Genomic DNA, 43593 nt, shown 5'->3' with positions numbered 1-43593 from the left:
CCTCAAACGCCGGCGGGGCTGGAAGAGGCGGCACGGACGGCAGGAGCGGCGCCGGGCGGGGGCGGCAGGCAGCCCCGGCGGGCCGGTGAGCGGCGGGCTCCGCGGGCTCCCGAGGGCGGGAGGGGCAGGCGGCCCGGTGGGCCGGGGCGGGTCCGAGCCGGGCGGGGCGGCAGGGGCCCCGGTGGGTCGGAGGCGGGCGGTCTCGGCGGGTCGGGCCGTCCCGGCGGGGTCAGCTTTCCGTGCGGTACATCAGGTCGACCTCGTGGGTGGTGAAGCCGAGGCCCTCGTAGACCGCGAGGGCCGCCGGGTTGTCGGCGTCCACGTACAGCATCGCCGTCGGCAGGCCCTGCGCCGCCAGGTGGCGCAGGCCGATCGCCGTGAGGGCCTTGCCGAGCCCGCCGCCCTGGGCGCCGGGGCGGACGCCGACCACGTACACCTCACCCAGCTGCTCCGCCGCGTGGACCTTCGTCCAGTGGAAGCCGACGAGCTCCCCGTCGCGCTCCGCGAGGAAGAACCCCTTGGCGTCGAACCACGGCTGCGCCATCCGGTCGTCCAGGTCGCGCTGCGTCAGCGCGCCCTGCTCCGGGTGGTGGGCGAAGGCGGCGGAGTTCGCCGCGAGCCAGGCCGCGTCGTCCGAGCCGGGGACGAAGGTGCGGACCGTCACGCCGGCCGGCAGCGTCGCCTCCGGCAGCGGGGCGGCGTCCGCGCCGAGGGGGCGGCGCAGCTGACGCAGTTCGCGGAACAGCGTCAGGCCGAGCACCTGCGCGAGGTGCCGGGCGGCGGACTTGCCGCCGTGCGCCCACACCCGCAGCCGCTTGCCGGAGGCGGCGAGCAGGGCCGTGCCCAGGGCCCTGCCGTGTCCGCGCCCGCGCAGCGCGGGGTGGACGAGGAGCTCGGCGGCCGGCGCCTCCACCGGGTCGGTGTCCTCCAGCTGCCCGTATCCGGCGAGGCGGCCGCCCGCGGTGAGCAGGAGGTGCCGGACGCCCTCGCGCGCCCCGCCCCGCAGCCGGAGCCGGCCCTGCTCGGAGACGGCGGTGGTGCCGTCCGTGCGCGCGGCGTCCTCGATCAGGGCGAGTACGGCGTCGGCCTGGTCCTCCGTCAGTTCGTCGAGGGTCTCAATCTGCCGTCCCGGCTCCACGGCCGCTGCTGCGTCAGTCATGGCACGAGCCTACGACCGCGACGGGCGCGCGGCGGAGCGCGGCCCCGGCCGTGGTCCGTCTTCTGCGCGTAACCACCTCGATACCCGATCCCCCTAGTCGCGCTACGCGCGTTGACCATAGGCTGCGGCGGACCTCCCAAGCTGTCTCGCTGTCCACAAAGGGGAACAAATGTCAGCGACGCCACAACGGCTCCGCCGCTCCCGCCGGTTGACCCTCACCGCCCTCGCCGTCACGGCCGGGGCCGGGATGATGGTGGCCGCCGCACTGCCGGCCGGCGCCGCGAGTGGTGGCGGTGCGGCCAAGAGCGGTGCGGCCAAGAGCCGTACCGTCGATGTGCAGATGCTCTCGTTCAACGATTTCCACGGCACCCTGGAGCCCCCGCAGGGCTCCTCCGGCACCGTGACCGAGCGTCAGGCCGACGGCACCTCCAAAGCCATACCCGCGGGCGGGGTCGAGTACCTCGCGACCAGCCTGCGCGAAGCCCGCAAGGGCCACGAGTACTCCGTCACCGCCGCCGCCGGTGACATGATCGGCGGCAGCCCGATGCTGTCCGGGCTCTTCCACGACGAGCCGAGCATCGAGGCGCTCAACAAGATCGACCTGGACGTCTCCGGCGTCGGCAACCACGAGTTCGACGAGGGCAAGACCGAGCTGCGCCGCATGGCGTACGGCGGTTGTCACCCCGTCGAGGGCTGTTTCGAGTACGGCAAGACCTTCACCGGCGCCGAATTCCCCTACCTCGCGGCGAACGTGACGGACGAGAAGACCAAGCGTCCGCTGATGTCGCCCACCTTCGTCTGGAAGAAGGGGGACGTGAAGATCGGCTTCATCGGCGTCACCCTGGAGGGCACTCCGGACATCGTGACCGCCGAGGGCGTCAAGGGCCTGAAGTTCGGCGACGAGGTCGAGACGATCAACAAGTACGCCGCCGAGCTGAACAAGCAGGGCGTGAAGTCGATCGTCGCGCTGATCCACGAGGGCGGTCTGCCCGCGAGCGGCGCGTACAACTACGACTGCGACGTCCCGGGTGCGGGCGCCGGCGTCTCCGGTGCGATCGTCGACATCGCCAAGAACGTGGACCCGAAGGTCGACGCGCTGGTGACCGGCCACACGCACCAGGCGTACGCCTGCAACATCCCCGACCCCGCGGGCAATCCGCGCACGGTCACCTCGGCCGCCTCCATCGGGCGCCTGTACACGGACACCACGCTGACGTACGACCGGCAGACCAAGGACATCGTCCGTACGCCGGTCACCTCGCCGAAGCCGGTCAACAAGGTCGTCACCCGCGATCAGCCCAAGGCCGCGGACATGACCGAGCTGATCCGGCGCTGGAACGAGCTGGCGGCCCCGGTCGCCAACCGCCCGCAGGGCTTCATCTCGGCCGACATCCCGGGCCGCGGCTCGCCGGAGTTCGAGAAGCCGCTGGGCGACCTGATCGCCGACGCGCAGCTGGAGGCCCTGGCCCCGGCCGGCAAGGGCGGTGCGGAGCTGGCCGTCATGAACCCGGGCGGCATCCGATCGGACCTCGCGTACAAGGCCTCGGGCGGGGAGGGCGACGGCGTGGTGACCTACGGCGAGTCCTTCACGGTCCAGCCGTTCACCAACATGATGAACGTCGTGGACCTGACCGGCGCCCAGCTGGTCACCGCGCTCCAGCAGCAGGTCAGCGGCCCGGTCAACGGGGCCAGCCCGAAGATCCTGCAGGTGTCGAAGGGCTTCACCTACACCCTGGACATGACGAGGACCGGTGCGGACCGCGTCGTCGTGGACTCGGTGCGGCTGAACGGCGCGCCGATCGACCCGGCCAGGACCTACCGGGTCGCGATGAACGAGTTCCTCGCGGGCGGCGGTGACGGCTTCACCGTCCTGAAGGAGCACAAGAACAAGCTGGTGGGCGCGTCCGACCTGGACTGCTTGAACGCCTACCTGACGAACAACTCCTCGCAGGCCGCGCCGATCGCCCCGCCGGCGGCGAACCGGATCACGGTCGTCAAGTAGTACCTCCGCCAGTACCTCCGTACAGCACGCCCGAGGGGGCGGCGGGCCCGACGGCCCGCCGCCCCTTCGGCGTTCTTCCTCGCGGCGGGTTCAGAGGCCGGCCAGGAAGGTCCGGACGGCCGCGTGGAAGCCCTCGGGGTCCTGGAACGGCACGAAGTGCTCCGTGTCGAGGCCGACGTACGAGGTCCCGGGCCGCCGGGAGACCATCGCGTCGGCCTGCTCCCGCGGGAGCGCCTCGCTGCGCAGGCCGTGGACGAGCAGCGCGGGGCACGAGCCGGCCAGCCAGGCGTCCCAGTTGGAGCGGGGGGTCTGCTCCAGGGTGGCCAGGACGTCCTGCGGGTGGAACGGAAGCCGCCAGCCCGTCGCGTCGGGCAGCGGCCGCAGGAAGGGGCCGACGCCCTCGCCGAGGGGGCCGCAGGCGGCGACGAGCTCCTCGCGGGTCGCGGCCGTGTAGGGCAGGTCGGCCAGGAAGCCGAAGGAGCCGCCGCGGCCGGGGTGCGGGAACTCCACGCCGGCGTCGACGTTGACGAGCGCGGAGACCAGGTCGGGGCGGTCGGCGGCCAGCTGGTAGGCGTTGAGCCCGCCGAGGGAGAAGCCGAGGACGGCCACCGGCGCGGCGGTGAGGCCGAGGTGTTCCAGCAGGGCGACGGCGTCGGCGACGTATCCGGCGCGGTCGTACGCGTCGGCGCGGTCGGAGTCGCCGTGGCCGCGCTGGTCGGGGGCGATGACGCGCCAGTCGTCGCCGAGGGCGGCGGCCAGGCCGGCGAAGTGGGCGCCCTCGCACATGCCGCCGTGCAGGGCGAGGAGCGGGCGGCCGGGGCCGCCGAAGTCCAGGTAGGACAGGGTGCGGTCGTCGATCCGGAGGTCGTGGCGCATGCGTTCTCCCCGTTCTGTCTCTCGGTGTCCCCAGCCTGACAGGAATGGGGCAAGCGCGCAATACGTTTGTGTAGGGCGCTTGCCCAAAATGGTCCGCGGCTACGATCCCGCCATGGGAAATCGCGAGGACCTGCTGGCCGGAGCGCGCCGCTGCCTGGAGGAGAAGGGCTACCTGCGCACGACCGTGCGGGACATCGCCACGGCTTCGCGGGTGAGCATGGCGGCGATCGGCTACCACTTCGGCTCGCGCGAGGCGCTGCTCAACCAGGTGCTCTTCGCCGCCATCGACGAGTGGAGCGAGGCCGTCGGCGGGCTCGCCGGGGAGGGCGAGACCGCCGAGGAGCGGTTCGCCGACATGTGGGACCGCAAGGTCCGCAACTTCGGCGAGCTGCGCTGGCTGTGGATCGCCAACGTCGAGGCCTTCGTGCACGCGCAGTCCTCCCCGGAGCTCCTCGCCGCGCTGGCCGCCGGCCAGCGCGCCGCCCGCCCGCACGTGGCCTCGCTGCTGCGGGGGGTGCCGGAGTCGGAGGTGGCGCCGGCCGACGCCCGGAGCCTCGGATCGGTGCAGATCGCGCTGATGACCGGGGTGATGGTGCAGACCCTGACCGATCCGGAGCAGGCCCCGACCGGCCGGGAGCTGGTGGCGGGGCTGCGCGGGCTGGCGGAGCTGCTGGAGGACCGGAGCGCGGCCCGTACGCCCCCCGGATCGGGCCCTGCCGATGAATGGCATTCTTGAGGTGTCCACGCCATAATCCGCCCATCACCGGGTCGGCGGAGGGGCGGACATGGGACTGGACCGGCGGGCGTTTCTGGTCGGAGCACTGGCGGCGGGCACCGGCACGGCGATCGGCTGGGGGACGGCGGCACCCGCCTCCGCCCGGGCGCTCGGCACCCAGGACTGGATGGCCGGCCTCGGCGACACGACACCCCTCCAGCGGATGACCATCCCCGGCACGCACGACTCCGGCGCCACCAAGGGCGGCCTCTACGTCGCCTGCCAGAACACCTCGATCGCGCAGCAGCTCGACTCCGGCATCCGCTTCCTCGACGTCCGCTGCCGCGTCACGGGCGGGTCGTTCGCCATCCACCACGGGTCCTTCTTCCAGGACCTCATGTTCGGGGACGTCCTGGCGGCCTGCCGGAACTTCCTCGCCGCCCACCCCTCCGAGACCGTCCTGATGCGGGTCAAGCAGGAGTACTCCGCGGAAGCCGACGCCGCCTTCCGCGCGGTCTTCGACGACTACCTCGACAATCGCGGCTGGCGCCCCCTCTTCCGGATCGCCGACGCCCTGCCCGCCCTCGGCCAGGCCCGCGGCAAGGTGGTGCTGCTCGCCGACAACGGCGGCCTGCCCGGCCTGCGCTACGGCGACGGCAGCGTCTTCGACATCCAGGACGACTACAACGCCGAGCCCTTCGCCAAGCGCGGCAGGATCGAGAACCACTTCCGCCGGGCCGTCCAGCAGCCCGGCAGGCTCTTCGTCAACTACACCAGCACCGCCGCCTACCTGCCGCCCCGCTGGAACTCCGACCGCCTCAACCCCCAGGCCCACTCCTTCGTCGACGGCGCCGAGATGGCCGGCCGGACCGGCCTCGGCATCGTCCCGATGGACTTCCCCAACACCCGCTCCGGCCTGGTCGCCTCACTGATCCGGCACAACTGACGGCGGCGGGCCGGGCGCGCCCGGGATGCGGAGCACGGCCTCCGCTCCCGGCCCGCCGTCCCGGGCCGCACGCAGCTGCGCCGTCCCGCCCGCCCGCTGCACCGTACGGGCCACGATCGACAGGCCCAGGCCGCTGCCGGGCAGGGCGCGGGCCGACGGCGAGCGCCAGAACCGCTCGAACACGTGCGGGAGGTCCTCGGCCGGGATGCCCGGACCGTGGTCCCGTACGGTCAGCTCGCCCGCCCGCAGCGTCACCTCGACCGCGCCGCCCGGCGGACTGAACTTCACCGCGTTGTCCAGGACGTTGACCACCGCGCGCTCCAGCGCGGCCGCCTCGCCCCGTACGTACCAGGGCCTCAGGTCCGAGCTGAAGGACAGCTCCGGGCCGCGCAGCCGCGCCCGGGACAGCGCGGTCCCGGCGATCTCGTGCAGGGCCACCACGCCGAGCGGGCCGGGGGGCACCACGTCCGGGCGGGAGAGCTCCTGCAGGTCCCCGATCAGCGCGGCGAGCTCCGTCATCTGCGCCTTGACCGAGGCCAGCAGCTCCTTGCGGTCCTCGGCCGGGATGGCCCGCCCGGTGTCCTCGCTGCGCGCCAGCAGCTCGATGTTCGTACGCAGCGAGGTGAGCGGGGTGCGCAGCTCGTGCCCGGCGTCCGCGATCAGCTGGGCCTGGCGGGCCTGCGAGGAGGCGAGCGCGGCCGTCATCGAGTTGAAGGACCGCGACAGGCGGGCGATCTCGTCGTCGCCCTCGTCGGGAATCCGGACGGTGAGGTCCTCGGTCCGCGCGATGTGCTCGACGGCGCCGGTCAGCTCGTCCACCGGCCGCAGGCCCGTACGGGCCACCCACAGCCCGGCCGCGCCCGCGCCGACCACGCCGATGCCGGAGACCAGCAGCAGCACCCAGGCCAGGGTCGACAGCGGCTTGTCGATGTCGGCGAGCGGCTTGGCGACCGAGATCGCGAAGACCGCGGAGCCGGGCTGGGCCTGTGCGGGGAAGGTGTAGACGCGCATCCCCACCCCCGCGGTGGACGCCGTGTCGTAGAGGACCTTGTCCCGCCGGCCCGCCGCGATGTCCTTGTCGACCTCGGTGACCGGCAGGTCGGTGAGCCCGCTCACCCAGCAGTGGGTGCCGTCGGCGAGGACGATCTGGACGGTCGCGTTGAGGTTCCCGGCGATGTCGGGCTGGGTCTGCGCGGGTCGGGCCACACAGCCGTCGCGCAGGGTCCGCAGCACCTGCGAGGTCGGGTTCGTGGCCTTGAGGGACTGGTTCAGCTGGTCGTTCAGCTGGGTGCGCACCATCACCCAGGACACCGCCGCCACCGCGGCCACGGCGACCGCCACCGCGACGGTGACCAGCAGCGCCAGCCGCGAGCGCAGCGGCAGGGCGCGGAAGCGGTTCGCGGGGCTCACTCGGGCCCGCTCTCGCCCGCGCGCAGGACGTAGCCCACCCCGCGCACGGTGTGCACCAGCCGGGGCTCGCCGCCCGCCTCGGTCTTGCGGCGCAGGTACATCACGTACACGTCCAGGGAGTTGGAGCTGGGCTCGAAGTCGAAGCCCCACACGGTCTTGAGGATCTGCTCGCGGGTCAGCACCTGGCGCGGGTGCGCGAGGAACATCTCCAGCAGGGTGAACTCGGTGCGCGTCAGCTCCACCGGTCGGCCCGCCCGGGTGACCTCGCGGGTGGCGAGGTCCATCCGCAGGTCGCCGAAGGACAGCGCGTCGTCGTGCTCCCCGCCGCCGGGCCGCGGGGCGGCGTAGGAGCTGCGGCGCAGCAGGGCGCGGACGCGGGCGAACAGCTCGTCCAGCTCGAAGGGCTTGACCAGGTAGTCGTCGGCGCCCGCGTCGAGGCCGGTGACGCGGTCCCCGACGGTGTCGCGGGCGGTCAGCATCAGGACCGGGGTGACGCTGCCGGCCGCGCGCAGCCGTCGGGCCGCGGTCAGGCCGTCCATCCGCGGCATCTGGATGTCCAGGACGATCAGGTCGGGGGAGTACGCGTCCGCCGTGTCGAGGGCGTCGACCCCGTCGACCGCGGTCCGTACGGAGTACCCCTCGAAGGCGAGACTGCGGCGCAGTGCCTCACGGACGGCCGGCTCGTCGTCGACGACGAGGATGCGCTGCGGGTCGCCTTCGGCGGCATTCATGGATGGGTCCCCCATGGTCGTCGTGGCCGGGACGGGGCCGGTGGTCGCGGCCGGTGCCGGCGGGTCTGCGTCCAGCGTCGCACGGGGGGCGCGCCCTCTCCGTGCGGTGCGCGGACCGGGCGGGTGGCGGCCGCACCGCGGGGCGCGCCGGTCAGTACGAGGTGCCGAATCCGTAGGCGGAACCGCCGCTGTCGCCACCGCCGTCGCCGCTCCCCGGGCCGGCGCCGCCGGGGCCGCCCGTGCGGAGGGAGTCCAGGTCGGCCTTGATGGTGTTGACCGGGATGGCGAAGCCGAGGCCGACGCTGCCGGCGCCGGAGCTGTCGCTGGAGGGGGAGTAGATCGCGGACGGCATGCCCACGATCTCGCCCTTCATGTTCACCAGGGCGCCGCCGGAGTTGCCCGGGTTGAGGGAGGCGTCCGTCTGGATGGCCTTGTACGAGGTGGTGTCCGAGCCGGTGCTCCCGTTGAACTGCCGGCCGCCGTAGGAGAAGGGGAAGCCGCCGCCCTGCTGCCGGCTCTGCGGGGACCGCTCCGACTTCGGCACGTTCACCTCGCGCTCCAGCGCGGAGACGATGCCGCTGGTGACGGTGCCGGTGAGGCGGTCGGGGGAGCCGATGGCGACGACCTCGTCACCGACCTTGAGGCCGCCGGAGTCGCCGAGGACGGCGGGCTTGAGACCGGTCGCGCCCTGGAGCTTGATGAGCGCCAGGTCCTTGTCGGGATCGGTGCCGACGGTCTTGGCGCCGTACTTCCTGCCGTCGCTCATCGTCACCTGGATCTCCGAGGCGCCGTCCACGACGTGGTTGTTGGTGGCGATCTCGCCGTCGGCGGTGAGCACGATGCCCGAACCGGTGCCCTGGCCGGAGGCCGTGCGGGTGTCGATGCGCACCACCGAGGGGCTGACCTGCTCGGCGACGCCGGAGACGGTGCCGGTGCGGGACTGCGAGACGTTGGTGCCGCTGACCCCGGAGCCGGTGGCGGAGCCCGGGTGGCCGAGCAGCTGCTGCACGGCGGCCGCGGTGCCCCCGCCGACAGCCGCCGCGGCGAGCGCGACCGCGGCCAGCAGCGCGACGGGCCTCGCGGCGCGGGGCGCGGGCGCCGCGTGGGCGGGGCCGACCCAGGCGGCGCCCGCCGGGGGCCGGTGCGCCTCGTGCCGGCCGGGGGCGGCCGCGGGCGGATAGGCGGGCGGCGGCGGGTACGGGGCCCCCGCCGCGTCCTGGGCCGGCCCGTTCTCCTGGGGGTGGTCGCCTGCGCGGCGGAAGCTGTCGGTCATGACGGTGACTCTGTCCCCGGATCATGAGAGCAGCCTGAGGCTGACCTGAGAAGCCCGACAGAACCGCGTATGCCCGATATAAGAACCCCCGGGAAGGGCGCCCACGGCCCGCCTGCCGCTCCCCACCCCACCCGGGGCCACCTCAAACCCGACGAGCCCTTAAAAGTCTGCCGCGAAGCGGCCCACTCGGCGCGTCGGCGACCCCCCAGCCCCGCGGGCGGCGAAGCGGCGGGTTCGGGACGGCAGCGACCACGATCCAGCCCCGCCGGCGTTTGAGGCGCGGGGTTCGGGGCGGAGCCCCGAGAAGCCGGGCCGCAGGCGGGAACGCGCGTCCGGGGGACAGCCGCGTGCGGGCCCCGGCCGGCCGGGGCACCCACCCGCCGACCGCCGGAGGCTAGCGGCAGCCGCAGGAGCGCCGGATCACCAGCGCCGAGGGGAACTGCTTCAACCGCTCCCGGCGCGACCCCGCCACCCGCAGGCCGTCGTCCAGGACGAGGTCCACCGCCGCGCGTGCCATCGCCGGCCGGTCCGAGGCGATCGTCGTCAGCGGCGGGTCCGTCAGAGCCGCCTCCTTGACGTCGTCGAACCCGGCGACCGCCAGCTCACCCGGTACGTCGATGCGCAGTTCGCGGGCGGCCCGGAGCACGCCGATGGCCTGGTCGTCCGTGGCGCAGAAGATCGCCGGCGGGCGGTCCGGGCCGGACAGCACCTCCAGGGCCACCTGGTACGCGTCGTAGCGGTTGTACGGGGCCTGGAACAGCCGGCCCTCCACCGAGCGGCCGGACTCCAGCATGGCCCGGCGCCAGCCCTCGACGTGGTCGGCCACCGGGTCGCCGACCTCGGGGGTGTTCTCGATCCCGCCCAGGCAGGCGACGTACGGGTGCCCGTGCTCCAGCAGGTGGCGGGTGGCGAGCTGCGCGCCGCCGATGTCGTCCGTGACGACGGCGACGTCGTCGATCGCCTCGGGGCGCTCGTGCAGCAGCACGATCCGCGCGTCCCAGGCCTCGATCTCCGAGGCGGCGCGCTCGCTCATGCCCTGGCTGACCAGGATCAGGCCCGAGACCCGCATGCCCAGGAACGCCCGGAGGTAGTGGACCTCGCGCTCGTCGCGGTAGTCGCTGTTGCCGACGAGCACCATCTTTCCGCGCTCGGCGGCGGCCTGCTCGACCGCGTGCGCCATCTCCGCGAAGAACGGCTGCCGGGCATCCGGGACGATCATGCCTATGAGGTCGGTGCGCCGCGACGCCATCGCCTGTGCGACCCGGTCCGGGCGGTAGCCCAGGTCCTTGATCGCGGCGAGGACACGCTCGCGCGTGGCCGGGGCGACCGGCCGGGGTCCGTTGTTGATGACATAGCTCACGACGGCGGTAGAGGTACCCGCAAGTCGCGCCACGTCATCCCGCGTCACCTTGGCCACGCGCGGCAGTCTACGCGGGGTGACCTACCTCTGGGCAGGGCCTCCGGCCGAGTGGATGCTCACAGGGTCTTCCGCCGGCCGGGTGACGGCCGGCGGGGTCGCAGCCGCGGTCCGGACGGCCGGTGCGGCGGCGGCCTGGGCCGCCAGCTGCGCGGCCGCCTGGGCCGCCGCCTCGGCCGCGGCCCGCTCGACCTTCTCCGGCGTGACGAAGCGGTAGCCGACGTTGCGGACGGTGCCGATCAGCGACTCGTGCTCGGGACCCAGCTTGGCGCGCAGCCGCCGTACGTGGACGTCCACCGTCCGGGTGCCGCCGAAGTAGTCGTAGCCCCAGACCTCCTGGAGGAGCTGGGCCCGCGTGAAGACCCGGCCCGGGTGCTGGGCGAGGTACTTCAGCAGCTCGAACTCCTTGAAGGTCAGGTCCAGGACCCGCCCCTTCAGCTTGGCGGAGTACGTCGCCTCGTCGACCGACAGGTCGCCGTTGCGGATCTCCATCGGGGAGTCGTCCGAGCCCATCTGCTGGCGGCCGGTGGCCAGGCGCAGCCGTGCCTCGACCTCGGCGGGGCCGGCGGTGTCCAGGAGGACGTCGTCGATGCCCCAGTCGGCGGTGACGGCCGCCAGGCCCCCCTCGGTGACGACGAGGACCAGCGGACAGCCGGGCCCCGTCGAGCGGAGCAGCTGGCACAGCGACCGCACCTGCGGCAGGTCGCGGCGGCCGTCGACGAGGATCACGTCGGCGCCGGGGGTGTCCACCAGGGCCGGACCCTCGGCGGGCGCCACCCGTACGTTGTGCAGCAGCAGGCCGAGGGCGGGCAGCACCTCGGTCGACGGCTGCAGGGCGTTGGTCAGCAGCAGGAGAGAGCTCATGCCCGGTCACCTGCCCGGGTCGGGCGGTCGAACACGGTTCGCTGGTCCATCACGTCGGTTCCTCCTCGGTCCCGTCGAGGACGTGCGCGGTACTGCTTCGTACGTCGTGCGTGGTGCGTGGTGCGTGGTGCGTCGTGCGTCGTGCGTCGTGTGCCGTGTCCGCTCGGGTCCCGCGCCCCGGGGCCCGGACGGACACCACCGTTCTTCGTGCGTTCAACGTGTTGAAAGCACAAAAGGACCCGGGGGCAACATTGCCCGGATCCTCTTCGCAGCAGAATAGCCCACCGGGCCTTTCCCGGCCGAGGCTTCGGGGACTTCCGGTTCTGTGGTTCGTGCCACGCCCCCGCGCCGCGTCCCCGCCCTGCGTATGCCCCGGTTTCACCGGATCGGGGGTGCTCCGCCGGGCCCCCCGGGCGCACGCGCGGCGCGTGGATGCACGCGGGGGCGGGGGGTAGGAGGGGTCATCATGGAGGTCGACGGCAGAGAGCCGACGAGGGGAGCAGCAGTGGCAACCGGAACCATCCGCTACTGGGCGGCGGCCAAGGCCGCGGCCAAGACGGCGGAGGAGCCGTACTCGGCGCGGACCCTGGCCGAGGCGCTCGACGCCGTGCGGGAACGCCACCCCGGTGAGCTGACCCGGGTCCTGCTGCGATGCTCCTTCCTCGTGAACGACGAACCTGTGGGCAAGCGCCCGCACGATTCCGTCCAGCTGATCGAGGGGGGCACCGTCGAGGTGCTCCCGCCGTTCGCGGGCGGGTGAGCGGGAGCCGATGAGCACGCCCGAGGAACAGCAGCGCCGGCAGCAGGCGCAGCAGGCGCAGCAGCCGCAGCAGCCGCAGGACCCGTACGGGACCCAGACCTGGCAGTCCGAGACCTGGGACACCGGTTACCAGCCGGTGCACGAGCCGCAGCCGCCGCACGGCGGAGACCCGGACCGGCCGGTCGCACCCGAGGGGTGGTTCCGCGACGAGGCCCCGGCGCCGGACGGGGCGTACGCGCAGCCGTACCCCGGCCCGGCGGATCCGATGCAGCAGGAGCCGTTCGAACAGGCCGATCCGGCGCCTCGACAGTTCCAGCAGTTCCAGCAGCCCCAGCAGCCCCAGCAGGCACAGCAGGCACAGCAGCCCCCGCAGGCTTACGGCGGGACGGGCGTCCCGGACGGCTGGTTCCGCGAGGAGGCGCCGTCCGTCGCGGCCTGGCCGCAGGGTGACGGGGCGGTCGGCCCGGCTGCCGAGACGGCCTACCTCCCGCCCTACCGGGAGGAGGCCCCGGCCGAGGCGACGGCGTACCTGCCCCCGTACCAGGACCACGACCCCTCCCGCGCCCCGGACCGGCCCGCTGCCCCGGAGGGCTGGTACCGCGAAGAGCCCCCGGCCGCACCCGCCCGGGCCCAGGACTGGTCCCAGGCCGGCGCAGACCCCTCGGCACCCTGGGACCGGTCCGAGGCCGGCGCCGGCAGCCCGGCCCCGGCCGCACAGGCACCCGTCCAGGACTGGTCCCGGGGCGGGTCCGGGGCGGCCTGGGCCGAAGAATCCGCCGCCGAGCAGACCGCCTATCTGCCGCCGCAGGCCCCGCATGCCCCGGAGGCCGCCCGCAGCGCGCCCGGGGAGCCGGCCGTCGAGCAGACGGCCTACCTGCCGCCCTACCCCGGCCCCGAAGCCGCCCCCGCCCGGGGCCCGGCCCACGCCGCGCCCGCACCGGAGACCGCCGGCGAGGAGCCCGCGTACTCCCCGCCCACCCTGGCCGGGAACACCGTGCGCGCCGTCGACCCCGCCCAGGCCCGCGCCGAGGGCCGGTCGCCGATCATCGACCCCGGGCCGCAGCCCGCCCTGCTGACCGCGGCCCTCGGCGTGCTCCTGGCCGTGGCCGCGGTACTGGGCCAGTACGCCCTGCTCGTCCCGTTGATCGTCCTCCAGGGCCTCACCGCGGCCGGGTGGTTCCGCCTCAACGGCATGTGGCCGGCCCGCCAGGGCATCGCCCTCGCCTTCGCCGGCGCGCTCGTCGCCGACGCTGCCGTGCTCGCCGTGGCCGAGCCGTACGGCCCCGGCGCGATCGTCGGCACCCTCGGCGCCTGGGTGCTGCTCACCCTCGTGCTCCAGCTCCGCAGCCACGCCGATCCCGACGAGCGGATGTACGGGCTGATGGCCTCGGTGGCGTCCGCGGCCCTGGCCGTCGTCTGCGCCGGCTACCTGGCCGCGGACCCGGCCGCCGCCACGGTCGGCGCGGCCGCCGTGGCGGTCGCCGTCTTCGCCCGTGCGCTGCCGCTGCCCACCGCGCCCTCGGTCGGTGTCGCGCTGGCCGCGGCGGCCGGCGCCGGCATCGCCGTGGGCGGGCTGACCCCGGTCGGGGCGGGCGGTGCGCTGATCGGCCTCGCGGCCGGGGTGTGCGCACTGGTCGGGCTGCGGGTGGCGGCGTACGACTACCCGTCGAAGTTCGTGCACATGACGGCCGGCGTGGCGCTGCCGCTGGCGGCCGCCGCGCCCGCCGTGTACCTGATGGGCCGGGTGGTGGGCTGATCCCTGCCCGACACCGGGCATGGTCAACTAGGGCGCACGTACCGACGAGTAGAGGGGGAGGGACACGTGCGCTTCCTGCGTGTCGTAGTGATCATCGGAGTCGTTCTGGGCGCGCTCTTCGTGGGCGTGGACCGCTGGGCGGTCGGCTACGCGGAGAACCGGCTGGCCGAGCGGATACAGGCCCGGCAGGGACTGGCCGGGACCTCGGAGGTGGAGATCCACGGGTTTCCGTTCCTGACCCAGGCGCTCAGCCACGACCTGGACCGGGTCGACCTCAGGCTGCGCGGCGTCGAGGCGATGGCCGAGGGCCGCAAGACCCGGCTCTCCGAGGTCGACGCGAGCTTCCACGGGGTGAAGCTGAACGGGGACTACAGCGGGGGCACCGCCGAGCGCGCCGAGGGGTCCGCCCTCATCACGTACGCGGACCTGACGGCGGCCTCGCAGACGGGCGCGACCCTCACCTACGGCGGGGCGCCGGGCAAGGTGAAAGTCACCGCGGGGGTGACCGTCCTGGGCAGGACCCTGACCCGCAGCGTGGTGTCGACCGTCGCCCTGGTGGACGCGGAGGACGGCAAGGGCGGCAAGGTCGTCCGCGTGCACGCCGACGAGGTGCCCGGCGAGGGCCTTCCCGGCATCGAGGGCCTGGTCCGCAAGAAGACCGACTTCGACCGCCGGCTGGACGGCGGACTGCCCGCCGGGCTCCAGCTGTCCGCCCTGACCTCGGACGAGGCGGGCGTGCACCTCTCGCTGAGCGGCTCGAACGTGGTGCTGGCCGGATCGTGAGACGGCGGGGTCCGGTCCGCAGGCGTAGGGGCCGCGCGGAGGGCCCGGGAGGCGCCGCGGCGGCCGCCCGGAGACCCTGCGTCCCGCTATGCGGACGATCCTGTCTCGCCATATGACACAACGGTGACAGGGCGGTCGATTCGTCCCTACGATCCATGCTTATGAAGCACCAGCAGGCGGACCTCACGAAGCGGCGGGCAGTAGACCTGTGTCGCGTCGCCGCCATGCTCTGTCGATCCATGTGACGTGTGAGCGCATCCGCTCCATCAGCCGGACGACGGCCCCTCACGGGCCCTTCTCGCGTGACCGCACCCGCCTCCCGACCCCCTGACGCCTCCCCGCGCAGGGGCCGGTGACGCACCCGGAAGCACACGCAGCCGCAGCACCCGCAGCACAGTCCCGCCGCACACTGCCCCGGAGGAGAACACCATGAGCCGCAGCGACGTCCTCGTAGACGCCGACTGGGTCGAGGCCCACCTGAACGACGCGAACGTCGTCATCGTCGAGGTGGACGAGGACACGTCCGCGTACGACAAGAACCACATCACCAACGCCGTCCGGATCGACTGGAAGAGCGACCTCCAGGACCCGGTCCGCCGTGACTTCGTGGACCAGGAGGGCTTCGAGAAGCTCCTCTCCGCCAAGGGCATCTCCAACGACGACACCGTCGTCCTCTACGGCGGCAACAACAACTGGTTCGCGTCCTACGCCTACTGGTACTTCAAGCTGTACGGCCACCAGGACGTCAAGCTCCTCGACGGCGGCCGCAAGAAGTGGGAGCTCGACTCCCGCGACCTGGTCGACGGCAAGGACGTCCCGAACCGCCCGGCCACCGACTACAAGGCCAAGCCCCAGGACACGTCGATCCGCGCCTTCCGCGACGACGTCACGGCCGCGATCGGCTCCCTGAACCTGGTCGACGTCCGCTCGCCCGACGAGTTCTCCGGCAAGCTGCTCGCCCCGGCGCACCTCCCGCAGGAGCAGTCGCAGCGCCCCGGCCACGTGCCGACCGCCCGCAACATCCCGTGGTCGAAGAACGCCAACGACGACGGCACCTTCAAGTCGGACGAGGAACTGACCGCCCTCTACCAGGCCGAGCAGGTCGACCTGGCCAAGGACACCATCGCCTACTGCCGCATCGGTGAGCGCTCCGCGCTCACCTGGTTCGTGCTGCACGAGCTCCTGGGCCAGGAGAACGTCAAGAACTACGACGGCTCGTGGACCGAGTACGGCTCGCTGGTCGGCGTGCCGATCGAGCTCGGCGCCAACAAGTAGGCAAGGCCCGCAGGCAGCCCTGCCGGGCACGCGGGGCCCGTAGTCACGTACGACCTCTAGGACAGGACAGAGAACATGTGTGGAGCACAGATCGGCGGGCCCGACCTCGCGACGCTGAAGCCCGGTGAGACGGCCATCCAGGGCCAGATCACCCAGGGCGGCGAGCCGGTGTCCGGCTACGTCCGCCTGCTGGACTCGACCGGCGAGTTCACCGCCGAGGTCCCGACCTCGGCGACCGGCCAGTTCCGCTTCTACGCGGCCACCGGCTCCTGGACGCTGCGGGCGCTCGTGCCCGGCGGCACGGCGGACCGCAGCGTCGTGGTCGCCGAGGCCGGCGGCGTGACGGACGTGGCGATCGCGGTCTGACCGCACCACGCGTGACCGCGACGGCGTGACGGCCCGGCCGCACGACGACACGACCGGCCGAAGGGCCGCACCCCCGGGGGTTGGACGCCACTGGAACGGGGTGCGGCCCTTCGCGCCGTCCGAGGGCTTGCCCGCGCGCGGGGCCGCCCTACGCTGGAGGTATGTACGCCCGGCGCCGACGCGCCTACTTCCTGCTCATGGGCGGATGCCTGCTCCTCTTCGTGTCCGCGTGGTCCTTCGTGCGCCTGTGGTCGGTCCCGGCGGCCGTGGCGCTGTGCGTGGTCGCCATGGTCATCCCGCCCGTCGCGGCGATGATCGCCAACCGGCGGGGCCCGGACGACCGCTGGTGGGACGACCCCTCGGGGGACCCGACGTCGGACGAGTGGTGGGACGAACTGGACGGAAAGCGGCGCCGTGAGGACTGACCGGTCCGCCCCCGTCCCCTTCCACCGGACGGTGGTCCTCCAGCACCGGCTGCCGGGCTGACTGCCGCCCGCCGCCCCTACGGCCGCCCTCCCAGCGTGCGCCGGTCCCCGGGCCAGTAGGCTTGGGGACCGGCCGTACACCGCACCGAATCCTCCGAGGAGCACCCCGTGCTTGAGGCAGTCTTCACCTCCCTGCTGGTCCTGGTCTGCGTCGGCGTCATGGCCTTCACCGGCCTGGCCGTCAAGAAGCTGTACCAGGGTCAGCGCTGAGCGTCCGCGCAGCCGACCGCCCCGGAACCCCTCCCCACAGAGCCTGAGCAGCCATCCATGATCCAGATCCCGTCCGACCTGAACCCGGGCCTCGTCCCCCTCGCCTTCCTCCTCGGCAACTGGGAGGGCGCGGGAGTCTTCGACTTCCCCGGTGAGGAGAAGTGCAACTTCGGCCAGGAGGTCGTCTTCAGCCACGACGGCCGGGACTTCCTGGAGTACACCTCCCACACCTGGGTCCTCGACGCCGAGGGCAAGAAGGTGCGGCCGCTCGAGTCCGAGTCGGGCTACTGGCGCATCGACAAGGACCGCAAGGTCGAGGTCGTCATGGTCCGCGACCAGGGCGTCGTCGAGGTCTGGTACGGCGAGCTCGCCGACCAGAAGCCCCAGATCGACCTGGCCACCGACGCCGTCGCCCGCACCGCGGCCTCCGGTCCGTACAGCGGCGGCAAGCGGCTCTACGGCTACGTCAAGAGCGACCTGATGTGGGTCGGCGAGAAGGCCACCCCCGACGTCGAGCTGCGCCCGTACATGTCGGCGCAGCTGAAGAAGGTCGTCACGCCCGAGGAGGTCGCCGAGATGGCGCGCAACCTCCCGGACATGCCGGACGACGGCATCGCCTTCTTCCGCTGATCCGACGGGTCCGCAACGTCCACAGGCTGTGCAAGAAGGGGACCGCGGGCAAGCCCGCGGTCCCCTTCGCGCGCTTACACTGGCCGGGTGGTGAGGACCGAGAGCACCGAAGGCACCGAAGGCACCGACAGCGCCGCCGGCGGCGACTGGAAGGCCGACCTGCGCCAGCGCGGGTACCGGCTCACCCCCCAGCGCCAGCTCGTGCTGGAGGCCGTCGACCACCTGGAGCACGCCACCCCGGACGAGATCCTCGTCGAGGTGCGCAGGACCGCCTCCGGGATCAACATCTCCACGGTCTACCGGACGCTGGAGCTGCTGGAGGAGCTGGGCCTCGTCTCGCACGCCCACCTCGGCCACGGAGCCCCCACCTACCACCTCGCCGACCGGCACCACCACATCCACCTGGTCTGCCGCGACTGCGCGGACGTCATCGAGGCGGACGTGGACATCGCCGCCGAGTTCACCGCGAAGCTCCGCGCCACCTTCGGTTTCGAGACCGACATGAAGCACTTCGCGATCTTCGGGCGCTGCAAGAAGTGCGCGGCCGAACACCGTGCCGCTCGCGCCTGACCGGGTCGTAGGCTGGGTCCCATGACCAGCAGCCCTTTGCTCCACCTCCCCGGCGCCGTACAGGCCGAAGGCCGCGACGAGGGCGTCGCCGCCCACTACGGCGAGCTCTACGGCGAACAGCGGGCCCTCAGCGACGGCCGCGGCTTCGTCGACCTCTCGCACCGCGGGGTGGTCACCGTCACCGGACCCGAACGGCTGAGCTGGCTGCACCTGCTGCTCACCCAGCACCTCACCGAGCTCCCGGCCGGGCAGGCCACCGAGGCGCTGATCCTGTCCGCCAACGGCCACATCGAGCACGCGCTGTACCTCGTCGACGACGGCGAGACCACCTGGGCGCACGTGGAGCCGGGCACCCAGGCGGAGCTGATCGCCTACCTGGAGGCCATGAAGTTCTTCTACCGGGTGGAAGTCGCCGACCGCACCGAGGAGTTCGCGGTCGTGCACCTCCCGGCCGGCTCGATCACCGAGCTCGGCAAGGAGCACGCCGTACGGGAGACCGCCCACGGCCGCGACGTCTTCCTGCCCCGCGCCGAGCTGGAGGCCTTCGCCGCCGCGCACGGTCCGGCCGCGGGGCTCCTCGCCTACGAGGCCCTGCGCGTCGAGGCGCACCGGCCGCGGCTCGGCCTGGAGACCGACCACCGGACGATCCCGCACGAGCTGGGCTGGATCGGCACCGCCGTGCACCTCCAGAAGGGCTGCTACCGCGGCCAGGAGACGGTGGCCCGCGTCCACAACCTGGGCAAGCCCCCGCGCCGCCTGGTCTTCCTGCACCTGGACGGCTCCGAGGTGCTGCTGCCGGCGCACGGGGCGCCGGTCCGCCTCGCCGCCGACGGCGGGGAGGGCCGCCAGCTCGGTTTCGTGACCACGGCGGTCCGCCACCACGAGCTGGGCCCGATCGCGCTCGCCCTGGTCAAGCGGAACGTCCCGGTGGACGCGCCGCTGCTGGCCGGGAACACGGCCGCCGCCCAGGAGGTCGTGGTGGCGCCGTAGCGCCCGAGGGTCGGACGACAGGACCTAGATGTCGATGACGATGGTGAACGGGCCGTGGTTGGTGAGCGAGACCCGCATGTCCGCGCCGAAGCGGCCCGTCTGCACCGTCGCACCCAGCTCCCGCAGCTGCGCCACGACCTCGTCCACCAGCGGCTCGGCCACCGGGCCGGGCGCGGCCGCGTTCCAGGTGGGGCGCCGGCCCTTGCGGGCGTCCCCGTAGAGCGTGAACTGGGAGATCACCAGCAGCGGCGCGTCCACGTCGCTGCAGGACTTCTCCGCCTCCAGGATGCGCACGGACCACAGCTTGCGCGCCAGCAGCGCAGCCTTCTCCGGCGTGTCGTCGTGGGTCACCCCCACCAGCACGCACAGCCCCTCGCCGACGATCTCGCCCACGGTCTCGCCCGCCACGACGACGCTCGCGCCGTCCACCCTCTGCACCACAGCTCGCATACCACCTGTGTACCAGGCGTGCACCCGTCCGGGGCCGATCGGGTGCACTGGGACTGCATCGGGGGCACGGGGAGTGGCACGATGCACGCAGGCGGTGCGGGTGCGCCGCACCGGTCGAGGGGACGGACTCGTTCGCATGAATACTTCTGGTACCTCCGTACCTGCTTCACCCGCTTCCATCTCCGCTGCCGCGGTACGACCGCCCGCGCAGCGCACCGCCGACACCCCGGGCCCGGCGACGCCGACCACCGCTCTCGGGCTGCCGGAACTGCGCGCGCTGCGCCGCGACGCGCAGCGCGACGAGGCCGACCTGAGCTACGTGCGCCGGCTGCTCCAGGGCCGCATCGACATCCTGCGGGCCGAGCTGGCCCGGCGGGCCGATCCCGAGAGCCCCGTGGTGGACCGGCTCTCGGAGATCCTCGCCGACGCCCCCTCCAGCCGCAGCGCCTCGGCCCGGCACGTCACGCTCGGCACCCCGCACGGCGAGGAGTACCGGCTGCTGGCGGCGGAGATGCTGTCCGACGTGGAGCTCTCGGACCTGGGCGCCCGTACGGACGGCGAACTGCACGACGGCCTGGGCCGGCTGACCCGGTACGAGCAGCAGGTCTCACGGCGCCGGCAGCAGCTCCAGCGCACGGCGGACGACTGCAGTACGGAGATCACCCGGCGGTACCGGGAGGGCGAGGCGCAGGTCGACGACCTGCTGGTCTGAGGGGCGGCGGCCCCGGCGGCGGGCCGGAATTCGGGCGACGCGGGCCCGACGGGCCGGTTAGCGTGGGCCGCTATGAGCGCTGTCGTCCGGCCGATCGCCGAATCCGAACTTCCAGACTGGCTGCGGGCCGTGAACACCGGCTTCCTCACCGCGTCCGCGGTGTCCGCCTCCGATGTCGCCCAGCGGGCCGAGCACGACGGCGTCGCCCGGACCCGGGGCGCCTTCGACTCCGACACCGGCCGCTGCGTGGCCACCTTCCGCTCCTTCGACCACGAGCTGACCGTGCCGGGCGGGAGGGCCGTGCGCTCCAGTGCCGTCACCAACGTCACGGTGCTGCCCACGCACCGGCGGCAGGGGCTGCTGAGCAGGATGATGGCCGCCGAGCTGGCCGCGTGCCGGGAGCGCGGCGACGTGCTGTCGACGCTGATCGCCGCGGAGTACCCGATCTACGGGCGGTACGGCTACGGGCCCGCCGCCTCCGTCGCGGAATGGGAGATCGACGTCCCGCGCACCGGGCTGGACCGGCGGCTGTCCGCGCCCGTGGACGGCGGGCGGATCGACCTGGTCGACGCGGCCGAGGTCCGGCGGGTGGGTCCGGGGCTGCACGAGCGGCTGCGGGCGCGCACGCACGGCGCCGTGAGCCGGGACGCGCGCTGGTGGAAGCTGACGACCGGCCTGGAGGAGGTGTCGTACCGCCCCTACCAGGAGCGGTTCTTCGCCGTGTACCGGTCGCCCGGCGGCCAGGTGGACGGGCTGGCCTCCTACCGGGCCGACGAGCACTGGACGGACGCGAAGCTCCCGCTGAACACCGTGGCGGTCAAGGACCTGATCGCCGTGACCCCGGCGGCCGAGCGGGCGCTGTGGCAGTTCCTGTGCTCGATCGACTGGGTGGAGAAGGTCCGCACCGGCTACCGGGCCGCCGACGACCTCGTCCCGCACCTGCTGCCCGATCCGCGCGCGGCCGCGCTGGTGACCACCGCCGACTTCCTGTGGGTGCGGGTGCTGGACGTCGTACGGGCGCTGGGCGCGCGGACGTACGCCGTACCGGGGGTGCTCGTCCTGGAGGTGGAGGACGGGTCCGGCCTGTCGGACGGCCGCTACCGGCTGGACGCGGGCAGCGGCACGTGCGCGCGCACCGACGAGCCGGCCGACCTGGCCCTGGACGTGTCCGTTCTGGGCTCGCTCTACCTCGGCGACGAGTCCGCGGTGCGGCTGGCCGCGCTCGGCCGGGTGGCGGAGCGGCGGCCGGGGGCGGTCGCGCTGGCGGACGCGGTGTTCCGCACCGCGCGCCGGCCGTGGTGCCCGGACGTCTTCTGAGGCCGGGGGCGCCGGGCCGCTCCGTGGACGCTGTAGAGGGAGGGCTGAGCTCCGAGGAGCGAGGACCGAGGACCGAGGGTCGAAGGACTGGGCTTGTGACGCATTCGATGCATTCGACGCCACTGGTGGAGCGGCTGCGCGCCGCGGGCTGCGTCTTCGCGGAGGAGGAGGCGGACCTGCTGGTCGCGGCCGCGCGGGACGACGGGCACCTGGCGGACCTGCTGGCCCGCCGGGTCGCGGGCGAACCGCTGGAGCACGTGGTGGGCTGGGCGGCGTTCTGCGGACTGCGCATGGAGGTGGGGGCGGGCGCCTTCGTGCCGCGCCGGCGCACGGAGTTCCTGGTCGGGGAGGCGGCCGCGCCGGCCCGGTCCGGCGCGGTGGTGCTGGACCTGTGCTGCGGGGTCGGCGCCCTGGGCGCGGCGGTGGCGGCGCGGGTGCCGGGCGGGGTGGAGCTGCACGCGGCGGACATCGACCCGGCGGCGCTGGCGTACGCGCGGCGCAACGTGGCCCCGTACCGCGGCACGGTGTGGGAGGGCGACCTGTACGGGCCGCTGCCGGCCTCGCTGCGGGGCCGGGTGGACGTCCTGGTGGTGAACGCCCCGTACGTCCCGACCGACGAGGTGGCGCTGATGCCCTCCGAGGCGCGGGACCACGAGCCCCTGGTCTCCCTGGACGGCGGCGCGGACGGCCTGGACGTCCACCGCCGGGTGGCGGCGGGCGCCCCGCCCTGGCTGGCCCCGGGCGGCCGCCTCCTCATCGAGACGAGCGCCCGCCAGTCCCCGGCGACGGCCGCGGCCCTGTCCGCGGCCGGCCTCGCGGTCCGCACGCTGACCTCGGAGGACCACGACGCGACGGTGGTGATCGCGACGGCCCCGGACCGGTGAGGGGCGTCGGGGGGAGCCCGGAGGGGGTGCGCGCTGTTGCAAGCGTCTGCTTGCAATAGTTAGCGGAGTCGGGCAGGATCGGCGCATGGCATCGCTCAACGTCGGAAACCTCGGCGAATACCTCCGCGAGCAGCGGCGGCAGGCCCAGCTCTCGCTGCGGCAGCTGGCCGAGGCGGCGGGGGTGTCGAATCCGTACCTGAGCCAGATCGAGCGCGGGCTGCGCAAGCCGAGCGCGGACATCCTCCAGCAGCTGGCCAAGGCGCTGCGGATCTCCGCGGAGACGCTGTACGTGCAGGCCGGAATCCTGGACGAGCGGGACCGGGACGAGCTGGAGACGCGGGCCGCCATACTCGCCGACCCGTCCCTCCACGAGCGGCAGAAGCAGGTGCTGCTCCAGGTCTACGAGTCGTTCCGCAAGGAGAACGCGCTCGACGCACCGCCCGCGCCCGACGACGCAATGCCGTCGAAGACGACGAACTGACATGGATCCGGGAGGACCCGCACATGGCCATCGCCGATGACCTGAAGAAGACCCTCACCGACCCCACCCCGCTCTACTTCGCCGCCGGCACCGCCGACCTCGCCGTGCAGCAGGCCAAGAAGGTGCCGGGGCTCATCGAGCAGCTGCGCGCCGAGGCCCCCGCGCGCATCGAGGCGGTCAGGAACACCGACCCGAAGGCCGTGCAGGAGAAGGCCAGGGGTGCGGCGAAGGAGGCGCAGGAAGCGGTCAGCGCCAAGGTCGCCGAGGTGCTCGGGGCGATCGACCCGAAGAAGTTCGGCGAGACCGCCCAGGACCTGGCGCTGCGCGGGGTCGGCGTGGCCGCCGAGTACGCGGTGCGCGCCAAGGAGACCTACGACAAGGTCGCCGAGCACGGCGAGCAGGCCGTGCGCACCTGGCGGGGCGACGTCTCCGACGAGATCGTCGAGATCGCCGTGGCCGTCGAGCCCGCTCCGGCGGCCGATGCGGCCCCCGAGCCCGCGGTTGTCTCTGAGCCGCCGGCCGCCGAGGACGCCGAGGACGGGGAGAAGCCCGCCGCGAGGAAGCCCGCCGCGCGCAAGAACACGGCCAAGAAGGTCGGCGCCGCGCAGGGCGACGCGAGCTGAACCGCATGACACACGGCGGGGCCGGGCACCTGGAAGGTGTCCGGCCCGTTGTGTTCTCCGCCGAGCGACCACTGCCGGTAGCGTGGAGCAGGCAGGCGTCGTCGGGCGTCCGGAGCGGGAGAAGGCGGTCATCGCGATGTGGTTGATGGACGGGTTCGATCGAGGCGTGGTCCCGCTGCTCGGGCTCGCCATGCTGGTGCTCGCCGTCGTGGCCTTCGTGCTGGCGCTGGTGGCCCGCGAGGACGCCTACCGCGCGGCCGAGAAGCAGACCAAGACCTTCTGGATGGTCATCCTCGGCGTCACCGTGCTCGTGGACTTCTTCCTCGGCATGCTGTTCCTGCAGATCGCCGGCCTGGTCGCGACCATCGTGTTCCTCGTCGACGTGCGCCCGGCCCTCAGGCAGGTCTCCGGCGGCGGACGGCGCAAGGGCGGAAGCAGCAGCGACGGTCCGTACGGGCCGTACAACGGCGGACGCTGACCCACCAGCGGACGTTGACCCACCGGCGGACGCCGACCGTCCCCGGCCGGAGGGCCGGCGCTCAGCCCCCGGCGCGGGAGAGCAGGACGACGGCCACGTCGTCGGTGAGTTCGCCGCCGTTGAGGCGGCGGGCCTCGGTCACGGAGGCCTCCAGCAGGTCCTCACCGCTCAGGCCGCGGTCCAGGTGCCGGTTGATCATCTCGACCATGCCGTCCTGGCCGAGGCGCTCCTTGCCGGCGCCGATGCGGCCCTCGATCAGGCCGTCGGTGTAGAGCATCAGGCTCCAGGCACCGCCGAGCTCGACCTGGCGCCGGGGCCAGCGGGCCCGGGGCAGCAGCCCGAGCGCCGGGCCGCTGTTCTCGTACGGGAGGAGCCGGGCGGGGCGGCCCGGCCGGGATATCAGCGGCGCCGGGTGGCCGGCCAGGCACAGGCCCGCGCGGCGCCCGTCGGGGGCGATGTCCACCGTGCACAGCGTCGCGAAGATCTCGTCGCAGGGGCGTTCGACCTCCAGGACCTCCTGGAGCGTGGCCAGCAGGTCGTCGCCGCAGAGGCCCGCCAGGGTCAGCGCGCGCCAGGCGATGCGCAGCTCCACGCCGAGGGCGGCTTCGTCCGGGCCGTGGCCGCAGACGTCGCCGATCATGGCGTGCACGGTGCCGTCGGGGGTGCGGACGGTGTCGTAGAAGTCGCCGCCGAGCAGGGCCCGGCTGCGGCCGGGGCGGTAGCGGGCGGCGAAGCGGAGGTCGGAGCCCTCCAGCAGCGGGTTGGGGAGCAGCCCGCGCTCCAGGCGGGCGTTCTCCTGGGCGCGCAGTTTCGATTCTGCGAGCTTGTACTGGGCGATGTCGGCCCGTTTTCTCTCCACCGCGTACCGGATGGCGCGGCTCAGCAGCCGGCCGTCCAGCTCGTCCCGGAAGAGGAAGTCCTGGGCGCCGACGCGGACCGCTTCCGCGGCGCGTTCGGCGTCGGCCTCGGAGGTGAGGACGAGGACGGCGTGGCGGGGCGCGATCCGCAGGACCTGGTGCAGGGCGGCCAGCCGGTCGTCGCCCGCGGGGACGGGCAGGGACAGGTCGAGCAGGATGCAGTGCACGTCGGGCGTGAGCAGCCGCGCCGTCTCGGTGAGGTTGCGGGCGGTGCGGATGCGGATGCGGTGGCCGTCCGTGTCCAGGACCTCGGGGACGGTGAGGCCGCCCGCGGGGTCGTCCTCGATGACCAGCAGGGTCAGCGGGGTCGCCGGTGGAGCCGTCAGCGGACCGGTCTGCCGGATCGCCGGCGCGGCGAGCGAGGTCGGTGCGGCGGCCGTCGGTGCGGTGGTGTGCAGAACGGCCTGACCGCTCTCCGTGGCGGAGGTGTCCCTCTGCCGCGGTACGGGTACGGGCATCGTCTCCGGTTCCTTCCCTCCCCCCGAGGGTGCGTCCGGCAGACCCTAGCGGTCCCGGACGGGGGAGCGGAATGCCGTTCCCGGCCGGGGCCTCCGGCATATGCCGTTATCGCGGGGGAAAAACGGTCTCACTGGATGACCAACATCACGGCGGGACCGCGTTCCGTCCCCTGTGACGAGACGTGCCGCGCGCCCGCCGGGTTGCCTCCGTCCGCCGGTCCACCTGGCCGATCCGCGGCTGCGGCCCCGGCCCGCCGCCGCCCGCGCCACCGGCCGGGCGGGCTCCGGCGCGGCCCGCGCGGCCTGTGGCGATCGTCACGGCCGCTTCCGTGCGCCGGCGGCCCCGGAAACCGCCCACCCCCCGGAAACCGCCCGCCCCCCGGGACGGGCACGCGTCGGGACGGCTACGCGTCGGGACGGACGACCGCCTTGATCGGCATCGAGCCGGCCCCCGCCATCGTGACGTCCCGGCCGGGCCGCGGGGCGTGGACCATCGCGCCGTCGCCCACGTACATCCCGACGTGGCTCGCGTCGTCGAAGTAGATGATCAGGTCGCCCGGCCGCATGTCCTTGACGGCGACCTTCGGCAGCAGCCGCAGCTGCTCCTGCGAGGTGCGCGGGATGCCCCGGCCCGCCGCCAGCCACGCCTGGGAGGTCAGGCCGGAGCAGTCGTACGACGCGGGGCCGACGGCGCCCCAGACGTACGGCTTGCCGATCTGGGCGGTCGCGAACCGCACCGCCCGCTTCCCGGCGTCCGTCGCCGCGCCCTTGACGTCCTTCATCGCGCCCGTCGACAGCCACGCCGTCTGCGCCTTGTACTGCGCGTCCTGTTCCAGCTGGAGCAGCCGGGCCTTCTCCTCGGCCTCCAGCTTGTTCTCCAGCTCCTCCGCCGCCCTGATCTTCTCCTCGATCTGCTTCTTCGCGTCCTCCTGCTTGACGCGGTTGGCCTCCATCGCCGCCCACTGCGTCCTCGCGTCCGTCGCGAACTGGCGCAAGTCGGCCTGGGTGCGGTCGAGTTCGGACAGCAGGTCCGAGGCGGCCTTCTCACCCTGCCGCAGCCGGCCCGCTCCGTCGAGGAACCGGTCCGGGCTGTCGCTCAGCGCCAGCTTCGCGCCGGGCGGCAGGCCGCCCGAGCGGTACTGGGCGCGGGCGGCGGCGCCCGCGCGGGTCTTCAGGGTGTTGATGCGGTCCTGGCCGGCGACGACGAGCCTGGCGATCTCGACGATCTTCTCCGACTGGGCCTTGGTCTCCGCCTCGGCCTGGTTGTAGGCGTCCGTGGCGCTGCCGGCCTGGCGGTAGAGGCCCTCTATCTCCTTGCGGACCTGCTCCAGCGACGTGGCGCCCGGCCGGGAGCCCGGCGCGGGTGAGGGGCTCGGCGAGGGGGCCGGCGCCGGGGCGGAGGGCGCCGCCGGTGCCGCGTGCGCCACGCCGGCGGCCAGGCCCGGCGTCGCCGCCACCGCCATCGCGCACAGCAGTACGAGCGTGCTCGCGCCTCGACCTCGCCTTACGGTCCCCATGGTCCCCCCAGGCACCCGGGCCAGATCTCGTATCAGATCTGACTATTCATCAGTAACTTGTCACTGCCTTCGGGATGGTGCCACGAGACGGGGAATTCCAACACCCTTGTGGACATCGCCATGATCTTGTCCGCCCCGTTCACCCCACCGGCCGCAACGCCTCCCAGCGCACCGTCAGTTCCCCCTGCCGCCACCGCCCCGGCCCGTCCGCCAGCGGCCAGTCGGCGGCCAGGGCCCGCGCCGTCCGGATCCAGCGCTGCCGGGCCCCGTACGAGGCGTACGGGGCCGCCGCCGCCCACGCCCGGTCGAAGTCGCGCAGGAACGCGTGCACCGGCTCACCCGGCACGTTCCGGTGGATCAGCGCCTTCGGCAGCCGCTCCGCCAGGTCCGAGGGCCGCTCCAGCGATCCCAGCCTGGTCGCGAACGTCACCGTGCGCGCCCCCTCGGGACCCAGCGCGACCCACACGTGCCGCCGCCCGATCTCGTCGCAGGTCCCCTCCACCAGCAGCCCGTCCGGGGCCAGCCGCCCGCACAGCCGCGCCCACACCTGCGCGACCTGCTCCTCGTCGTACTGGCGCAGCACGTTCGCCGCGCGGATCAGCGACGGCCGCGCCCCGCCGTCCAGCGGCACCTCGAAGCCGCCGTGCCGGAAGCTCAGCCCCTCCCGCTCGTACGGCTTCGCCCCCGCGACCCGCGCCGGTTCGATCTCGATGCCGACCACCCGTACGCGCGGCGCCGCCGCCCGCAGCCGCGCCATCAGCTCCACCGCTGTCCAGGGAGCGGCCCCGTAGCCCAGGTCCACGGCCACCGGCGCCTCCGCGCGGCGCAGCGCGGCCCCGTGCGTCGCGGCGATCCAGCGGTCCATCCGGCGCAACCGGTTCGGATTGGTCGTCCCGCGGGTCACCGACCCCACCGGGCGGCCGGGGCGGCTCGGGCTGGCGGAAGGGGTGCGGGAGGCCATGGGCCGAGCGTAAGCGGAGCGCGCTCCCCGGATAAAAATCCGGCAAACCGAGCAGGAAATCCGCGCCCCCCGGAATGCGGGGGACGGCCGTCCGGGTTGCACTCCTTGCAGGGCGCCGACCGCGCTCCTGCCGCCATGCCGTCACTGCGCCGTCATGGCGGTCCCAGCGTCGACACAGCGTGGTGCCAACGCCGAGAAGAGCGCCCCGGGCACCGTCCGTCCGAGCAGCGTCAGAGCGAGAGGAACTGCTCCCTTGAGCCAGTACGTGTCCCGCCTCGGCGGCAGCCTCAGCGGCCGCCTCGCCGCTGCCCGCGCCACCCGCCACGAGCCGCCGCGGCTGCGCCTGCCGGCCGTCGGCCACCGCAAGCCCCGCCGCGTGGCCATGCTCAGCGTGCACACCTCACCGCTGCACCAGCCCGGCACCGGTGACGCCGGCGGGATGAACGTCTACATCGTGGAGCTGGCCAAACGCCTCGCCGCGATCAACATCGAGGTCGAGGTCTTCACCCGGGCCACCACCGGCGGCCTGCCGCCCGTGGTCGAGCTGGCCCCCGGGGTCCTCGTGCGCCACGTCGACGCGGGGCCGTACGAAGGGCTCGCCAAGGAGGAGCTCCCGGCCCAGCTGTGCGCCTTCACCCACGGCGTCATGCAGGCCTGGGCCGGCCACCGGCCCGGCTACTACGACCTGGTCCACTCCCATTACTGGCTCTCCGGCCACGTGGGCTGGCTCGCCGCGGAGCGCTGGGGCGTGCCGCTCGTCCATGCCATGCACACCATGGCCAAGGTCAAGAACGCGGCGCTGGCCGACGGGGACACGCCCGAACCCGCCGCCCGCGTGATCGGCGAGACCCAGATCGTCGCCGCCGCCGACCGGCTCATAGCCAACACCGCCGAGGAGGCGGACGAGCTCGTCCGCCACTACGAGGCCGACCCCGGCAAGGTGGCCGTCGTCCACCCCGGCGTGAACCTCGACCGCTTCACCGTCGGCGACGGCCGCGCCGCCGCCCGCGCCCGCCTGGGCCTCCCGCAGGACGCGGTCATCCCGCTCTTCGCCGGCCGGATCCAGCCGCTGAAGGCCCCGGACATCCTGCTGCGGGCCGTCGCCGTCCTGGTGGACCAGGACCCCTCGCTGCGCCGCCGCCTCTTCGTCCCCGTCGTCGGCGGGCCCAGCGGCAGCGGCCTGGCCAAGCCGGAGGGGCTGCAGAAGCTCGCCGCCAGGCTGGGCATCGCCGACCTCGTGCACTTCCACCCGCCGGTCGGCCAGGACCGGCTCGCCGACTGGTTCCGGGCCGCTTCCGTCCTGGTCATGCCCTCCTACAACGAGTCCTTCGGGCTGGTCGCCATCGAGGCCCAGGCCGCCGGTACGCCGGTGCTCGCCGCCGAGGTCGGCGGGCTGCCCGTCGCCGTCAACGACGGCGTGACGGGGATTCTCGTACCCGGACACGACCCGGCGGACTACGCCCGGCAGCTGCGCCGCTTCGTGGACGAGCCCGGACTCGCCGACCGGATGGGCGCCGAGGCCGCGCGGCACGCGCAGTTCTTCGGCTGGGACACGGCCGCCGGCGGCACGGCGGACGTCTACACCGCGGCCATGCATGATCACCGCCGTCGCGTACGCTCCCACCATGGCTGACACCGCCGCGATCATCGAGAGCACGCTGACCGAGGCCGGACTGTCGTGGGAGAGCCCCTCACCGGGCTCGTACGTCGTCCAGCTCCCCGGTACCCGCAAGCTGAGCACCACCTGCTCGCTCCGGCTCGGCCGGCACTCGCTGTCCGTCAACGCCTTCGTGATCCGCCACCCCGACGAGAACGAGGCGGCCGTCCACCGCTGGCTCCTGGAGCGCAACCTGAAGCTGTACGGGCTCGGGTACGCCGTGGACCGGCTCGGCGACGTCTACCTCTCGGGCCGGCTCCCGCTCTCCGTGGTCACCCCGGAGGAGCTGGACCGCCTGCTGGGCACGGTCCTGGAGGCGGCGGACGGCGCTTTCAACACCCTGCTGGAGCTGGGTTTCGCGAGCGCGATCCGCCGCGAGTACGACTGGCGCGTCTCCCGCGGCGAGCCGACCCGCAACCTGGACGCGTTCAAGCACCTGACGCAGCCGTCCTGACGCGGCCGTCCCTACGCGGACGCCCCGGCCCTCCATCCGGGCCGTCCGGCTAGACGGACGAGGGCGCGGGGGACACGGCGGGTGCCGGGAGCGGCGCCCCGTCGGCCGTCTGGCCGCCGCCGGCGGGGGCCGCGGCGTCCGCTGCCGCTCCGCTCTTCACTGCCGCGCGGGCGTCCGCTTCCGCTCCGGCATCCGCGCCGCTGCCGGGGGGCGTGGCCGGCGGCAGCGTGCGCATCAGCAGCCAGTACCCGAGCGCGGCGACCGTGCCGAGGGCCGCCGTCGCCCCCCACAGCCACCCGGCGCCGAACCGGTCGATGACCCAGCCCGCCGACAGCGGTGCGACGAGCGACGCCACCGCCCACGACATCGTGTACATGCCCTGGTAGCGGCCGCGCCCGTGCAGCGGGGACAGCCGGACGACCAGGCCCATCTGGGTCGGCGAGTTGATGATCTCGGCCAGGGTCCAGACGCAGACGGTCAGCGCGATGACCCCGAGGGAACCGCCGAAGGCCGTCAGCCCGAAGCCGTACCCCGCCAGCAGCGCCGAGACCACCAGCAGCCGCTGCGGGTCGCGGTGCTCGATGAGCCGGGTGACCGGGATCTGCAACAGCACGATCAGCACGCCGTTCACGGCGATGACCATGCCGTAGTCACCGGTGGAGAAGCCCGCGGCGCCCATCGCCAGCGGCAGCCCGAACGAACTCTGCATGAAGATCAGCGCGATCAGGAACGACAGCCCGACGACCCCCATGAAGCGGCCGTCGCGCAGCACCGTGCCGAGCCCGACCTCGGCGCCCGCGGCCGCCTCGGCGCCGCCCTTCTCGGGACGGGACTCGGGGAGCTTGACGTACACCAGCACCGCGCACACCAGCGTCAGCGCGGCCTCGCCCAGGAAGCCCGCCAGGTAGCTGTACTCGGCGATGAAGCCGGCCGCCGTCGCGGAGACGGCGAAGCCGAGGTTGATCGCCCAGTAGTTCAGCGCGAAGGCCCGCACCCGGTCCTCGGGCCGCACGATGTCGGCCATCATCGCCTGCACGGCGGGCCGCGAGGCGTTCGAGGTCATGCCGACCAGCAGGGCCACGGCCGCGATCGCCGCCGGCTGCTCCATGAAGCCGAGCAGCGCGACCGACAGGGCGGTCGACACCTGCGCCGCCATCAGCGTGGGCCGCCGCCCCAGCCGGTCGGTCATGACCCCCGCGACCAGCGAGGAGATCACACCGCCGAGGCCGTGGAGGGCGACCACCAGTCCCGCGAAGGAGGCCGAGTAACCCCGGTCCATCGTCAGGTACAGGGTCATGAAGGTGGCGACGAAGGCCCCGAGCCTGTTCACCAGGGTGCTCGTCCACAGCCACCAGAACTCACGCGGCAGCCCCGACACGCTCTCCCGGGCGGCCCGTCTCAGACTGGCAACGGACATAAGGAATCCCCCCGGGCGATGTAAGTGTCTCTCCTGCTGAGGGCACATTACGAGTGGGAGATCCCCCGGCGCCACTCAATTGACGCCCGGCGTCAATCGGCGGGCCGCCGCACCGCGCGCGAGCGGCCCGGCGCGTCCATTAGGCTCGTACGCATGGCCGACGCACCGTACAAGCTGATCCTCCTCCGTCACGGCGAGAGCGAGTGGAACGCGAAGAACCTGTTCACCGGCTGGGTGGACGTCAACCTCAACGAGAAGGGCGAGAAGGAGGCGGTCCGCGGCGGTGAGCTGCTCAAGGACGCCGGCCTGCTCCCCGACGTCGTGCACACCTCGCTCCAGAAGCGCGCGATCCGCACCGCGCAGATGGCGCTCGAGGCGGCCGACCGCCACTGGATCCCGGTCCACCGCTCCTGGCGCCTGAACGAGCGCCACTACGGCGCCCTCCAGGGCAAGGACAAGGCCCAGACCCTCGCGGAGTTCGGCGAGGAGCAGTTCATGCTGTGGCGCCGCTCCTACGACACCCCGCCGCCGGCCCTCGAGGACGGCACGGAGTACTCGCAGTCCGAGGACCCGCGCTACGCGACCATCCCGCCGGAGCTGCGCCCCAGGACGGAGTGCCTGAAGGACGTCGTCGTCCGCATGCTCCCGTACTGGTACGACGGCATCGTCCCGGACCTGCTGGCCGGCCGCACGGTCCTGGTCGCCGCGCACGGCAACTCCCTGCGCGCCCTGGTCAAGCACCTGGACGGCGTCTCCGACGCCGACATCGCGGGCCTGAACATCCCGACCGGCATCCCGCTCGCCTACGAGCTGGACGCCGAGTTCAAGCCCCTGAAGCCGGGCGGCACCTACCTCGACCCGGACGCGGCGGCGGCCGCCATCGAGGCGGTCAAGAACCAGGGCAAGAAGAAGTAGCAGGAGCGACCGCGCCCCCGGCCCGCCGCACGGTGCGGGCCGGGGGCTCTCTCGTGCTCCGGGCAGTGCAGGGCCGGGCGGGCGCGGTGCGGGATGGCGAAGGGCCCCGGCCGACGGGAGTCGGCCGGGGCCCTTCGGGCGTGCTCGGCGAGTGCGGCGGTCAGCCGCCGCACTGGCACGGGGCGCCGGACTGGCAGCCGCAGCCGCAGCCCGAACCGCAGCCGCAGGCGGCGAGCAGCGGCAGCCGCAGGGGCTCCTGCCTCGGCGGCTGATCCTGCTCCGGTGTGATGGGGACGGGGGAATCGGGCATGGTTCCTCCTCGCGGGCGGCGTACGGGACTTCGTACGACGGACCGCCCTCGCCTCATTCATGCCCAGCCGCACCGGCGCGTCAACGGCGCATTGGGGCGAGGGCCCGCAGGGTGCCGCGACGGGGAGGCTCAGACGCCCTCGACCTGGGTCGGCGGCTGGAGCTCGTCCGCGTGCTCGCCCGTCACCAGGTAGACGACCCGCTTGGCCACCGACACCGCGTGGTCCGCGAAGCGCTCGTAGTACCGGCCCAGCAGCGTCACGTCCACCGCCGTCTCGATGCCGTGCTTCCAGCGGTCGTCCATCAGGTGCTGGAACAGCGTGCGGTGCAGCTGGTCCATCTCGTCGTCGTCCTGCTCCAGCTGGAGCGCCAGGTCGACGTCCTTCGTGATGATGACCTCGGCGGCCTTCGCCATCAAGCGCTGCGCCAGCTGACCCATCTCCAGGATCGTGGCGTGCAGGTCGTGCGGCACCGCCCGGTCCGGGAAGCGCAGCCGCGCCAGCTTCGCCACGTGCTGCGCGAGGTCGCCGCTGCGCTCCAGGTCGGCGCTCATGCGCAGGGAGGTCACCACGATGCGCAGATCGGTGGCGACCGGCTGCTGGCGCGCCAGCAGCGCGATGGCACGGGCCTCCAGGTCGTGCTGGAGGTCGTCCACCTTCTGGTCGGCGGCGATGACGCTCTCGGCGAGCTTCAGGTCGGCGTCGAGCATGGACGTGGTGGCCCGCCCGATCGCGGAACCGACCAGCCGGGCCATCTCGACCAGGCTCTCGCCGATCGAGTCCAGTTCCTCGTGGTACGCGTCACGCATGTCTGGTGTCCCTCTCTTGACCTACAGCGGTACTGCCCGGGGGCCGGGCCGGGGCGGCCTCGTGCCCCACGGTGCCACGGTGGGCCGCAAACGCGTCCGACTCCGGCACCTCAAATGAATCAACCCCGTCGCCAGGGTGAACTCTGGGCGACGACTGTTCGAGGTGCCACCCGAACGGCTGTGGATGTGTCGTTCCGCCTGCTTAACCTGGATGCATGGACGTGAACGCGGCGGTCGCCGCAGCTGCAGCGATAGCCGGTCTGTGCACCGGCGTCATCGCCATGCTGGCGTTCCGCTGGAGCGAGCGCGACCAGGCCCGCCCCACCCGGAGCTCCATGCGCCCCGACATCAATGCGGTGCTGCCGCCCGGCGTGGACACCGTCCTCTCCGTACTCCGCTCCTCCGCCGTCGTGCTGGACGAGGGCGACGCGGTGGTCAAGGCCAGCTCGGCGGCGTACGCCCTCGGCCTGGTCCGCGGCGGGAAGCTGGCGGTGGAGCCCATGCTCCACATGGCCCGCGACACCCGCCGCGACGGGGAGATACGGCAGGTCGAGCTCGACCTGCCCCGGCGCGGCACCGGCCGCGGCGAGGCCCTCGCGGTCTCGGCGCGGGTGGCCCCGCTCGGCTCCCGCCTCGTGCTCCTCCTGGTCGAGGACCTCACCGAGGCCCGGCGCATCGAAGCGGTGCGCCGCGACTTCGTCGCCAACGTGTCCCACGAGCTGAAGACGCCGGTCGGCGCGATCTCGCTGCTCTCCGAGGCGGTGATGGACGCCTCCGACGACCCCGAGGCGGTCAGCCGCTTCGCGGGCCGGATGCAGATCGAGGCCACCCGGCTGATCAACCTCGTCCAGGAGCTCATCGACCTCTCCCGGGTGCAGAACGACGACCCGCTGGAGGACGCCGAGCCGATGCGCGTGGACACGCTGGTGGCGGAGGCCGTGGACCGCTGCCGCCACACGGCGACCTCCAAGCAGATCACCATGGCCGCCGGAGGCACCGCGGACCTGCGCGTCTGGGGCAACCGCGGCCAGCTCGCGGCCGCCCTGGGGAACCTCGTGGAGAACGCCGTCAACTACAGTCCCGCCCGCACCCGCGTCGGCATCGCCGCGCGCCGGGTGACCGCGCCGGGTGGAGACTTGATCGAGATAGCCGTGACCGACCAGGGCATCGGCATCCCGGAAAAGGACCGCGAGCGCATCTTCGAACGCTTCTACCGCGTGGACCCGGCCCGCTCCCGCGCCACGGGAGGAACGGGCCTCGGACTCGCGATCGTGAAGCACGTGGCGGCCTCGCACGGCGGGGAGGTGTCGGTGTGGAGCTCCGAGGGTCAGGGCTCCACGTTCACCCTGCGCCTGCCCGAGGCGGCCGCACCGGACCCGGAGACCGGTCCCGCGGCCGGCCCGGGGTCCGCCGCACCGCTGTCCGCCGTACAACCCGTACCGCACACCGCACCAGCCATCCCTGCCCCGGAGGTCCTTCCGTGACCCGAGTGCTCGTCGTCGAGGATGAGGAATCCTTCAGCGACGCCCTGTCCTACATGCTCCGCAAGGAGGGCTTCGAGGTCGCGATCGCCGCGACCGGGCCCGACGGACTGGACGAGTTCGAGCGCAACGGCGCCGACCTCGTCCTCCTCGACCTGATGCTCCCCGGGCTGCCCGGCACCGAGGTGTGCCGGCAGCTGCGCGGCCGCTCCAACGTCCCCGTGATCATGGTGACGGCCAAGGACAGCGAGATCGACAAGGTCGTCGGACTGGAGATAGGAGCCGATGACTACGTCACCAAGCCCTTCTCCTCGCGGGAGCTGGTCGCCCGCATCCGCGCGGTCCTGCGCCGCCGCGGCGAGCCGGAGGAGGTCACCCCGGCTGCCCTGGAGGCGGGCCCCGTACGGATGGACGTCGACCGGCACGTGGTCACCGTCGGCGGCGGGAAGGTGGACCTCCCGCTCAAGGAGTTCGACCTGCTGGAGATGCTGCTGCGCAACGCGGGCCGCGTCCTGACCCGGATGCAGCTGATCGACCGGGTCTGGGGCGCCGACTACGTGGGCGACACCAAGACCCTCGACGTCCACGTCAAGCGCCTGCGCGCCAAGATCGAGCCGGACCCGGGCGCGCCGCGCTACCTGGTCACGGTGCGCGGCCTGGGCTACAAGTTCGAGCCGTAAGCCGTAAGCCGTAAGCCGTAAGCCGTGCGCGGGCCGTAGACCACGGGCCGCGGGCGCAGACCGGCGGCTGCCCGGCCGTGACGCTCCGGGCCGCCGTGCGCCTCACCCTCACGGGTGAACGTACCTACGGGAAGGGCCCCTGCCGCAGCTGCGGCAGGGGCCCTTCCCGTACGCGGGGGAGCTGCGCGGCTCAGTGGCCCGCTGCGTGCGAGGCGGACCCCGACGGGGATCCGGCCGGGGCGCCGGTGGAGGCCGAACCGGACGGGCTGCCGGAGACCGAGCCCGCCGGAGAGCCGGACGGAGAGCCGGACGGCGTGCCCGAGGGGCTGCCGGAGGGGGTGGCGCCGGCGACGGGCGCCACGGTGGGGCCGAAGCCCGCGTACATGCCCTTGGCCGGGACCACGAAGGCCTCCAGCTCGACGTCGCCCGTGCTGCTCAGCTGGAAGACGACCTGCTGGACGTCGCCGTCCTTGGCCGCCTCGGCGCCCTGCTCGACCTGGGCGGAGGCGTTGCCCTTGCCGCCCAGCACCACGGACCCGCCGGGCGGCACGATCACCTTGCCGGTGCCCTGGGCGGCCTTCAGCACGACCTTGGCCTTGCCACCCGGGAGGGTGATGCCGTCGAGGGTCTGCGCCTTGGTGCCGGAGTTGAACACCGTCGCCGAGACGGCGGCGGCGCCCTGCTTGTCCTTCTCGCCCTGGGTGATCACCAGAGCGTTCTGGATCTTGATCTCGCCCTTGGTGACGGCGGCGTTGTCCGGCTTGATCTGGAGGGTTTCGGCGTCGTTGCCCGCACTGCATGCAGCCAGCGAGGCGATCGAGAACACGACGGCGGTGGCGGCGAGGGCGCCGCGTCGAAGGCTGCGGCTCACGGCGGCGGCATCTCCTTGACGAACGGAAGGGAGGGTGGGCGCTCGGAACGGCCGAGGTGAAGCCGCTCTAAGGGTGTGTCAGCGGGCTTAGGTTACCGAGCCGCCGCCCCGCCCCCGCACCCGACCCTCCGCAGTACGACCGGCGCCCTCGACCCGCCCGCGATCGTGCATTCCACGCGCGCCGCCGCCCCCCGCTTCCCCGTGCCTTCCCCCGCGCTTCCCTTCCGGCCCGGCTTCCCCTCCCGCCGGTCAGGTGGGGCGCGCTTATCGCCCGTCCGGCGTTCACCCGGTGATCAATTACCGGATTCCTTCGAACGCCGCCCGTGATCAATTGCGGATTGGGCCGGAACCCGCTGGAGGGACGCGCCCGGCAGTCGAACGGAGTAGTCGGTTTTCGCGCCTTCGAAACTCCCAAAACGGGACGTACGTCACTCCGATGAGGTTGCCGGACAGGTGTAGCGTGGCCCTTTCGCCCGGTCCGCACAGCGCCCCCGACCTGCGAATACCCCCTCAGGAGAGCCTTCCGCAGCACGTTCGTGTCGCTGTTGTCAAGCCCCGAGATGGGCCCTGACCTGCGAAAACGCCATTCATAACAGTCAGTTCTCGTGTTACCCTGGATAGCCACGGAAGGGGTACCTGTCACATGACGTTCAAGGTTGGCGACACCGTGGTCTATCCCCATCACGGGGCCGCGCTGATCGAGGCCATTGAGACTCGTCAGATCAAAGGCGTGGACAAGACCTACTTGGTGCTCAAGGTCGCCCAGGGCGACCTGACGGTACGTGTGCCTGCGGACAATGCGGAGTTCGTCGGTGTTCGCGACGTAGTCGGCCAGGACGGGCTGGACCGGGTCTTCGAGGTGCTTCGTGCACCGTACGCAGAAGAGCCGACGAACTGGTCCCGGCGCTACAAGGCAAATCTGGAGAAGCTCGCTTCTGGCGACGTCATCAAGGTCGCAGAAGTAGTGCGTGACCTGTGGCGTCGTGAGCGTGAGCGTGGACTCTCCGCGGGTGAGAAGCGCATGCTCGCGAAGGCGCGCCAGATTCTGGTCAGCGAGCTCGCGCTCGCCGAGAACACGAACGAGGACAAGGCCGAGGCCCTCCTCGACGAGGTCCTCGCGTCCTGACGCGAGTCCCCGTTCCTCTGAGTTCCATCATCAGAACAGTGTTCACACAGTTGTGCCGCGGTGCCCGATGACACGGTCCCTCCTCCACGAGGGACCTGTTGCCGGGCGCTGCGGCATGTCTGCATCCGTACCCTTCGGCCTACCGTCCGCACCGCGCACCGTACCGACCGCGTCCCTGCGCACCGCGTCCGCTCCACCCGCGCACCGGGTCGGGGCAGCCGGCTCGACCGGGCGTCACGGAAGGGGCGAGGGCGTCGCACCCGGCACATCACCGAGGGCCATACCCATGTCGGCCGAGGCCACAAACCTGGCTGCGCAACCCGGAGCTACCGATGTCTGACGAAACGCGACCCCACCGCACCGCCGCGGTCATCCCCGCGGCCGGCCGGGGGGTTCGCCTGGGCCCCGGCGCCCCCAAAGCCCTGCGGGCCCTGGGCGGCACCCCGATGCTCATCCACGCCGTCCGGGCGATGGCCCGCTCCCGCGCGGTCTCCCTCGTGGTCGTGGTGGCCCCCTCCGACGACGTGGCCGGGGTCCGCCTCCTGCTGGACGAGCACACGCTGCCCGACCGCACCGAGATCCTGGTCGTCCGCGGCGGGGAGACCCGCCAGGAGTCCGTACGGGCCGGCCTCGAAGCCCTCCCGCAGGACGTCACCTCCGTACTCATCCACGACGCGGCCCGCCCACTCGTCCCCGTGGACACCGTCGACTCCGTCGTGGAGGCCGTCCGCGACGGCGCTCCCGCCGTGGTGCCCGCGCTGGCGCTGGCCGACACCGTCAAGGAGGTCGAGCCGGGCAGGCCCGGCGAGCCCGAGCCGGTCGTCGCCACCCCCGACCGGGCCCGGCTGCGCGCCGTCCAGACCCCGCAGGGATTCGACCTCCCGACCCTCCTGAGGGCCCACGCCGAGATCGCCGTCGCCGGCGAGGGGGCCACCGACGACGCCGGCATGGTGGAGCGGCTCGGCGTCACCGTCGTGGTCGTCCCCGGCCACGAAGAGGCCTTCAAGGTCACCCGCCCGCTGGACCTCGTCCTCGCCGAGGCCGTACTCGCCCGCCGGAGGGCCACCGATGCGTACTAGCCCCACAGGCCCGGCGGACCCCGCGGACCCCACAGGCCCCGCGGACCCCAAGGACCCCGCCGCCCCGCTGCTCCCGCTCGTCGGGATCGGCACCGACGTGCACGCCTTCGAACCCGGCCGCGAACTGTGGTGCGCGGGCCTGCTCTGGGAAGGCGAGGACGGCCTCGCCGGGCACTCCGACGGTGACGTCGCCGCCCACGCCGCCTGCGACGCCCTCTTCTCCGCCGCCGGCCTCGGCGACCTCGGCGCGCACTTCGGCACCTCCCGCCCCGAGTGGTCCGGCGCCGCGGGCGTCGCCCTCCTGGCCGAGGCCGCCCGCATCGTCCGCGCCGCGGGCTTCGAGATCGGCAACATCGCCGTCCAGGTGATCGGCGTACGTCCGAAGGTCGGCAAGCGGCGCGAAGAGGCGCAGAAGGCGCTCGCCGCCGCCGCGGGCGCCCCCGTCTCCGTCTCCGGCACCACCACCGACGGACTGGGCCTCACCGGCCGAGCCGAAGGACTCGCCGCTTTGGCGACCGCCCTCGTGTACCGGACGAATCGGGGCTAGTGCGGCGCGCCTGCGCACCGCCGACGACAGCTCTTGTGCAACAAACGCGCCCCGCGCCCCGAAAGGGTCGCGGGGCACTGCTATGGGCGCACTACCCTGGATGCCGTGACTATTCGCCTGTACGACACCAGCGCCCGGCAGATCCGCGACTTCTCCCCGCTCACGGCGGGCTGTGTCTCGATCTACCTCTGCGGCGCGACCGTGCAGGCCGCCCCGCACATCGGGCACATCCGGTCGGGCCTCAACTTCGACATGATGCGCCGCTGGTTCGAGTACCGGGGCTACGACGTCACCTTCATCCGCAACGTCACGGACATCGACGACAAGATCATCGCGAAGTCCGGTGAGCAGCGCCGCCCCTGGTGGTCCATCGGCTACGAGAACGAGCGGGCCTTCAACGACGGCTACGCCGCCCTCGGCTGCCTCCCGCCCACCTACGAGCCCCGCGCCACCGGCCACGTCACCGAGATGGTCGAGATGATGCGCGGCCTCATCGAGCGCGGCCACGCCTACGAGTCCGAGGGCAACGTCTACTTCGACGTGAAGTCCTACCCCGGCTACCTCTCGCTCTCCCGCCAGGAGCTCGACAACATCCGCCAGCCGGAGAGCACCGGCGAGACCGGCAAGCGCGACGCCCGCGACTTCGCCATGTGGAAGTCCGCCAAGCCCGGCGAGCCCTCCTGGGAGACCCCGTGGGGCCGCGGCCGGCCCGGCTGGCACCTGGAGTGCTCCGCCATGGCGCACAAGTACCTCGGCGAGGCCTTCGACATCCACGGCGGCGGGCTGGACCTGATCTTCCCGCACCACGAGAACGAGATCGCCCAGGCCAAGGCCTTCGGGGACGACTTCGCGCACTACTGGGTCCACAACGCCTGGGTCACCATGTCCGGCGAGAAGATGTCCAAGTCGCTGGGCAACTCGGTCCTCGTCTCCGAGATGGTCAAGCAGTGGCGCCCGATCGTCCTGCGCTACTACCTCGGCACCCCGCACTACCGCTCGATGATCGAGTACAGCGAGGAGGCGCTGCGCGAGGCCGAGTCCGCGTTCGCCCGGATCGAGGGCTTCTACCAGCGGGTCGTCGAGAAGGCCGGCAAGACGGTCGAGCCGGCCGCCGAGGTCCCGCCCGCCTTCGCCGAGGCGATGGACGACGACCTGGGCGTCCCGCAGGCGCTCGCCATCGTCCACACCACGGTCCGCCAGGGCAACAGCGCGCTCGCCGCCGACGACAAGGACGCGGCCATCGCCCGCCTGTCCGAGGTACGGGCCATGCTCGGCGTCCTCGGCCTGGACCCGCTCGACCCGCACTGGGCCGGCGAGTCCGACCGCGGCGAGGACCTCCACGGCGCCGTCGACACCCTCGTGCGCCTCGTCCTGGAACAGCGTGAGTCCGCCCGGGCACGCAAGGACTGGGCCACCGCCGACGCCATCCGCGACCAGCTCCAGCAGTCCGGCCTGGTCATCGAGGACAGCCCCGCGGGACCCCGCTGGACGCTCGGCCCGCGCTGAGCCCACCGGAGCAGTCCGACTGTGCCGCCCGGCCCCCGGGCGGCACACTCTTCATACGTACATACCGCAGCACCAACGAAAACAGGTAGAAGTCATGGCCGGGAACAGCCAGCGCAGGAACCGCCGCACGTCCAACAAGAAGGGCGCGACGGTCGGCAGCGGTGGCCAGCGGCGCAAGGGCCTGGAAGGCAGGGGCCCCACGCCCAAGGCCGAGGACCGCAAGAAGCACAAGGCGAACCGCATCAGCAACGCGATGGCCCGGCAGGCCGCCAAGCGCCGCCCGGCCCCGCGCCGCGGCGGTCCCAAGGGCACCAGCGAGATGGTCGTCGGCCGCAACCCGGTCTTCGAGGCGCTGCGCGACGGCGTTCCGGCCACCACGCTCTACGTCCAGCAGTTCATCGACAACGACGAGCGCGTCCGCGAGGCCCTCCAGCTCGCGGCGGAGCGCGGCAACATCAACCTGATGGAAGCCCCGCGGCCCGAGCTCGACCGGATGACCAACGGGCTCAACCACCAGGGCATGGTCCTCCAGGTCCCGCCGTACGAGTACGCGCACCCGGAGGACCTCACCGCCGCCGCGTACGACAACGGCGAGGACCCGCTCATCGTCGCCCTCGACGGCGTCACCGACCCGCGCAACCTCGGTGCGATCGTCCGGTCCGTCTCCGCCTTCGGCGGCCACGGCGTGGTCATCCCCGAGCGCCGCGCCGCCGGCATGACGGCCGGCGCCTGGAAGTCCTCGGCCGGCACCGCCGCGCGCACCCCGGTCTCGCGCGTCACCAACCTGACCCGCGCCATCCAGGAGTACAAGAAGGCGGGCATCACCGTCGTCGGCCTCGCCGCCGAGGGCACGCACACCGTCAACGACCTGGAGGTGCTCGGGGGCCCGGTCGTCATCGTCGTCGGCTCCGAGGGCAAGGGCCTCGGCCGCCTCGTCGGCGAGAACTGCGACTACCTCGTGCGCATCCCGATGCCGGGCGGCGCCGAGTCCCTCAACGCCGGTGTCGCAGCCGGTGTCGTGCTCTACGAGGCCGCCCGGCGCCGCGCCGACCGCGGCCGCGCCTGAGCGACCGGCAGGTCCGGCCGGCCGCCCGGCCGGTCCGCTTGATCCACTTGGCTCACGGAAAGTGACCCGTGAGCGTGTCACCCCGCCCGTCACGGGCGGGGTGGCTTGATCTTGACGGGTCTCGGACAGATCCCTGACGTCAAGGCAGTGTCCTAAACACGGATCACTCGGTTAGATGAGTGTGGACACCAGAACGTCAGGGTTCGACGACCAGCCCGCGCTGAGCATGGTCAAGGTGCCGTGCGATCCCGCACAGGTCATCGTCAACCACGCCAGCTTCCGCGTGCGGCTCGCACCGAGCCCGAGCGCGCGTTCCAAGCCCGCGAACGCCCCCGGCCGCGCCCCCGTCCTCGGCGGCGCCGTGGTCGCCGCGGCCGGAGCCACCCGCCGCCGGGCCCCCGTCGTCTGGAGCGGAAAGGCGGCGCCCGGCGACGCCGCCGCGATGGGCGGACTCCTCCAGGCCGTGCGGGAGGTGGGACGCGGCCACGACGAGTACGACGGCGGCGCCACCCAGACCATCCCCCGGGTGGACCTCGCGCAGGACCTCGCCGACGACACCCTCGCCACGCCGACCATCATCGGCCAGCGCAGCTACGGGGACCCGGACCAGACCCGTCCGCTGGCCGCCGTACGGGACCTCCCGTACGACGGGGCGCCCGGCGCCGGGCCCGGCGGGGACCTCCGGCGGAACCAGTCCGACGCCCGCGCGCAGGCCTCGTACTACCCCGGCCGCCGCATGAACCTCGGCGTCGTGCTGCTTCCGCTGCGCGTCTTCCTCGGCTTCATCTCCATCTACGCCGGCATGGGCAAGCTGTGCGACCCCGTCTACTTCGACGGCGGCGAACGCGGCTCCATGGTCACGTGGCTGCAGACCCTGCACCCCTGGGCACTGGCCGAGCCGCTGCGCGACTTCGCGCTCGCGCACCCGGTCGGGGCCGGCCTCAGCGTCGCCTTCCTCCAGGTCATCGTCGGCGTCCTGACCGTCTTCGGCCTGTGGCAGCGGTTCGCCGCCTGCTTCGGGGCGCTGCTGTCCGCGGCGCTGCTGATGACCGTGAGCTGGAAGACCGTCCCCGCCTACGACGCGCCCGACATCATCTACCTGGCCGCCTGGAGCCCGCTGATCATCGCCGGCGCCCCCGTCTACTCCCTCGACGGGCGGCTCGCGGGCGAGGCCTGGCGCACCCTCGGGCCGCGCTCCGAGGTCTGGCGCCTGCGGCGGCGCGTGCTGCGCCGTGGAGCCGTCATGGCCTCCGTCGTCTGCGGACTCGCCCTGCTCGTCGGCTCGCTCCTCGGCGGAGCCGTCCGCTCCAGCACCGTCGTCACCGTGCCCGGTCCGGGGGAGCCCCCGACCAACTACCTGCCGGGCCAGCCGCTTCCGCGCACGCCCGCCCGGCAGCAGCCCACGCAGCAGCCGAGCAGGTCGGCGGTGCAGCCCTCCGCCACCGCCACCGCGTCCGCGTCCGCCACCGAGCCGCCCGCCAAGTCCGGCAGGGGCGCGAGCGCCGCGCCCACCGCCCGGGAGACCGCCGGGCCCGGCTCCAAGCCGCCCGCGGCGACGAAGGGCACCACCGGCCGGCAGCAGCACCTCCTGGGCCCCGATCGCGTCCATCTCCTCGCGGACGACGCGCGAGACGTTGTCCAGGACGCGCTTGCCGAGCGGC

Annotated in this window: 44 protein-coding genes and 1 pseudogene; 30 read left to right on the top strand and 15 right to left on the bottom strand. The window is 73.2% G+C overall.

The annotated features are described in order from the left end of the window. Positions 1-229 precede the first annotated feature (229 nt). On the bottom strand, positions 230-1159 hold the full coding sequence (mshD, locus tag ACFWU6_RS26205) for a mycothiol synthase (RefSeq protein ID WP_383808243.1): 930 nt from the start codon (positions 1157-1159) through the stop codon (positions 230-232). Positions 1160-1328: 169 nt separating this feature from the next. Between mshD and ACFWU6_RS26200 the strand changes: the two genes are divergently transcribed. Continuing rightward, positions 1329-3161 carry a bifunctional metallophosphatase/5'-nucleotidase gene (locus ACFWU6_RS26200; RefSeq protein WP_383983377.1) on the top strand — a complete coding sequence of 611 codons (1833 nt, stop codon included), beginning with the start codon at positions 1329-1331 and terminating at the stop codon, positions 3159-3161. 90 nt (positions 3162-3251) lie between these two features. Here the strand turns inward: ACFWU6_RS26200 and ACFWU6_RS26195 are convergent, their stop codons facing one another. Continuing rightward, the gene (locus ACFWU6_RS26195) at positions 3252-4037 is read right to left on the bottom strand and encodes an alpha/beta fold hydrolase (protein ID WP_383808237.1); all 786 of its coding nucleotides are present in this window, start codon (positions 4035-4037) and stop codon (positions 3252-3254) included. Between the two features lie 112 nt (positions 4038-4149). Here ACFWU6_RS26195 and ACFWU6_RS26190 point away from each other — a divergent pair, with 112 nt between their 5' ends. Both ACFWU6_RS26190 and ACFWU6_RS26185 read left to right on the top strand, forming a co-directional pair. Next, complete coding sequence (locus ACFWU6_RS26190; protein WP_383983375.1) at positions 4150-4773, top strand: TetR/AcrR family transcriptional regulator; 624 nt, start codon at positions 4150-4152, stop codon at positions 4771-4773. 49 nt (positions 4774-4822) lie between these two features. After that, on the top strand, positions 4823-5698 hold the full coding sequence (locus ACFWU6_RS26185) for a phosphatidylinositol-specific phospholipase C (RefSeq protein ID WP_383808230.1): 876 nt from the start codon (positions 4823-4825) through the stop codon (positions 5696-5698). Here the strand turns inward: ACFWU6_RS26185 and ACFWU6_RS26180 are convergent. The 5 genes from ACFWU6_RS26180 to ACFWU6_RS26160 form a co-directional block, all read right to left on the bottom strand. Then, positions 5678-7108, bottom strand: coding sequence for a sensor histidine kinase (locus ACFWU6_RS26180; RefSeq protein WP_383808227.1), 1431 nt, complete (start codon positions 7106-7108; stop codon positions 5678-5680). The two genes, ACFWU6_RS26185 and ACFWU6_RS26180, sit on opposite strands and share 21 nt — an antisense overlap. Then, the gene (locus ACFWU6_RS26175) at positions 7105-7839 is read right to left on the bottom strand and encodes a response regulator transcription factor (protein WP_383983373.1); all 735 of its coding nucleotides are present in this window, start codon (positions 7837-7839) and stop codon (positions 7105-7107) included. Before ACFWU6_RS26175 ends, ACFWU6_RS26180 begins: the two co-directional genes overlap by 4 nt. Positions 7840-7990: 151 nt before the next feature. Continuing rightward, positions 7991-9112: a S1C family serine protease gene (locus ACFWU6_RS26170; protein ID WP_383983371.1), complete on the bottom strand. Its 1122-nt coding sequence runs from the start codon at positions 9110-9112 to the stop codon at positions 7991-7993. A gap of 394 nt (positions 9113-9506) precedes the next feature. Then, complete coding sequence (locus tag ACFWU6_RS26165) at positions 9507-10529, bottom strand: LacI family DNA-binding transcriptional regulator (RefSeq protein WP_383983369.1); 1023 nt, start codon at positions 10527-10529, stop codon at positions 9507-9509. Positions 10530-10553: 24 nt separating this feature from the next. Continuing rightward, positions 10554-11393, bottom strand: a complete 840-nt coding sequence (locus tag ACFWU6_RS26160) for a response regulator transcription factor (protein ID WP_383809982.1) — start codon at positions 11391-11393, stop codon at positions 10554-10556. 505 nt (positions 11394-11898) lie between these two features. Here ACFWU6_RS26160 and ACFWU6_RS26155 point away from each other — a divergent pair. From ACFWU6_RS26155 to ACFWU6_RS26110, 10 genes are all read left to right on the top strand, one after another. Then, the gene (locus ACFWU6_RS26155) at positions 11899-12153 is read left to right on the top strand and encodes a MoaD/ThiS family protein (protein WP_383809985.1); all 255 of its coding nucleotides are present in this window, start codon (positions 11899-11901) and stop codon (positions 12151-12153) included. A gap of 10 nt (positions 12154-12163) precedes the next feature. After that, positions 12164-13909, top strand: a complete 1746-nt coding sequence (locus ACFWU6_RS26150) for a hypothetical protein (protein WP_383983367.1) — start codon at positions 12164-12166, stop codon at positions 13907-13909. Between the two features lie 66 nt (positions 13910-13975). After that, positions 13976-14692: a DUF2993 domain-containing protein gene (locus ACFWU6_RS26145; protein WP_383983365.1), complete on the top strand. Its 717-nt coding sequence runs from the start codon at positions 13976-13978 to the stop codon at positions 14690-14692. Between the two features lie 155 nt (positions 14693-14847). Continuing rightward, positions 14848-14937 (top strand): Ms5788A family Cys-rich leader peptide, encoded by a 90-nt coding sequence (locus tag ACFWU6_RS26140; protein WP_383983363.1) that lies wholly within the window; start codon positions 14848-14850, stop codon positions 14935-14937. Positions 14938-15121: 184 nt separating this feature from the next. After that, positions 15122-15967 carry a sulfurtransferase gene (locus ACFWU6_RS26135; protein ID WP_383809993.1) on the top strand — a complete coding sequence of 282 codons (846 nt, stop codon included), beginning with the start codon at positions 15122-15124 and terminating at the stop codon, positions 15965-15967. 75 nt (positions 15968-16042) lie between these two features. Further along, positions 16043-16333: a DUF1416 domain-containing protein gene (locus ACFWU6_RS26130; RefSeq protein ID WP_356881972.1), complete on the top strand. Its 291-nt coding sequence runs from the start codon at positions 16043-16045 to the stop codon at positions 16331-16333. Positions 16334-16494: 161 nt separating this feature from the next. Beyond that, on the top strand, positions 16495-16758 hold the full coding sequence (locus tag ACFWU6_RS26125) for a DUF3099 domain-containing protein (RefSeq protein ID WP_383809996.1): 264 nt from the start codon (positions 16495-16497) through the stop codon (positions 16756-16758). Positions 16759-17085: 327 nt separating this feature from the next. Then, the gene (locus ACFWU6_RS26120; protein ID WP_383810000.1) at positions 17086-17658 is read left to right on the top strand and encodes an FABP family protein; all 573 of its coding nucleotides are present in this window, start codon (positions 17086-17088) and stop codon (positions 17656-17658) included. Positions 17659-17745: 87 nt separating this feature from the next. Beyond that, positions 17746-18228, top strand: a complete 483-nt coding sequence (locus ACFWU6_RS26115; protein WP_383810004.1) for a Fur family transcriptional regulator — start codon at positions 17746-17748, stop codon at positions 18226-18228. Positions 18229-18249: 21 nt separating this feature from the next. Next, positions 18250-19218 (top strand): YgfZ/GcvT domain-containing protein, encoded by a 969-nt coding sequence (locus ACFWU6_RS26110; protein WP_383983362.1) that lies wholly within the window; start codon positions 18250-18252, stop codon positions 19216-19218. 24 nt (positions 19219-19242) lie between these two features. On the opposite strand, the gene dtd is transcribed toward ACFWU6_RS26110, so the two are convergent. Further along, positions 19243-19668: a D-aminoacyl-tRNA deacylase gene (gene dtd, locus ACFWU6_RS26105; protein ID WP_383810008.1), complete on the bottom strand. Its 426-nt coding sequence runs from the start codon at positions 19666-19668 to the stop codon at positions 19243-19245. A gap of 136 nt (positions 19669-19804) precedes the next feature. On the opposite strand from dtd, the gene ACFWU6_RS26100 reads away from it, so the two are divergent. The 6 genes from ACFWU6_RS26100 (at position 19805) to ACFWU6_RS26075 (ending at position 24163) form a co-directional block, all read left to right on the top strand. Then, the gene (locus tag ACFWU6_RS26100; protein ID WP_383810011.1) at positions 19805-20380 is read left to right on the top strand and encodes an AmfC protein; all 576 of its coding nucleotides are present in this window, start codon (positions 19805-19807) and stop codon (positions 20378-20380) included. Positions 20381-20452: 72 nt separating this feature from the next. After that, positions 20453-21697: a GNAT family N-acetyltransferase gene (locus ACFWU6_RS26095; RefSeq protein ID WP_383810014.1), complete on the top strand. Its 1245-nt coding sequence runs from the start codon at positions 20453-20455 to the stop codon at positions 21695-21697. A 107-nt stretch (positions 21698-21804) separates the two neighbouring features. Further along, complete coding sequence (locus ACFWU6_RS26090) at positions 21805-22581, top strand: putative protein N(5)-glutamine methyltransferase (protein ID WP_383810017.1); 777 nt, start codon at positions 21805-21807, stop codon at positions 22579-22581. 85 nt (positions 22582-22666) lie between these two features. Continuing rightward, positions 22667-23062, top strand: coding sequence for a helix-turn-helix domain-containing protein (locus ACFWU6_RS26085; protein ID WP_383810019.1), 396 nt, complete (start codon positions 22667-22669; stop codon positions 23060-23062). Positions 23063-23085: 23 nt separating this feature from the next. Next, positions 23086-23685 (top strand): hypothetical protein, encoded by a 600-nt coding sequence (locus ACFWU6_RS26080; protein WP_383983360.1) that lies wholly within the window; start codon positions 23086-23088, stop codon positions 23683-23685. Positions 23686-23821: 136 nt separating this feature from the next. Next, positions 23822-24163, top strand: a complete 342-nt coding sequence (locus ACFWU6_RS26075; protein WP_383810054.1) for a DUF2516 family protein — start codon at positions 23822-23824, stop codon at positions 24161-24163. Positions 24164-24224: 61 nt separating this feature from the next. Here the strand turns inward: ACFWU6_RS26075 and ACFWU6_RS26070 are convergent, their stop codons facing one another. The 3 genes from ACFWU6_RS26070 to ACFWU6_RS26060 form a co-directional block, all read right to left on the bottom strand. Continuing rightward, positions 24225-25538, bottom strand: coding sequence for a PP2C family protein-serine/threonine phosphatase (locus ACFWU6_RS26070; RefSeq protein WP_383983358.1), 1314 nt, complete (start codon positions 25536-25538; stop codon positions 24225-24227). 404 nt (positions 25539-25942) lie between these two features. After that, positions 25943-27055: an NlpC/P60 family protein gene (locus ACFWU6_RS26065; RefSeq protein WP_383810027.1), complete on the bottom strand. Its 1113-nt coding sequence runs from the start codon at positions 27053-27055 to the stop codon at positions 25943-25945. Between the two features lie 139 nt (positions 27056-27194). Further along, positions 27195-28016, bottom strand: coding sequence for a class I SAM-dependent methyltransferase (locus tag ACFWU6_RS26060; protein ID WP_383983356.1), 822 nt, complete (start codon positions 28014-28016; stop codon positions 27195-27197). A 253-nt stretch (positions 28017-28269) separates the two neighbouring features. On the opposite strand from ACFWU6_RS26060, the gene mshA reads away from it, so the two are divergent. Continuing rightward, positions 28270-29649, top strand: coding sequence for a D-inositol-3-phosphate glycosyltransferase (mshA, locus tag ACFWU6_RS26055; protein ID WP_383810032.1), 1380 nt, complete (start codon positions 28270-28272; stop codon positions 29647-29649). Continuing rightward, complete coding sequence (locus ACFWU6_RS26050) at positions 29642-30127, top strand: YbjN domain-containing protein (protein ID WP_383810035.1); 486 nt, start codon at positions 29642-29644, stop codon at positions 30125-30127. The genes mshA and ACFWU6_RS26050 overlap by 8 nt, the downstream gene beginning before the upstream one ends. 49 nt (positions 30128-30176) lie before the next feature. On the opposite strand, the gene ACFWU6_RS26045 is transcribed toward ACFWU6_RS26050, so the two are convergent. Beyond that, positions 30177-31544, bottom strand: coding sequence for an MDR family MFS transporter (locus ACFWU6_RS26045; protein WP_383983354.1), 1368 nt, complete (start codon positions 31542-31544; stop codon positions 30177-30179). Between the two features lie 153 nt (positions 31545-31697). On the opposite strand from ACFWU6_RS26045, the gene ACFWU6_RS26040 reads away from it, so the two are divergent. Beyond that, positions 31698-32459, top strand: coding sequence for a phosphoglyceromutase (locus tag ACFWU6_RS26040; protein WP_383810041.1), 762 nt, complete (start codon positions 31698-31700; stop codon positions 32457-32459). A 160-nt stretch (positions 32460-32619) separates the two neighbouring features. On the opposite strand, the gene ACFWU6_RS26035 is transcribed toward ACFWU6_RS26040, so the two are convergent. Together ACFWU6_RS26035 and phoU are read right to left on the bottom strand one after the other, a co-directional pair. Continuing rightward, a complete protein-coding gene (locus tag ACFWU6_RS26035) occupies positions 32620-32769 on the bottom strand; it encodes a hypothetical protein (protein WP_383810044.1) in 150 nt (49 codons plus the stop codon). 129 nt (positions 32770-32898) lie between these two features. Then, a complete protein-coding gene (gene phoU / locus ACFWU6_RS26030; RefSeq protein WP_383810047.1) occupies positions 32899-33576 on the bottom strand; it encodes a phosphate signaling complex protein PhoU in 678 nt (225 codons plus the stop codon). 215 nt (positions 33577-33791) lie between these two features. Between phoU and ACFWU6_RS26025 the strand changes: the two genes are divergently transcribed. Both ACFWU6_RS26025 and ACFWU6_RS26020 read left to right on the top strand, forming a co-directional pair. Then, the gene (locus tag ACFWU6_RS26025) at positions 33792-35060 is read left to right on the top strand and encodes a sensor histidine kinase (RefSeq protein ID WP_383810050.1); all 1269 of its coding nucleotides are present in this window, start codon (positions 33792-33794) and stop codon (positions 35058-35060) included. Further along, entirely contained in the window at positions 35057-35737 is a 681-nt protein-coding gene (locus ACFWU6_RS26020) for a response regulator transcription factor (protein ID WP_037795450.1), read from the top strand. Before ACFWU6_RS26025 ends, ACFWU6_RS26020 begins: the two co-directional genes overlap by 4 nt. A gap of 190 nt (positions 35738-35927) precedes the next feature. Here ACFWU6_RS26020 and ACFWU6_RS26015 read toward each other — a convergent pair whose 3' ends face one another. Continuing rightward, positions 35928-36608 carry a DUF461 domain-containing protein gene (locus ACFWU6_RS26015; RefSeq protein WP_383983352.1) on the bottom strand — a complete coding sequence of 227 codons (681 nt, stop codon included), beginning with the start codon at positions 36606-36608 and terminating at the stop codon, positions 35928-35930. Between the two features lie 643 nt (positions 36609-37251). Between ACFWU6_RS26015 and ACFWU6_RS26010 the strand changes: the two genes are divergently transcribed. The 6 genes and pseudogenes from ACFWU6_RS26010 to ACFWU6_RS25985 all read left to right on the top strand — a co-directional run. After that, a complete protein-coding gene (locus tag ACFWU6_RS26010; protein ID WP_003953493.1) occupies positions 37252-37734 on the top strand; it encodes a CarD family transcriptional regulator in 483 nt (160 codons plus the stop codon). 332 nt (positions 37735-38066) lie between these two features. Then, the gene (ispD, locus tag ACFWU6_RS26005; RefSeq protein WP_383812993.1) at positions 38067-38813 is read left to right on the top strand and encodes a 2-C-methyl-D-erythritol 4-phosphate cytidylyltransferase; all 747 of its coding nucleotides are present in this window, start codon (positions 38067-38069) and stop codon (positions 38811-38813) included. Then, entirely contained in the window at positions 38803-39360 is a 558-nt protein-coding gene (gene ispF, locus ACFWU6_RS26000) for a 2-C-methyl-D-erythritol 2,4-cyclodiphosphate synthase (RefSeq protein WP_383812991.1), read from the top strand. Before ispD ends, ispF begins: the two co-directional genes overlap by 11 nt. A gap of 105 nt (positions 39361-39465) precedes the next feature. Beyond that, positions 39466-40866 carry a cysteine--tRNA ligase gene (gene cysS, locus ACFWU6_RS25995; RefSeq protein WP_383812989.1) on the top strand — a complete coding sequence of 467 codons (1401 nt, stop codon included), beginning with the start codon at positions 39466-39468 and terminating at the stop codon, positions 40864-40866. A 94-nt stretch (positions 40867-40960) separates the two neighbouring features. Continuing rightward, positions 40961-41932, top strand: coding sequence for a 23S rRNA (guanosine(2251)-2'-O)-methyltransferase RlmB (gene rlmB, locus ACFWU6_RS25990; protein WP_383812987.1), 972 nt, complete (start codon positions 40961-40963; stop codon positions 41930-41932). Positions 41933-42107: 175 nt separating this feature from the next. Continuing rightward, positions 42108-42929 (top strand): annotated as a pseudogene (locus tag ACFWU6_RS25985) (hypothetical protein); the annotation flags it as partial. Positions 42930-43593: the final 664 nt, after the last annotated feature.

Origin of the sequence: Streptomyces sp. NPDC058674 (genome assembly GCF_042716505.1) — a bacterium.
Lineage (GTDB): Bacteria > Actinomycetota > Actinomycetes > Streptomycetales > Streptomycetaceae > Streptomyces.
The sequence above is the reverse complement of the archived record's forward strand: the minus strand, read 5'-3'. Positions and strand labels throughout refer to the sequence as shown.

Bases quoted from the DNA above. Each gene is read 5' to 3' on its own strand.
- mshD (WP_383808243.1), bottom strand. From the start codon at position 1,159: ATGACTGACGCAGCAGCGGCCGTGGAGCCGGGACGGCAGATTGAGACC.
- ACFWU6_RS26200 (WP_383983377.1), top strand. From the start codon at position 1,329: ATGTCAGCGACGCCACAACGGCTCCGCCGCTCCCGCCGGTTGACCCTC.
- ACFWU6_RS26195 (WP_383808237.1), bottom strand. From the start codon at position 4,037: ATGCGCCACGACCTCCGGATCGACGACCGCACCCTGTCCTACCTGGAC.
- ACFWU6_RS26190 (WP_383983375.1), top strand. From the start codon at position 4,150: ATGGGAAATCGCGAGGACCTGCTGGCCGGAGCGCGCCGCTGCCTGGAG.
- ACFWU6_RS26185 (WP_383808230.1), top strand. From the start codon at position 4,823: ATGGGACTGGACCGGCGGGCGTTTCTGGTCGGAGCACTGGCGGCGGGC.
- ACFWU6_RS26175 (WP_383983373.1), bottom strand. From the start codon at position 7,839: ATGAATGCCGCCGAAGGCGACCCGCAGCGCATCCTCGTCGTCGACGAC.
- ACFWU6_RS26170 (WP_383983371.1), bottom strand. From the start codon at position 9,112: ATGACCGACAGCTTCCGCCGCGCAGGCGACCACCCCCAGGAGAACGGG.
- ACFWU6_RS26160 (WP_383809982.1), bottom strand. From the start codon at position 11,393: ATGAGCTCTCTCCTGCTGCTGACCAACGCCCTGCAGCCGTCGACCGAG.
- ACFWU6_RS26150 (WP_383983367.1), top strand. From the start codon at position 12,164: ATGAGCACGCCCGAGGAACAGCAGCGCCGGCAGCAGGCGCAGCAGGCG.
- ACFWU6_RS26140 (WP_383983363.1), top strand. From the start codon at position 14,848: ATGCTTATGAAGCACCAGCAGGCGGACCTCACGAAGCGGCGGGCAGTA.
- ACFWU6_RS26135 (WP_383809993.1), top strand. From the start codon at position 15,122: ATGAGCCGCAGCGACGTCCTCGTAGACGCCGACTGGGTCGAGGCCCAC.
- ACFWU6_RS26130 (WP_356881972.1), top strand. From the start codon at position 16,043: ATGTGTGGAGCACAGATCGGCGGGCCCGACCTCGCGACGCTGAAGCCC.
- ACFWU6_RS26125 (WP_383809996.1), top strand. From the start codon at position 16,495: ATGTACGCCCGGCGCCGACGCGCCTACTTCCTGCTCATGGGCGGATGC.
- ACFWU6_RS26120 (WP_383810000.1), top strand. From the start codon at position 17,086: ATGATCCAGATCCCGTCCGACCTGAACCCGGGCCTCGTCCCCCTCGCC.
- ACFWU6_RS26110 (WP_383983362.1), top strand. From the start codon at position 18,250: ATGACCAGCAGCCCTTTGCTCCACCTCCCCGGCGCCGTACAGGCCGAA.
- dtd (WP_383810008.1), bottom strand. From the start codon at position 19,668: ATGCGAGCTGTGGTGCAGAGGGTGGACGGCGCGAGCGTCGTCGTGGCG.
- ACFWU6_RS26100 (WP_383810011.1), top strand. From the start codon at position 19,805: ATGAATACTTCTGGTACCTCCGTACCTGCTTCACCCGCTTCCATCTCC.
- ACFWU6_RS26095 (WP_383810014.1), top strand. From the start codon at position 20,453: ATGAGCGCTGTCGTCCGGCCGATCGCCGAATCCGAACTTCCAGACTGG.
- ACFWU6_RS26090 (WP_383810017.1), top strand. From the start codon at position 21,805: ATGCATTCGACGCCACTGGTGGAGCGGCTGCGCGCCGCGGGCTGCGTC.
- ACFWU6_RS26085 (WP_383810019.1), top strand. From the start codon at position 22,667: ATGGCATCGCTCAACGTCGGAAACCTCGGCGAATACCTCCGCGAGCAG.
- ACFWU6_RS26080 (WP_383983360.1), top strand. From the start codon at position 23,086: ATGGCCATCGCCGATGACCTGAAGAAGACCCTCACCGACCCCACCCCG.
- ACFWU6_RS26075 (WP_383810054.1), top strand. From the start codon at position 23,822: ATGTGGTTGATGGACGGGTTCGATCGAGGCGTGGTCCCGCTGCTCGGG.
- ACFWU6_RS26070 (WP_383983358.1), bottom strand. From the start codon at position 25,538: ATGCCCGTACCCGTACCGCGGCAGAGGGACACCTCCGCCACGGAGAGC.
- ACFWU6_RS26065 (WP_383810027.1), bottom strand. From the start codon at position 27,055: ATGGGGACCGTAAGGCGAGGTCGAGGCGCGAGCACGCTCGTACTGCTG.
- ACFWU6_RS26060 (WP_383983356.1), bottom strand. From the start codon at position 28,016: ATGGCCTCCCGCACCCCTTCCGCCAGCCCGAGCCGCCCCGGCCGCCCG.
- ACFWU6_RS26050 (WP_383810035.1), top strand. From the start codon at position 29,642: ATGGCTGACACCGCCGCGATCATCGAGAGCACGCTGACCGAGGCCGGA.
- ACFWU6_RS26045 (WP_383983354.1), bottom strand. From the start codon at position 31,544: ATGTCCGTTGCCAGTCTGAGACGGGCCGCCCGGGAGAGCGTGTCGGGG.
- ACFWU6_RS26040 (WP_383810041.1), top strand. From the start codon at position 31,698: ATGGCCGACGCACCGTACAAGCTGATCCTCCTCCGTCACGGCGAGAGC.
- ACFWU6_RS26035 (WP_383810044.1), bottom strand. From the start codon at position 32,769: ATGCCCGATTCCCCCGTCCCCATCACACCGGAGCAGGATCAGCCGCCG.
- phoU (WP_383810047.1), bottom strand. From the start codon at position 33,576: ATGCGTGACGCGTACCACGAGGAACTGGACTCGATCGGCGAGAGCCTG.
- ACFWU6_RS26025 (WP_383810050.1), top strand. From the start codon at position 33,792: ATGGACGTGAACGCGGCGGTCGCCGCAGCTGCAGCGATAGCCGGTCTG.
- ACFWU6_RS26010 (WP_003953493.1), top strand. From the start codon at position 37,252: ATGACGTTCAAGGTTGGCGACACCGTGGTCTATCCCCATCACGGGGCC.
- ispD (WP_383812993.1), top strand. From the start codon at position 38,067: ATGTCTGACGAAACGCGACCCCACCGCACCGCCGCGGTCATCCCCGCG.
- ispF (WP_383812991.1), top strand. From the start codon at position 38,803: ATGCGTACTAGCCCCACAGGCCCGGCGGACCCCGCGGACCCCACAGGC.
- rlmB (WP_383812987.1), top strand. From the start codon at position 40,961: ATGGCCGGGAACAGCCAGCGCAGGAACCGCCGCACGTCCAACAAGAAG.